61 protein-coding genes and 1 tRNA gene (2 of these 62 cut by a window edge) are annotated in these 56739 nt (G+C 63.5%); 29 read left to right on the plus strand and 33 right to left on the minus strand.

The genetic code is table 11. From position 1 onward, the window contains the following. Nucleotides 1–422 carry the 3' end of an ABC-F family ATP-binding cassette domain-containing protein gene (locus ATJ78_RS11635; protein WP_098407975.1) on the plus strand. It extends 1177 nt beyond the left edge of the window, so 422 of the gene's 1599 nt are visible here — the last part of the coding sequence; its start codon lies beyond the left edge, outside the window; the stop codon is at nt 420–422. Nucleotides 423–424: 2 nt separating this feature from the next. Here the strand turns inward: ATJ78_RS11635 and ATJ78_RS11640 are convergent, their stop codons facing one another. Genes ATJ78_RS11640 through ATJ78_RS11650 form a run of 3 tightly spaced genes read right to left on the minus strand, consistent with a single transcriptional unit; the run spans nt 425 to nt 1805 of the window. After that, nucleotides 425–1270, minus strand: coding sequence for an SURF1 family cytochrome oxidase biogenesis protein (locus tag ATJ78_RS11640; protein ID WP_098407977.1), 846 nt, complete (start codon nt 1268–1270; stop codon nt 425–427). Next, complete coding sequence (locus ATJ78_RS11645; protein WP_098407981.1) at nt 1267–1491, minus strand: hypothetical protein; 225 nt, start codon at nt 1489–1491, stop codon at nt 1267–1269. Before ATJ78_RS11645 ends, ATJ78_RS11640 begins: the two co-directional genes overlap by 4 nt. Beyond that, nucleotides 1488–1805, minus strand: coding sequence for a DUF3099 domain-containing protein (locus ATJ78_RS11650; RefSeq protein ID WP_098407984.1), 318 nt, complete (start codon nt 1803–1805; stop codon nt 1488–1490). The genes ATJ78_RS11645 and ATJ78_RS11650 overlap by 4 nt, the downstream gene beginning before the upstream one ends. Nucleotides 1806–1916: 111 nt before the next feature. Between ATJ78_RS11650 and fabG the strand changes: the two genes are divergently transcribed. Beyond that, a complete protein-coding gene (gene fabG, locus ATJ78_RS11655; protein WP_098407987.1) occupies nt 1917–2627 on the plus strand; it encodes a 3-oxoacyl-ACP reductase FabG in 711 nt (236 codons plus the stop codon). 13 nt (nt 2628–2640) lie between these two features. Here fabG and serB read toward each other — a convergent pair whose 3' ends face one another. Then, a complete protein-coding gene (gene serB / locus ATJ78_RS11660) occupies nt 2641–3303 on the minus strand; it encodes a phosphoserine phosphatase SerB (protein WP_098409346.1) in 663 nt (220 codons plus the stop codon). A gap of 114 nt (nt 3304–3417) precedes the next feature. Between serB and ATJ78_RS11665 the strand changes: the two genes are divergently transcribed. Both ATJ78_RS11665 and ATJ78_RS11670 read left to right on the plus strand, forming a co-directional pair. Further along, on the plus strand, nt 3418–4200 hold the full coding sequence (locus ATJ78_RS11665) for an ABC transporter ATP-binding protein (protein ID WP_098407989.1): 783 nt from the start codon (nt 3418–3420) through the stop codon (nt 4198–4200). Nucleotides 4201–4312: 112 nt separating this feature from the next. Next, nucleotides 4313–4561 (plus strand): type B 50S ribosomal protein L31, encoded by a 249-nt coding sequence (locus ATJ78_RS11670; protein ID WP_098407993.1) that lies wholly within the window; start codon nt 4313–4315, stop codon nt 4559–4561. Between the two features lie 69 nt (nt 4562–4630). On the opposite strand, the gene ATJ78_RS11675 is transcribed toward ATJ78_RS11670, so the two are convergent. Next, nucleotides 4631–5335 (minus strand): 3'-5' exonuclease, encoded by a 705-nt coding sequence (locus tag ATJ78_RS11675; RefSeq protein WP_169923447.1) that lies wholly within the window; start codon nt 5333–5335, stop codon nt 4631–4633. A 44-nt stretch (nt 5336–5379) separates the two neighbouring features. Then, on the minus strand, nt 5380–7104 hold the full coding sequence (gene treS / locus ATJ78_RS11680; RefSeq protein WP_098408002.1) for a maltose alpha-D-glucosyltransferase: 1725 nt from the start codon (nt 7102–7104) through the stop codon (nt 5380–5382). A gap of 102 nt (nt 7105–7206) precedes the next feature. Between treS and ATJ78_RS11685 the strand changes: the two genes are divergently transcribed. Together ATJ78_RS11685 and ATJ78_RS11690 are read left to right on the plus strand one after the other, a co-directional pair. After that, nucleotides 7207–8103: an alpha/beta fold hydrolase gene (locus ATJ78_RS11685; protein ID WP_098408006.1), complete on the plus strand. Its 897-nt coding sequence runs from the start codon at nt 7207–7209 to the stop codon at nt 8101–8103. A 23-nt stretch (nt 8104–8126) separates the two neighbouring features. After that, complete coding sequence (locus tag ATJ78_RS11690) at nt 8127–8699, plus strand: hypothetical protein (protein ID WP_143741415.1); 573 nt, start codon at nt 8127–8129, stop codon at nt 8697–8699. On the opposite strand, the gene ATJ78_RS11695 is transcribed toward ATJ78_RS11690, so the two are convergent. Then, on the minus strand, nt 8690–9295 hold the full coding sequence (locus tag ATJ78_RS11695) for a histidine phosphatase family protein (RefSeq protein ID WP_169923448.1): 606 nt from the start codon (nt 9293–9295) through the stop codon (nt 8690–8692). The two genes, ATJ78_RS11690 and ATJ78_RS11695, sit on opposite strands and share 10 nt — an antisense overlap. Nucleotides 9296–9324: 29 nt before the next feature. Then, complete coding sequence (locus ATJ78_RS11700) at nt 9325–10161, minus strand: Sir2 family NAD-dependent protein deacetylase (RefSeq protein WP_098408020.1); 837 nt, start codon at nt 10159–10161, stop codon at nt 9325–9327. Between the two features lie 90 nt (nt 10162–10251). Here ATJ78_RS11700 and ATJ78_RS11705 point away from each other — a divergent pair, with 90 nt between their 5' ends. Next, nucleotides 10252–11058, plus strand: a complete 807-nt coding sequence (locus tag ATJ78_RS11705) for a TrmH family RNA methyltransferase (protein ID WP_098408023.1) — start codon at nt 10252–10254, stop codon at nt 11056–11058. Nucleotides 11059–11061: 3 nt separating this feature from the next. Here the strand turns inward: ATJ78_RS11705 and ATJ78_RS11710 are convergent, their stop codons facing one another. Beyond that, on the minus strand, nt 11062–11889 hold the full coding sequence (locus ATJ78_RS11710; RefSeq protein WP_245836297.1) for an SGNH/GDSL hydrolase family protein: 828 nt from the start codon (nt 11887–11889) through the stop codon (nt 11062–11064). A 108-nt stretch (nt 11890–11997) separates the two neighbouring features. Here ATJ78_RS11710 and ATJ78_RS11715 point away from each other — a divergent pair, with 108 nt between their 5' ends. The 3 genes from ATJ78_RS11715 (at nt 11998) to ATJ78_RS11725 (ending at nt 15828) form a co-directional block, all read left to right on the plus strand. Then, entirely contained in the window at nt 11998–13815 is a 1818-nt protein-coding gene (locus ATJ78_RS11715; RefSeq protein ID WP_245836298.1) for a DEAD/DEAH box helicase, read from the plus strand. 115 nt (nt 13816–13930) lie between these two features. Further along, nucleotides 13931–15181 (plus strand): sensor histidine kinase, encoded by a 1251-nt coding sequence (locus ATJ78_RS11720; protein WP_098408026.1) that lies wholly within the window; start codon nt 13931–13933, stop codon nt 15179–15181. Beyond that, nucleotides 15178–15828 carry a response regulator gene (locus ATJ78_RS11725; RefSeq protein WP_098408029.1) on the plus strand — a complete coding sequence of 217 codons (651 nt, stop codon included), beginning with the start codon at nt 15178–15180 and terminating at the stop codon, nt 15826–15828. The genes ATJ78_RS11720 and ATJ78_RS11725 overlap by 4 nt, the downstream gene beginning before the upstream one ends. A 62-nt stretch (nt 15829–15890) precedes the next feature. Here the strand turns inward: ATJ78_RS11725 and ATJ78_RS11730 are convergent. Beyond that, a tRNA-Leu gene (locus ATJ78_RS11730) sits at nt 15891–15977 on the minus strand. Between the two features lie 111 nt (nt 15978–16088). Between ATJ78_RS11730 and ATJ78_RS11735 the strand changes: the two genes are divergently transcribed. The 3 genes from ATJ78_RS11735 to mshC are packed head-to-tail and all read left to right on the plus strand — an operon-like array spanning nt 16089 to nt 19581. After that, nucleotides 16089–17423, plus strand: a complete 1335-nt coding sequence (locus ATJ78_RS11735; RefSeq protein ID WP_098408031.1) for a M20/M25/M40 family metallo-hydrolase — start codon at nt 16089–16091, stop codon at nt 17421–17423. A 34-nt stretch (nt 17424–17457) separates the two neighbouring features. Beyond that, nucleotides 17458–18312 carry an undecaprenyl-diphosphate phosphatase gene (locus tag ATJ78_RS11740; protein WP_098408037.1) on the plus strand — a complete coding sequence of 285 codons (855 nt, stop codon included), beginning with the start codon at nt 17458–17460 and terminating at the stop codon, nt 18310–18312. Nucleotides 18313–18333: 21 nt separating this feature from the next. Beyond that, complete coding sequence (gene mshC / locus ATJ78_RS11745; protein WP_098408045.1) at nt 18334–19581, plus strand: cysteine--1-D-myo-inosityl 2-amino-2-deoxy-alpha-D-glucopyranoside ligase; 1248 nt, start codon at nt 18334–18336, stop codon at nt 19579–19581. 7 nt (nt 19582–19588) lie between these two features. Here mshC and ATJ78_RS11750 read toward each other — a convergent pair whose 3' ends face one another. Beyond that, entirely contained in the window at nt 19589–20674 is a 1086-nt protein-coding gene (locus tag ATJ78_RS11750; protein ID WP_098409349.1) for a PAC2 family protein, read from the minus strand. An 87-nt stretch (nt 20675–20761) separates the two neighbouring features. Between ATJ78_RS11750 and ATJ78_RS11755 the strand changes: the two genes are divergently transcribed. The 9 genes from ATJ78_RS11755 to lnt all read left to right on the plus strand — a co-directional run bounded on the left by ATJ78_RS11755 (nt 20762) and on the right by lnt (nt 30545). Beyond that, nucleotides 20762–21439 carry an HAD family hydrolase gene (locus ATJ78_RS11755; RefSeq protein WP_245836299.1) on the plus strand — a complete coding sequence of 226 codons (678 nt, stop codon included), beginning with the start codon at nt 20762–20764 and terminating at the stop codon, nt 21437–21439. Next, nucleotides 21436–22470: a tRNA (adenine-N1)-methyltransferase gene (locus tag ATJ78_RS11760; RefSeq protein WP_098408052.1), complete on the plus strand. Its 1035-nt coding sequence runs from the start codon at nt 21436–21438 to the stop codon at nt 22468–22470. Before ATJ78_RS11755 ends, ATJ78_RS11760 begins: the two co-directional genes overlap by 4 nt. Before the next feature lie 42 nt (nt 22471–22512). Beyond that, nucleotides 22513–23406, plus strand: a complete 894-nt coding sequence (locus ATJ78_RS11765; protein ID WP_098408056.1) for an FKBP-type peptidyl-prolyl cis-trans isomerase — start codon at nt 22513–22515, stop codon at nt 23404–23406. Between the two features lie 48 nt (nt 23407–23454). After that, nucleotides 23455–24477, plus strand: coding sequence for a helix-turn-helix transcriptional regulator (locus ATJ78_RS11770; protein WP_098408058.1), 1023 nt, complete (start codon nt 23455–23457; stop codon nt 24475–24477). Continuing rightward, on the plus strand, nt 24474–25475 hold the full coding sequence (locus ATJ78_RS11775) for a helix-turn-helix transcriptional regulator (RefSeq protein WP_245836300.1): 1002 nt from the start codon (nt 24474–24476) through the stop codon (nt 25473–25475). Before ATJ78_RS11770 ends, ATJ78_RS11775 begins: the two co-directional genes overlap by 4 nt. Nucleotides 25476–25512: 37 nt before the next feature. Then, nucleotides 25513–25779: a Sec-independent protein translocase subunit TatA gene (gene tatA, locus ATJ78_RS11780; protein WP_098408065.1), complete on the plus strand. Its 267-nt coding sequence runs from the start codon at nt 25513–25515 to the stop codon at nt 25777–25779. A 68-nt stretch (nt 25780–25847) separates the two neighbouring features. Then, on the plus strand, nt 25848–26594 hold the full coding sequence (gene tatC, locus ATJ78_RS11785) for a twin-arginine translocase subunit TatC (protein WP_098409351.1): 747 nt from the start codon (nt 25848–25850) through the stop codon (nt 26592–26594). Then, the gene (locus ATJ78_RS11790; RefSeq protein ID WP_098408068.1) at nt 26591–28966 is read left to right on the plus strand and encodes a DEAD/DEAH box helicase; all 2376 of its coding nucleotides are present in this window, start codon (nt 26591–26593) and stop codon (nt 28964–28966) included. The genes tatC and ATJ78_RS11790 overlap by 4 nt, the downstream gene beginning before the upstream one ends. Nucleotides 28967–28997: 31 nt before the next feature. Beyond that, on the plus strand, nt 28998–30545 hold the full coding sequence (lnt, locus tag ATJ78_RS11795) for an apolipoprotein N-acyltransferase (RefSeq protein ID WP_245836301.1): 1548 nt from the start codon (nt 28998–29000) through the stop codon (nt 30543–30545). Between the two features lie 11 nt (nt 30546–30556). On the opposite strand, the gene ATJ78_RS11800 is transcribed toward lnt, so the two are convergent. After that, complete coding sequence (locus ATJ78_RS11800; RefSeq protein ID WP_098408076.1) at nt 30557–30919, minus strand: RNA polymerase-binding protein RbpA; 363 nt, start codon at nt 30917–30919, stop codon at nt 30557–30559. Nucleotides 30920–31021: 102 nt separating this feature from the next. Further along, nucleotides 31022–31810 carry a glycerophosphodiester phosphodiesterase family protein gene (locus ATJ78_RS11805; protein WP_245836302.1) on the minus strand — a complete coding sequence of 263 codons (789 nt, stop codon included), beginning with the start codon at nt 31808–31810 and terminating at the stop codon, nt 31022–31024. A gap of 156 nt (nt 31811–31966) precedes the next feature. Between ATJ78_RS11805 and ATJ78_RS11810 the strand changes: the two genes are divergently transcribed. Next, nucleotides 31967–32734, plus strand: coding sequence for an SDR family oxidoreductase (locus ATJ78_RS11810; protein WP_098408079.1), 768 nt, complete (start codon nt 31967–31969; stop codon nt 32732–32734). Here the strand turns inward: ATJ78_RS11810 and ATJ78_RS11815 are convergent. From ATJ78_RS11815 to ATJ78_RS11825, 3 genes are all read right to left on the minus strand, one after another. Beyond that, nucleotides 32731–33333 carry an HdeD family acid-resistance protein gene (locus ATJ78_RS11815; RefSeq protein ID WP_169923449.1) on the minus strand — a complete coding sequence of 201 codons (603 nt, stop codon included), beginning with the start codon at nt 33331–33333 and terminating at the stop codon, nt 32731–32733. The two genes, ATJ78_RS11810 and ATJ78_RS11815, sit on opposite strands and share 4 nt — an antisense overlap. A gap of 605 nt (nt 33334–33938) precedes the next feature. Beyond that, nucleotides 33939–34445, minus strand: coding sequence for a tetratricopeptide repeat protein (locus ATJ78_RS11820; RefSeq protein WP_098408082.1), 507 nt, complete (start codon nt 34443–34445; stop codon nt 33939–33941). 86 nt (nt 34446–34531) lie between these two features. Further along, nucleotides 34532–34936 carry a hypothetical protein gene (locus ATJ78_RS11825; RefSeq protein WP_098408085.1) on the minus strand — a complete coding sequence of 135 codons (405 nt, stop codon included), beginning with the start codon at nt 34934–34936 and terminating at the stop codon, nt 34532–34534. Between the two features lie 92 nt (nt 34937–35028). On the opposite strand from ATJ78_RS11825, the gene ATJ78_RS16110 reads away from it, so the two are divergent. Next, nucleotides 35029–36237 carry a GNAT family N-acetyltransferase gene (locus tag ATJ78_RS16110; protein WP_245836303.1) on the plus strand — a complete coding sequence of 403 codons (1209 nt, stop codon included), beginning with the start codon at nt 35029–35031 and terminating at the stop codon, nt 36235–36237. A 4-nt stretch (nt 36238–36241) separates the two neighbouring features. Here the strand turns inward: ATJ78_RS16110 and ATJ78_RS11840 are convergent, their stop codons facing one another. The 7 genes from ATJ78_RS11840 to trpD all read right to left on the minus strand — a co-directional run bounded on the left by ATJ78_RS11840 (nt 36242) and on the right by trpD (nt 41202). Next, the gene (locus ATJ78_RS11840; protein ID WP_169923450.1) at nt 36242–36805 is read right to left on the minus strand and encodes an NUDIX hydrolase; all 564 of its coding nucleotides are present in this window, start codon (nt 36803–36805) and stop codon (nt 36242–36244) included. A 65-nt stretch (nt 36806–36870) separates the two neighbouring features. After that, complete coding sequence (locus ATJ78_RS11845; RefSeq protein WP_098408090.1) at nt 36871–37194, minus strand: hypothetical protein; 324 nt, start codon at nt 37192–37194, stop codon at nt 36871–36873. Nucleotides 37195–37236: 42 nt separating this feature from the next. Next, nucleotides 37237–37665, minus strand: coding sequence for an SRPBCC family protein (locus ATJ78_RS11850; protein WP_098408093.1), 429 nt, complete (start codon nt 37663–37665; stop codon nt 37237–37239). A gap of 16 nt (nt 37666–37681) precedes the next feature. Further along, nucleotides 37682–38371 (minus strand): dihydroxyacetone kinase phosphoryl donor subunit DhaM, encoded by a 690-nt coding sequence (gene dhaM, locus ATJ78_RS11855; protein ID WP_098408099.1) that lies wholly within the window; start codon nt 38369–38371, stop codon nt 37682–37684. Continuing rightward, the gene (dhaL, locus tag ATJ78_RS11860; protein ID WP_098408104.1) at nt 38368–39009 is read right to left on the minus strand and encodes a dihydroxyacetone kinase subunit DhaL; all 642 of its coding nucleotides are present in this window, start codon (nt 39007–39009) and stop codon (nt 38368–38370) included. Before dhaL ends, dhaM begins: the two co-directional genes overlap by 4 nt. Nucleotides 39010–39050: 41 nt before the next feature. After that, nucleotides 39051–40052, minus strand: a complete 1002-nt coding sequence (gene dhaK / locus ATJ78_RS11865) for a dihydroxyacetone kinase subunit DhaK (RefSeq protein WP_098408108.1) — start codon at nt 40050–40052, stop codon at nt 39051–39053. 88 nt (nt 40053–40140) lie between these two features. Continuing rightward, the gene (gene trpD, locus ATJ78_RS11870; protein ID WP_098408110.1) at nt 40141–41202 is read right to left on the minus strand and encodes an anthranilate phosphoribosyltransferase; all 1062 of its coding nucleotides are present in this window, start codon (nt 41200–41202) and stop codon (nt 40141–40143) included. Between the two features lie 158 nt (nt 41203–41360). On the opposite strand from trpD, the gene ctaE reads away from it, so the two are divergent. Genes ctaE through qcrB form a run of 4 tightly spaced genes read left to right on the plus strand, consistent with a single transcriptional unit; the run spans nt 41361 to nt 45566 of the window. Next, nucleotides 41361–41975, plus strand: coding sequence for an aa3-type cytochrome oxidase subunit III (ctaE, locus tag ATJ78_RS11875; protein WP_098408113.1), 615 nt, complete (start codon nt 41361–41363; stop codon nt 41973–41975). Nucleotides 41976–42011: 36 nt separating this feature from the next. After that, nucleotides 42012–42818 (plus strand): cytochrome bc1 complex diheme cytochrome c subunit, encoded by an 807-nt coding sequence (gene qcrC / locus ATJ78_RS11880; protein WP_098408118.1) that lies wholly within the window; start codon nt 42012–42014, stop codon nt 42816–42818. Between the two features lie 43 nt (nt 42819–42861). Further along, complete coding sequence (gene qcrA, locus ATJ78_RS11885; protein WP_098408122.1) at nt 42862–43950, plus strand: cytochrome bc1 complex Rieske iron-sulfur subunit; 1089 nt, start codon at nt 42862–42864, stop codon at nt 43948–43950. Continuing rightward, the gene (gene qcrB / locus ATJ78_RS11890; protein ID WP_098408125.1) at nt 43947–45566 is read left to right on the plus strand and encodes a cytochrome bc1 complex cytochrome b subunit; all 1620 of its coding nucleotides are present in this window, start codon (nt 43947–43949) and stop codon (nt 45564–45566) included. Before qcrA ends, qcrB begins: the two co-directional genes overlap by 4 nt. Nucleotides 45567–46240: 674 nt before the next feature. Here the strand turns inward: qcrB and ATJ78_RS11895 are convergent. The 5 genes from ATJ78_RS11895 to ATJ78_RS11915 form a co-directional block, all read right to left on the minus strand. Next, entirely contained in the window at nt 46241–46663 is a 423-nt protein-coding gene (locus ATJ78_RS11895; protein ID WP_098408129.1) for a cytochrome c oxidase subunit 4, read from the minus strand. A gap of 3 nt (nt 46664–46666) precedes the next feature. Then, nucleotides 46667–48391: an aa3-type cytochrome oxidase subunit I gene (gene ctaD, locus ATJ78_RS11900; protein ID WP_098408133.1), complete on the minus strand. Its 1725-nt coding sequence runs from the start codon at nt 48389–48391 to the stop codon at nt 46667–46669. A 4-nt stretch (nt 48392–48395) separates the two neighbouring features. Next, complete coding sequence (gene ctaC, locus ATJ78_RS11905; RefSeq protein ID WP_098408140.1) at nt 48396–49301, minus strand: aa3-type cytochrome oxidase subunit II; 906 nt, start codon at nt 49299–49301, stop codon at nt 48396–48398. 177 nt (nt 49302–49478) lie between these two features. Further along, nucleotides 49479–49841, minus strand: a complete 363-nt coding sequence (gene erpA, locus ATJ78_RS11910; protein WP_098408144.1) for an iron-sulfur cluster insertion protein ErpA — start codon at nt 49839–49841, stop codon at nt 49479–49481. 79 nt (nt 49842–49920) lie between these two features. Continuing rightward, entirely contained in the window at nt 49921–51327 is a 1407-nt protein-coding gene (locus tag ATJ78_RS11915; RefSeq protein ID WP_098408146.1) for a dipeptidase, read from the minus strand. Nucleotides 51328–51366: 39 nt separating this feature from the next. Between ATJ78_RS11915 and ATJ78_RS11920 the strand changes: the two genes are divergently transcribed. Beyond that, nucleotides 51367–51948, plus strand: a complete 582-nt coding sequence (locus ATJ78_RS11920) for a DUF3043 domain-containing protein (RefSeq protein WP_098408150.1) — start codon at nt 51367–51369, stop codon at nt 51946–51948. 6 nt (nt 51949–51954) lie between these two features. Here ATJ78_RS11920 and ATJ78_RS11925 read toward each other — a convergent pair whose 3' ends face one another. The 5 genes in view from ATJ78_RS11925 to dnaE are tightly spaced (at most 44 nt apart) and all read right to left on the minus strand, a layout consistent with a single transcriptional unit that may run on beyond the window. Beyond that, nucleotides 51955–52989: a quinone-dependent dihydroorotate dehydrogenase gene (locus ATJ78_RS11925; protein WP_098408154.1), complete on the minus strand. Its 1035-nt coding sequence runs from the start codon at nt 52987–52989 to the stop codon at nt 51955–51957. Between the two features lie 44 nt (nt 52990–53033). Then, a complete protein-coding gene (nrdR, locus tag ATJ78_RS11930) occupies nt 53034–53519 on the minus strand; it encodes a transcriptional regulator NrdR (protein WP_098408172.1) in 486 nt (161 codons plus the stop codon). A 29-nt stretch (nt 53520–53548) separates the two neighbouring features. Continuing rightward, complete coding sequence (gene hisD / locus ATJ78_RS11935; protein ID WP_098408175.1) at nt 53549–54856, minus strand: histidinol dehydrogenase; 1308 nt, start codon at nt 54854–54856, stop codon at nt 53549–53551. A 28-nt stretch (nt 54857–54884) separates the two neighbouring features. After that, entirely contained in the window at nt 54885–56210 is a 1326-nt protein-coding gene (locus ATJ78_RS11940) for a hypothetical protein (RefSeq protein WP_143741416.1), read from the minus strand. A gap of 42 nt (nt 56211–56252) precedes the next feature. Continuing rightward, nucleotides 56253–56739, minus strand: partial view of a DNA polymerase III subunit alpha gene (gene dnaE, locus ATJ78_RS11945; RefSeq protein WP_098408179.1) — the final stretch only. It continues 3035 nt past the right edge of the window; the window shows 487 of its 3522 coding nt (coding positions 3036–3522); its start codon lies beyond the right edge, outside the window; its stop codon occupies nt 56253–56255.

Here is a 56739-nt window from a genome sequence, read left to right on the forward strand (position 1 = left end):
ACGCGCAGGAGCACGAGACGATCGACGTCGGTCAGAGCGTGCTTCAGAACATGATGTCGTCTTCCCCCAACCTCACAGAGACGGAGGCACGTCGTGTGCTCGGGTCGTTCCTGTTCACGGGCGACGACGTGCTGAAGCCCGCTGGCGTTCTGTCTGGCGGCGAGAAGACGCGACTCGCCCTCGCGATGATCGTGGTCTCTGGGGCGAATGTGCTTCTGCTCGATGAACCGACAAACAACCTCGACCCCGCGAGCCGCGGCGAGATCCTCGATGCTCTCGCGCACTACGAAGGCTCCGTGATCCTCGTCAGTCACGATGAGGGCGCCGTTGAAGCTCTCAATCCGGAGCGGGTGCTGATCATGCCCGACGGCGTTGAGGACTTGTGGACGAAGGATTACGCCGAGCTGATCTCGCTCGCGTAGCGTCAGCGAACAGCGTCGAGGATCTCGTCTTCGACGTCAGCATCCGTTCGCTTCTGGCGGCGCTTGCGCTCCCGTTCTTCTGCGCGCTCGCGCACACGCGGATCGTCGGCATTGCGCTGCCGATACTCCTGCCTCACGGCGTACGCGAGAAACGCGAAGGCGAGCAGAGCGAAGATCACCCACTGAATCGCGTACGACAAGTGCATGCCCTGATTGATCTCAGGCTGGAATGCGGGAAGCGGGCGGCTCTCCTGCGGCGCCGGATTCTCAGAGACAAGCAGCCCGTACGCTGCAGTGTAGCTGTCGGACGAGACTCTCGACGCGAGGTCGGGCAGGTGAATAGTCGCGATCTGGTCGCCGCTCGCGGAGCGCCCCGGGAGCTCCGGCTCACCGGGCTTCACACGGGCGGTGACGGTCACCTGGCCATCTGGGGGAGCGGGGATGCTGTCGGGGCGGTCCTGCTCATTTCCCGTAGGAACCCAGCCGCGATCGACCATGAAGATGAGCCCTGACTCCAGCTTCAGTGGAGTGATGACCTCGAATCCTGGACGTCCCGAGCGCGGACGGTTTCTCACAAGAACCTGCTCGTCGATGAGGTACTCGCCCGTCATTGTCACGGGCTGATACTCGTGAGAATCGTCGAAGTCCGCGGGGTCGGCGACAACCTGATCAAGGGGAACGGGGTCTGCGCTCCAGTTACTGTCGACGAGCGCCTGAACGTGCTCCTTCTCGTGGAGCCGGTTCACCTGCCAGTTCGACAGGAACCCGCACACGATGGCGAAGACGATCGCGACAGCGAGATACCCGACCCATCGCCAGCTGAAGGCGAAGGACCACGAGCGGCTCACTGGTCGCCGCCTTCAGAGAACGAGGTGACGGCGACGGGAAAACTGCGCGCCTCGAGAAACCCCCGCAAATATTCGACATGGTCGTCGCACGCGAGCCATACCTTCTCACGGTCGGCCGAGTGAATGCGCGGATTGCGCCACCCGATTCGCCACTGCGCCGTCAGGCGGCATCCGGCTCGCGAACATTCGTGTGCCCCGGGCTCTGCCCCGATCCCGATCATGACGCCTCACGCTTGTGGTCGTCGGATGACCGGGGCTCGTGAGGGGAGTCGTTCCGGTTCTGTGGGATGACGACGACGCCGTCTGGTCGTTCGAGCTCAGTATGGGTGCGCACAGGGGTGTTCGCGATGACGACCGCGACATAGGGCAGAACGATGGCACCGATAGCGAACACGAGAAGCCACCACCCGTGTGAGAAGAGCATCAACACGATACAGACCATGCGGACGCCCATCGCCACCGAGTACTTGATGACTCGGCGGTGTCGCTCCTGCTCGGGAGTCATCCCGAGAGTGGTGATCGATGCCTTCTTCATCACCTCAAGACTACGACTTTTGTATGCTCGTAAGCTGATACTGAAACCGCCCCCAGAAGCTCTCTCGAGTTTCTCACCGGCACCGTGCCCAGACTCTCGGAGAGGAAACCCATGACAACACCGCGCACTGTTCTCGTCACCGGAGGCAACAGAGGCATCGGATACGCGATCGCAGAGCAATTCGTTGCCGAGGGCCACCGCGTCGCGGTGACGGCCCGCTCAGGCGAGGGACCGGAAGGCACACTCACCGTTCGCGCGGACGTCACCGACACGGCGAGCATCGACGCGGCGTACTCGGAGGTCGAAGAGAAGCTCGGAGCGGTTGAAGTGGTCGTCGCCAATGCGGGAATCACACGAGACACACTGATGATGCGCATGAGCGATGACGATTTCGATGCCGTCGTCGACACGAACCTCGGCGGGACGTTTCGCGTGGTCAAGCGCGCGTCGAAGGGCATGCTGAAAGCGCGCTACGGGCGGATCGTCTTGATCTCAAGCGTTGTCGGACTGCTCGGTTCTGCCGGTCAGATCAACTACGCGTCATCGAAGGCCGGCCTCGTCGGCATGGCTCGTTCCATCACCCGAGAGCTGGGAGCTCGCGGCATCACAGCAAACGTGGTCGCCCCTGGTTTCATCCAGACGGACATGACGGCATCGCTTCCCGAAGACACGCAAGCCGAATACAAGAAGCGCATCCCGGCAGGACGCTTCGCGGAGGTGAGCGAGGTCGCCCGTGTCGTGACGTGGCTCGCCGGCGACGATGCCGCCTACATCTCGGGAGCAGTGATTCCCGTTGACGGCGGACTCGGCATGGGGCACTGAGTAGGCGCTTTCGTCACCCTCGGAGTCCGAGCAGAGGCAACACGTCGCTGAGATCGTTGCGATGAATGGCGACGTCCGCCGCAGCGCGAACGGCGGGCTTTGCATTGAAGGCGACGCTGAGACCCGCGATCGCCATCATCCTCAGATCATTGGCCCCATCACCGACGGCGATTGTGCGTCTGAGTTCGATTCCCGAGGCGGCGGCCCATTCCCGCAAAGCCGATGCCTTGGCTTCGGCGTCGACGATGTCTCCGTCGACGCGACCCGTCAGAGTACCGTCGGCGACCTCGAGCCGATTCGCCCGCCACACGTCAACCCCGAGACGTTCGGCAACGGGGTCCAGCAGCTCGTGGAATCCGCCGGAGACGACGCCGATGCGGCCTCCTGCTGCGTGAATTCCCGCGATGAGCTCCTCCACCCCTGTGGTCGGGCGGATGCGCGCGGCGACGCGAGCATAGACAGCCGCGGGAACCCCCCGAAGCGTTGCAACTCGCTCTCTGAGGCTCGCGGCGAAGTCGAGTTCGCCGCGCATCGCGCGCTCGGTGACCTCAGCCACCTGCTCGGCAGAGCCTGCTTCGTCGGCAAGAAGCTCGATCGCCTCGTCTTGGATGAGTGTCGAATCAGCATCCAGCACAACAAGGAAGCGGGCAGAGTCGGTAGCGAATGTCGGCGGCATACGTACGGGTTTCCCTTTCGACAGGATGAGAGTGCGCATCTCGATCATGGCACGAGACGATGAGGCTCGCGCGGAGCGCCTGATGCATCGATCTGCGACCGTTAGGCTTGGAGTATGTCGACGGTTCTCGATTTCACCGGTGTCACGGTCGTTCGCAACGGCACAGCCATTCTCGACGGTATCGATTGGCGCGTTGACGACTCTGAGCGCTGGGTCATCCTCGGTCCGAACGGGGCAGGGAAGACAACGCTGCTGCAGCTTGCGTCAACGCTCATGTACCCGACTCGCGGTCAAGTTTCCATACTCAACGAGACGCTTGGACACGTCGACGTCTTCGAGTTGCGTCCGCGAATCGGCTTTGCCTCGAGCGCGATGGCAAAACGTATTCCGTTCGACGAAACGGTGATCAACGTCGTGATGACCGCTGCCTACTCGGTCACGGGCAGGTGGAACGAGGCCTACGAAGATCTTGACGAGAAGCGCGCGCGCCGAGTACTCGCCGAGTGGCGCCTGGATCATCTCGCGGACCGACGGTTCGGCACGCTGAGCGACGGTGAGCAGAAGCGCACGCAGATCGCCCGTGGAGTCATGACCGACCCTGAGATGCTGCTCTTGGATGAGCCGGCCGCGAGCCTCGACCTCGGCGCTCGCGAAGAGCTGCTCGTGCTCCTCAGCGGGTACGCCCAGGCGGCCGACGCACCGGCGATCGTCATGGTCACTCATCACGTCGAAGAGATTCCGACGGGCATCACCCACGCGCTCCTGCTGCGCGATGGTCGTATTGTCTCCGCAGGTCCTCTGGAGCAGTCGCTCACCTCGAAGACGTTGAGTGAGACATTTGATATGCCCATCGAACTGACCCAGCACGAGGGGCGCTACGCGGCGCGTGCGCGATGAACCGGCACCGAATCTGGTAAAGTAACTAGTCGGCGCAAGCCTGCGAACTTCTCTGTCTGCGTTTCTCACGCGGCAGACGAGCACCTGATCTCTGTACGACGAAGGATTTCTTATGAAGACTGCCATTCACCCCGAGTACGCACCGGTCGTATTCCGTGACCTCGCGTCGGGGGCGACGTTCCTCACGCGCTCCACGGTGTCGAGCGACAAGACCATCGAGCTCGATGGCGAGACGTACCCGGTCATCGACGTCGAGATCTCGTCGGAGTCACACCCGTTCTACACGGGTAAGCAGCGCATCCTCGACTCGGCCGGCCGCGTCGAGAAGTTCAACCAGCGCTTCAAGAACTTCGGCAAGTAAGCCGCACACGTACAGAAGGGCGCGTCCTCCATTCGGAGGACGCGCCCTTCTGCATGTTCCTGACTCGCGCTAAACGCGAATCGGCCACTCTCCTGACGCGACGAAGTCGACACGGCCCTTCTTCGTGCGCATGTACGTCTGAAAGCTCTGCGCCTGGGCGACGCACCAGCCGACCTGCATCTCGTGCAGCTCGGCGGCATCGAGAGACAGGGCCTGGGGAAACGTGCGCGCGAGAGCCTGCGCGACGCGTCCTGCAGCAATCGCATCGCTTGATGCGTCGTGGGCCGCGAGAAGTTCCACACCGTAGTGCGCGGCAACGACATCGAGCGTGCGCTTGCCCTTACGATAGCGGTCAACGGCTTTGTCGATGACGAGTGGGTCGATGACCGGCCGGGGATCGGCGAGCGGCTCGATGCCGTGCCTGAGCGCCTCATGGCGCAGGAGACTCAGATCGTAGGGCGCGTTGTAAATCACAATCGGAGCGCCCATGGCGAGGATCTCACGAAGAGCCGTGACGATCTCTTCGACAACAGCCGCAGCAGGACGTCCCATGGCCCGCGCGTGCTCGGTCGTGATGCCGTGGATCCGGGATGCCTGCTCGGGGATTGGGACTCCAGGGTCGGCAAGCCAGTCGGTTCGGGAAACGATGTTGCCGCCATGGTCGAGCAAGCTCACGTTCGCGCTGACGATACGGCTGGTCGAGACGTCGATTCCCGTCGTCTCGAGATCGAACACGCCGACCGATTCTGACCAATGACCTTCGTTGTTAGACACGTTCACACCCTACGATCCACGACTGACGCTCGACCCATGCCCCGTCAGCGACCGGTACCGGCGCCCTGCGCGGGCATAACCTGCAGCCAGTAGAAGCTCTGTGTTCCGATGGTCAGAGTCACGGTGCCGTCGTCGCCGACCTTGGGGAAGGGAGCGCCGCCGAAGAGATCCCGGAGCTCGCAGCCGGCGAGCTCCGGCAGCTCGAGTGTCGTCGACACTGCGTTGTGGGCGAAGCTGAAGACGCAGAGAACAGTCTCGGGCCAGTCCCCGCTCGGCGCCGATCCTCCTGGGTAGTCACGTACGAACGCCAGAACTGAATCGTGGCTTGATGCAGCAACGTGCATGCCGCCGAGTCCGAATGCCGGGTGGCTCTTTCGCACGTGAATCACATTTCGGATCCAGTGCAGCAACGAGCCCGACTGGGCGAGCTGCGATTCGACGTTCACCAGCGTGTAGTTGTACACGAGGGAGCGCACGACCGGGAGGTACAGCTTGCCCGGATCGGCGCTCGAGAATCCGGCGTTCCTGTCGGGAGTCCACTGCATCGGCGTCCGCGACGAGTCACGGTCGGGCAGCCAGATGTTATCGCCCATTCCGATCTCGTCGCCGTAATACAGAAACGGGCTCCCGGGGAGCGCGAACAGCAGCGCGTGGGTGAGCTCGAGCTCAGCGCGCGAATTGTCGAGGAGCGGCGCGAGACGTCGGCGAATTCCGACGTTCGCACGCATACGCGGGTCATACGCATACCACCCGTACATCGCCTGGCGATACTCCTCGCTCACCATTTCAAGGGTCAGCTCGTCGTGATTGCGCAGGAAGACGCCCCAGCCGGCCCAATCCGGAATGTCTGTGGACTCGGAGAGCACACGCACGAGCTCCTCGGACTGCTGCGACCGCAGCGCATAGAAGATCCGTGGCATGACCGGAAAGTCGAACGCCATGTGACACTCGGGCTCGTCGTCTGTGCCGAAGAACGCGGCGACCTCACGGGGCCACTGGTTGGCTTCGGCCAGCATGATCCGCCCCGGATATTCTGCATCGACGATGGCCCGGAGACGCTGAATGAACTCGTGCGTCTCCGGTTCGCCTTCGCCGTTCCCCTCGTCTGACTCAAACAGATAGGGGATCGCATCGAGCCGGAAGCCGTCGACGCCGAGATCGAGCCAGAAGCGCACGATGTCGTACATCGCCTCATGCACCGCGGGGTTCGCGTAGTTCAGGTCGGGCTGGTGCGAGAAGAATCGGTGGAAGAAGAACTGCCGCCGCTCGGCGTCGAATGCCCAGTTCGAGTCTTCGGTGTCGGTGAAGACGATGCGGATGTCCGGCCACTTCTCGTCTGTGTCACTCCAGACATAGAAGTCACCGTATGGGCCGTCGGGGTCCACCCGGGACTGCTGGAACCATTCGTGCTGGTCGGATGTGTGGTTGAGCGGCAGATCGATGATGATTCGCATATTGCGCTCGTGCGCCTTCGTCACGAGCTCAGAGAACTCATCGATCGTTCCGAACTCGGGGAGGACCGAACGGTAGTCTGCGACGTCGTACCCGCCGTCCCTCAAGGGCGACGCGAAGATCGGCGGAATCCACAGAGCGTCGATTCCCAGCCACTGCAGGTAGTCGAGCTTCGAGATGAGGCCGGCCAGGTCTCCCGTCCCATCGCCGTTGCTGTCAACGAACGAGCGGACCATCACCTCGTAGAAGACCGCCCTGCGATGCCACAGGGGATCTCGGGCAAGTCCGGGGAGCTGGATCGGGGCTGTGAACGTCACGTAGGGGGACCCTCTCAGGCGATGGCGCGGTCACGATGTCCCCCCGATTCTAGAGCCACTCGGCGGGGAATCTGAGCAGGATCACCCTAAACTGGAACACTGATGCCGAAGACCTCACCGTATGCAGAGAAACTCACACGCATTCCCGTACGGGACGCGGTCGTCGACGTGCAGGGAACTCGCACGCGTTACTGGGAATACGGCACCCCGGATGCTGAGCTGACTCTGGTCTTCGTGCATGGTTTCCGCGGCGACCACCACGGGCTCGAGCCCGTTGTCGCGCACCTGCCTGACACGCGGATCATCGCCCCCGACCTCCCGGGCTTCGGCGAGTCGTCGCGCTTTGAGGCGCAGACGCACGACATCGCCGGTTATGCGCGCTGGCTCATCGCCTTCACGAAAACGCTCGGGATCGACGAAACCGGCGTCATCGTCGGGCACTCGTTCGGCTCCATCATTGTTTCGGCCGCGGTCGCCACAGGACTGCCCGCAACGCGCGTCGTTCTCATCAACCCCATTGCCGCTCCAGCACTCGCGGGGCCCCGCGGCATCCTCACCCGCCTTGCCGTCGCCTACTATCGAGCCGGCGCCCTCCTTCCGGCGCCACTGGGGTTCGCGCTCCTGCGGAACCCGCTGATCGTCCGCGTCATGAGCGAGACGATGGCCAAGACTCGCGACGCAAACCTGCGCCGATGGATCCACGCGCAGCACGATGCCTACTTCAGCGCCTTCGCCGACCGCGACGTGGTTCTCGAGGCCTTTCGCGCATCGGTCAGCCATGACGTGAGCGAGTTTGCCGCGCGCATCGAGCAGCCCGTGTTGCTCATCGCGTCTGACCGAGACGATCTGACCCCGATCGCCGCACAGGAGAGCTTGGCTCGGATGCTCCCCGACGCCACGCTTCGCGTGATCCCGAACGTTGGACATCTCATCCACTACGAGGCGCCCGCCGACGCGGCCCGGTACATTCAGGAGTTCGTGAGAGGGGGAGTCTCGTGAGGCTCGTCGTCGACTGCCGTTTCGTGTCAGCCCGCGAGGACGATGCTGTCAGCACAGCCTCCCGCGGCTTGACGAGGGCCCTCGGCAGCATCCACCCCCTCACCATGCTCATCAGCGACCACCGGCAGCTGCAGGTTCTGCCCGCCCTTCCCTGGCAGCTGCTGCGCGCCGCCGACGACCCGCGCGACGTGTTCACGCCTCTCGGCCTCAACGACGCGGGGGTCGATCTCGTCTTCTCTCCCGTGCCGGTGTGGGGAACTCTGCGTCGACGGTACGGTCTCGTCGTCGGATCTGCCGCGCCCGTTCACAGCGACCCCTATGCCGGCCTCGGCGGGAGGATGCTGCGACCGCTGCGTCCTGTGTTTCACCGCGTGCTACAGCGCGGTGCCGATGCTGTCGTCGCGATCGCGGGCGCAGGGCAGCGGGACGCCGTCACGGCGACGAGGCCCGGCCAGCCGATCGTCAGGCTCGACCCGCACGACGTTCTGAGCCCGGCAGGAGCCGATTGGTCAGACCAGGCCGATCAGCTCATGCAATTGTTCTACGACGTGCACAGAGAACGGCGCGCGCGGGCGAGAAGCGACGATCAGCGCTGAGGAATCTTCGACGGCGGCAGATCTTTATCTGTCTCGGCTGCGCGAAGCGTGAGAAGCGCGAGCGACCCTCCCGACCACGAGAAGTCATGGTGCGAGCCGTTGGCGATGACTTGTCCGGCAGCCGGCTGGCCACCCTGCGTCGCGTGGCGCACGAGCGAGCCGATGACGCCGCCGTGCGTCACGGCGATGATGCGCTCAAACGGGTGCGTGCGCTCCAGGCCGCCGAGTGCGGCCAGCACCCGATCGATCACGGCGTCACGAGACTCGAGGCCGGGAACCACCGTATCGCCGGGAAACGCCGCCTGACGCTCTTCGAAGGACATGCCCTCCATGTCGCCGTGAGCACGCTCCTGCAGCCCGTCAATGAGATCGGGCGACGGCAGTCCCACGTGGCGTGCGATGATCTCCGCAGTCTCTCGAGCACGGCTCAACGGACTCGACACGATGGCATCCCATGAGTCGAGCGCGAGTTGCTCGCCCGTGCGGCGCGCCTGAGCGCGCCCCGTGTCATTGAGCGGAATGTCGGTGAGGCCCTGGATGCGGCGCTGAAGGTTCCAATCGGTCTGACCGTGCCGGACGAAAGTGATCTGGGTCACGCGTGCCCTTTCTGCGGCGGCGCTGATCGTCAGGGGATCAGACGGGAGGCGAGAGCCGCGAGAGTCGTGGTTGTGCCGGCATCCAGCCTAACGGTGGCACGTGTGTCGCCCTTCGTCGCCCCTCGGTTGATGATGACGATGGGAAGTTCACGTCGGCGCGCGAGCTCGACGATGCGGATGCCCGAATTCACGACGAGCGACGATCCGGCGACGACGAGAGCATCCGCCTGCGCCACAAGACCGGCCGCGAGGCGAAATGTCGTTAGCGGAACGACTTCACCGAAGAACACGACCTCCGGCTTCAGAACGCCGCCGCACAGGTCGCAGCGGGGAATGACGAATTGACTCGGGTCGGCGACGTCCGCGTCTCCGTCTGGGTTGATGACGACAGCATCCGGTTCTTCAAGCCACGGGTTCAGCTCGTCAAGGCGGCGCGCGAGGTCGAATCGTTTGTAGACCTGCCCGCAGTTCAGGCATACCACGCGGTGCAGCGTGCCGTGCAGTTCAACGTGCCGCGCGCTCCCCGCGCGGCCATGGAGCGAGTCGACGTTCTGCGTGACGACGCCAGACGACACGCCTGCGGTCTCGAACCGAGCGATGGCACGGTGGCCATCGTTCGGCTGCGCCGCGTCGAACATCTTCCACCCGCGATGGCTGCCTGCCCAGTAACGCTTGCGAGCCAGCTCATCTCGGAGGAATTCGTCGATCGTCATGGGCGTTCGCCGCGGGGCGCCATCACCGCGATAGTCAGGGATGCCCGAGTCGGTGCTCACGCCGGCGCCAGTCAGAAACGCGATCCGTCTGCCCTCGAGCACGGCAGCGGCCCCATCGAGCTGTGACCCCTGCGGCTCAGCGGCAATCGTCATCGTCCCTCCTCACGCGTGCACCTGCGACGATAGTAGACGCGGCTGGGATCGGCTCTGCGACGTCGGACAGCGGCTCTCGAAAGGACTCACGTGCACATCACGCCCATCACCGACCTCAACGATCCTGCGCTGCGCGACTATTCCCAGCTCACCGACGTCGCTCTGCGTCGAGTGCTCGAACCGCAAGGGGGTCTGTATCTCGCTGAGTCGCCCAAGGTCATCCGCCGCGCACTCGCCGCTGGGCACAAGCCGCGATCCGTCTTGCTTCAGGAACGGTGGCTCGCCGATATCGAGTCCGATCTCGCCGCGTTCCCCGACGTTCCCGTGTACGTCGGAACACCCGAGGTACTTGAGCAGCTGACGGGGTTTCACATGCACAGGGGCGCCCTGGCGTCGATGCACCGCCCAGAACTCGCGTCGGTCGCCGACACGATCGCCGGGGCGCGTCGCATCGTCATTCTCGAAGACATCGTCGATCACACGAACGTCGGTGCGATCTTCCGGGCGGTCGCGGGAATCGGCGCAGATGCGGTGCTTGTCGGGCCGCGCTGCGCCGATCCGCTGTACCGCCGAAGCGTCAGGGTCAGCATGGGCTGCGTGCTGCAGGTGCCCTGGACGCGCATGCCGCAATGGTCGACGTCGATCGACGATGTCAAGCTCGCCGGATTTCACGTAGCGGCCCTCGCCCTTGATGACCGCGCGATCGCACTCAACGAGTTTTCGCGCGCGACGCCAGACAAGTTGGCTCTCTGCCTCGGAGCCGAGGGAGACGGGCTGAGCCCTCGCGCGCTGCACAGCGCCGACTCCACCATCGTCATTCCGATGATGCACGGTGTCGATTCGCTCAACGTCGCTTCGGCGAGCGCCGTCGCCTTGTGGGAGCTGCGCGTTCGCTGATACTCAGGAGCCGGGAACGCGGAACGGTGCAGCCGTCGGCCGCTTGGGTGTCACATGGTCGCCCGAGGACTGATGACGAATGCGCCGCAGCACCCACGGAACAAGGTATTCCCGCGCCCAGACGAGGTCTTCGCGCCGGGCTTGACGCCACGAGCGAGCGGGCAGAGGCTCCGGCTCCATCGGCTTCAGCTCGTTCTCGACATTGAGCGCGCGCAGCACCATGCGAGCGACCTCATGGTGCCCGAGCGCATTCATGTGCAGTCTGTCCGGCGCGAACATGCGGACATCTTGCACGCTCTTGAGCGCCCACTGGTCGGCGACGATGCAGTCGTGGCTGTCGGCGATCGCGCGAATGTTCTCGTTGTAGATCGCCACCTTTCCCCGGATCCCGCGAAAGACAGGGGAGAAGCCGACATCGACTCCCGTGAATACGACAACCGTCGCACCATCGCTCCGCAGTCTCTCGACGGCCGAATCGAAGAGCTGGGCGATCGCGTCTGGGTCGCTTCCCGGTCGGATCACGTCGTTTCCGCCCGCGGAGATCGTGATCAGGTCCGGGTGCAGGTCGAGCGCCGGCTCGATCTGGTCATCGACGATCTGCTGAATGAGCTTGCCCCGCACCGCGAGATTCGCATAGGCGAAATCGTGTGAGCCCTGGCTGAGCACCTCGGCGACACGATCGGCCCATCCGCGGTGTCCGCCTGGAAGCGTCGGCTCCGGGTCACCGATTCCCTCGGTGAACGAATCCCCGATCGCCACATACCGCGACCAGGGATGCTGTTGTGAGGGGTCCGCCGCGCCCGCGGCCGGCTGTTGAGCGTTGTCTGTCACCGAGAACACCTTCCACGAAGTCGAGCTGTTCTCACCGTATCGCGTCGCATCGTCCGGTGCGGGTCGTGCCCGAGGACTGTCACCTCCGTCGGGTACAGTACCTAGGTCGTGAGTAGCCCGGATTCCCTGCAGCATCCCACCCCCCGCATTGGCACATCGGCGGCAGAGCACCTCTCGCCGACGTTCCCGGAGCGGGCGGCGTGGGGAACCGTCGGCAAGCTCCGCGCATGGCAGCAAGAGGCGATGGACGCCTACTTCGAGCACGAGCCTCGCGACTTTCTCGCCGCGGCCACACCCGGGGCCGGCAAGACCACATTCGCGCTGCGTCTCGCCGCCGAGCTGCTGGCAAGCCGCACCGTCGACCGTGTCACGGTCGTCGCCCCAACCGAGCACCTCAAGAAGCAGTGGGCCGAAGCCGCGCATCGCGCTGGAATTCGCCTCGACCCCACGTTCACCAACAAGCAGGGCCGCTACGCAGGGCACTATCACGGCGTCGTCGTCACGTACGCGCAAGTCGCCGTTCGCGCTTCGCTGCACCGCGACATCACCGTCTCGGCACGAACGCTCGTGATTCTCGATGAGGTCCACCACGGCGGTGACGCGCTCAGCTGGGGCGACGCGATCAGGGAGGCCTTCGAGGGCGCGACCAGACGACTGCTATTGACGGGAACCCCGTTCCGCTCCGACACGGCACCAATCCCGTTCGTCACGTACCTTCCCGACCGGCACGGCATCCGCACCTCGCAAACGGACTACAGCTACGGGTACGGCCGGGCCCTGACCGACGGCGTCGTGCGTCCTGTCATCTTCATGATCTACGCCGGACACATGCGCTGGCGCACGAGCACGGGCGACGAGATGGAGGCGCGGCTCGGCGAAGACAACACGAAAGACATCACGTCGCAGGCGTGGCGTACCGCTCTCGACCCGGAGGGGGAGTGGATTCCGCAGGTTCTCGCGGCAGCGGATCGTCGTCTCTCAGAAGTGCGAAATGCGATACCGGATGCTGGCGGGCTCGTGATCGCCACCGATCACTATGCCGCGCGTGCCTACGCCGCGATTCTCCACGCGATCACGGGTGAGCAGCCCACCGTGGTGCTCTCCGACGAGAAAGAGGCGAGCGATCGCATCGAACAGTTCGCATCGAGCGAATCCCGGTGGCTTGTCGCCGTTCGCATGGTGTCAGAGGGTGTCGACGTTCCCCGCCTGTCCGTCGGCGTCTACGCGACAAGCTCGTCGACGCCGCTGTTCTTTGCTCAGGCCATCGGCCGGTTCGTGCGTTCGCGGCGTCGTGGCGAGACAGCATCCGTGTTTCTGCCGCACGTGCCTCAGCTCATGGCCCTTGCCAACGAGCTCGAACGAGAACGCGACCATGCTCTCGACCGGCAGGACTCCGGCGCGGGCGAGGGCGACCTCTGGAATCCCGAAGACGCCATGGTGGCCGACGCCAATCGGTCAGACAAGGCGTCGGACAGCCTCATGGACGAGTTCAGCTTCGAAGCGATCTCGTCCGACGCGCAGTTCGACCGCGTCGTTTTCGACGGCAGGGAGTTCGGCAGCTACGCCCAGCCCGAGACAGAGGAAGAACTCGACTTCATCGGGCTTCCGGGCCTTCTCGAGCCGGAACAGGTGCACGAGCTTCTGACTCAGCGGCATCGCAGGCAGGCGAAGCGCATCGAGGCTCGTGAGAAGGCGGCCGCGCCCGAGCAGCAGGAGAGCAAGCCCCTGTACCGAACACTCAAAGAGCAGCGCAGCCTGCTGAACAGCCTCGTCGGGCTCTACGCGAAGAACACGAGCCAACCGCACGGGCTCGTCCATGCAGAACTCCGTCGTGTCTGCGGCGGCCCCGCGGTGCCGCAGGCGAGCGTGACGCAGCTGCAGGCCCGCATCGAGTTTCTGCGGCGCAAGCTCGGCAGTTCCCGCTAGGGCAAGGCGGCACGTCCCTGTGGTCCCACGGCATCGTCAGCTCGGTACCACGGGCGGATGACGGCAGGATGATCGCCGACGTAGCCTCAGTGCTAAACGTGAAAGTGAGGCATTCGTGACCGCATCGACTCTCTCGCCGCCGCGAGTCCAGCCCCGCCCTCCAGGTCGACTGGGACGCCTCATCGCGGCCAGACCCCGCACTGTCGACGCGCTCGTTGTCGGCATCCTTCTCGCGGTCTGGCTTCTGGCGATCGTGCAGGATGTCGTGGCGCGGCCCGGTGTGCCCGGCGCACATGCCGACGGCACGTGGGCGCTCTGGGTCGTCATCGTTCGGTATGCAACGGCGATCATGGCGAGCGCGGCCTTGCTGCTGCGACGAAAGTATCCCGTGATCGTCTTCACCGTCGTCGCCGTTATTGGCCTCTTCACGCTTCTGTACGGCTGGGCCGGTGGCGTCGCCCTGGCGGTCGCCACCTACTCGCTTGCCGCACATCAACCCGATCAGACCGCGAAAGCGAATCGTGTCGCGCAGCTGGCCTTCGCCGCCTTAGCGATCGTGATCCTCGTCTACGGCATCACCGTACCGATTGTAGGAGTCGGCAACGCGCTCTTCGTGATTGCCATTTACTTTGCGATCCTTGCGCTAAGCATCAGCGTTCGGGAGCGTCGCCTGTACCTCTCGGCGCTGATTGCCCACGCCGACGCCGTGGAACGTGAGCAGGATCAGCGTGCGCAGCTGGCCGTTGCAGACGAGCGCGAACACATCGCACGCGAGATGCACGACGTGATCGCCCACGGGCTGACGGTCATGGTGCGGCTGGCAGACGGCGCCGGGTCACGGCTCGACGGCAGCACCGAATATGCGGATGTACGGCGAGCCGCCCAGCACATTGCAGACACGGGACGGCGCTCGCTCGCCGACACACGTCGGATGTTCAGCGCATTCGGCGACGATGAGGCGTCGCGAGAGCCGCAGCCGACGATCGAGCAGATTCCAACTCTTGTCGACGATTACCGTCGGGCGGGCATGCCCGTCACTGTGACGCAGAGGGGAACGGTACCGCCTTCACCCGGCGTGCAGCTCGCTGTTTTTCGCGCGGTGCAGGAGTCATTGACGAACGTTCTCAAACACGCTAAGGCACCCTCGGCAGTCACCGTGGATCTGGACTTCACATCTGGTGCCGTCGTCACGGTGACCGACGACGGCGCGGCACATTCCGGCGACTCGGTCCACGGCTCGGGTCGTGGAATCACCGGGATGCAGCAGCGAGCCGCTATCTTCGGGGGAGAAGCCTCCGCTGGCCCGATCGATGACGGGTGGCAGGTGAGCTTCAGGATTCCGTCTGGGGAGGGCGAAGACGCATGACCATTCGCATTCTGCTCGTCGACGATCAGGATCTGATGCGCCTCGGCTTGGCCATGGTGCTCGGGGATGTTCCCGATTTCAGTGTCGTCGGCGAGGCTGCAGATGGGGAGTCAGGCGTTGCGCGTGCCGGGGAGCTCAACCCAGATGTCGTGCTTATGGACGTGCGGATGCCGGGCGTCGACGGAATCGAGGCGACACGTCGCATCGTCGCCGACCACCCCGAGACCCGAGTCATCGTGCTCACGACGTTCGACCTCGACGAGTACGCCTTCAGTGGGCTCAATGCCGGGGCGAGCGGGTTTCTAGTGAAGGATGCTCCGGCCGACCAGCTCATCGCCGCGGTGCGGGCTGTGCATGCCGGAGACGCTGCCGTCTCACCCCGCGTCACGAAGCGCATGCTGGAGCTGTACGGCGGTTCCCTTCCCGAACAGGGCGCGACAGCATCCGATGAACTCGCCTCACTCTCGGAGCGCGAACGCGATGTGCTCGTGCTCGTCGGGGAGGGGCTTACCAACACCGAGATCGCCGCACGTCTCTACCTCGCCGAGTCAACGGTGAAGACCCACGTGGGCCGCTTGCTCGCGAAACTCGAGCTGCGCGACCGGATCGGCGCTGTGATTCTCGCTCACCGTTCCGGGCTGGTGTGAGGCCGACGACAGCTGCTGAAAACAAAAGAGCCGGATCTTTCGATCCGGCTCTTTCTCTCACGTGCGCGAGGGGGGACTTGAACCCCCACGCCCGATATGTGGGCACTAGCACCTCAAGCTAGCGCGTCTACCAATTCCGCCACCCGCGCGAGATATGTCAGCTTCGGATCTCTCCGTCGCCGAGGTAAGACTCTAGCACGAATTTCGAGGTGGTTTTGACACGACAGACGCGCTGGATTCGCGGGCGGTACCGTTGGAGCATGAGTACGACGATCGACGGCAGCTCCGTCCCTCCCGGTGAGAGCGCCGATCTCGACGAAACCGCACAGATCACTCGCGATCTCATTCGCATCGACACGACAAATTTCGGCAACGGCAAGGCGAAAGGCGAGACCGAAGCCGCGGAATACGTGGAGGCGTACCTCGCCGACCTCGGTCTGACGTCGAGGCTTTTCGTCTCTGAACCGCGACGCACGAGCCTCGTCACGCGCGTCGAGGGCAGGGACCCGAGCAAGCCGGCTCTCGTCGTCCACGGTCACCTCGATGTGGTTCCCGCCGATCCGCGCACCTGGAGCGTCGATCCCTTCGAGGGCGTCATCAGAGACGGGATGCTGTGGGGACGCGGAGCCGTCGATATGAAGGACATGGACGCCATGATCCTCACGAGCCTCAAAGACATCTTGGCGGTCGGACAACCGGAGAGGGACCTCATCGTCGCATTCTTCGCCGACGAAGAGAACGGCGGTGTGCTCGGCTCGCACCATCTCGTCGACAATCACCCCGAGCTGTTCGAGGGCGCGACCGAAGCAATCAGCGAGGTGGGAGGATATTCGATCGACGTCAGTGGTCGGCGGGCGTACCTGCTGCAGACGGGGGAGAAGTGCCTGGTCTGGCTCACGCTGCGCGCACGCGGAACGGCATCGCACGGCTCGCGCGTCATGTACGACAACGCCATCACCAAACTCGCTCACGCCGTTGCCGCCGTCGGCACGCAGGAGTGGCCTGTCCGGCTGACCGACACGACCGAGCAGCTTCTTCGCGAAATCGCACGCATTCTGGACACTGACGTCACGCAGACCGCGCCCAACGATCTGCTCCTCGCCACGGGAACGGCGGCCGGGTTCTTGCAGGCCTCGTTGCGCACAACGACGAACCCGACAATGCTCGACGCGGGCTATAAGAGCAATGTGATCCCCGACACCGCCGAGGCGCGTCTCGACATCAGAGCCATGCCGGGCGAAGAGTCCGAGGTCATCGCGCAGATCCAGGACCTCGTGGGCCCGGACATCGAGGTGGAGGTCAATCATCGCGATGTCGGCCTCGAGAATCCGTTCTCCGGATCGCTCATCGACGCGGTGAAAGACTCCCTGCACCGCTTCGACCCTGGCGCTCCCGTACTGCCGTACCTCATGCCAGCGGGTACCGACAACAAGGCGCTGTCCAAGCTCGGCATTGCCGGCTACGGTTTTGCACCGCTTCGTCTGCCGGCAGAAATGGACTTCCCAGGAATGTTCCACGGAGTCGATGAGAGAGTTCCGCTTGACGCATTAGTCTTTGGCAGGCAGGTTCTCACGGATCTGCTCGGCAGATACTGACGACAGAACCTCACTCCAGGCGGATATTCACAACGTGGACCTCATCAACGCGATCATACTTGGCATCGTCCAGGGACTCACCGAGTTTCTTCCCATTTCGTCGAGCGCTCACCTCCGCATCGTCGGCGAGTTCCTCGGCACAGGAGAGGATCCAGGCGCACAGTTCACGGCGATCACGCAGATCGGCACCGAGGCCGCCGTCATCATCTTCTTCTGGCGCGACATCGTGCGCATCGTCACGGCATGGTTCCGCGCGCTCGGCGGCAAGATCCCGCGAAACGACCCTGACGCGCGCATGGGCTGGCTCATCATCATCGGCAGCGTGCCGATCGTTGTGCTCGGCCTGCTCTTCCAAGACGCGATCGAGACCGTACTGCGCTCTCTCTGGTTCACCGCGACGACACTCATCGTCTTCGGCATCCTTCTCGGCATCGCCGACTGGGTCGGGGCCAAACGTCGTAAGCTTGGCGACCTCACGTACGGGCACGGCGTGATCTACGGTTTCGCGCAGGCCATGGCGCTCATCCCCGGCGTCTCACGCTCGGGCGGCACCATCACGGCGGGTCTTTTTCTGGGGTACTCGCGAGAGGCCGCAGCGCGCTACGCTTTCCTTCTCGCGATCCCGGCCGTTCTCGGAAGCGGCTTCTATCAGATGGCGAAGGGCATCGCGTCGCCGTGCGAACCGGGAATGACCGGCTGCACACCCGACATCTTCGGGCCCTTGGAAACGCTCGTGGCCACGGTTGTCGCGTTCGTCGTCGCCATCGTCGTCATCGCCTTCTTCATGAAATGGATCTCGAAACACAGCTTCCTGCCGTTCGTGATCTACCGGATTCTGTTAGGCGGTGCGCTCATGGTCATGCTCGTCACGGGTGTCATGACGCCCTGATCGGCGCAGTAGGCTGGGGTCATGCAGTCGTGGCCGCGCCCTGAGATCCCAGTCGTCCCCGGCGAATCAACGCCACCCTGCCTCTACGACACGGCGACAGCGTCGCTCGTCGAAGCCAAGACCGGTGGCTCCGCGCGGCTTTATGTCTGCGGCATCACGCCATACGACGCGACGCACATCGGACACGCCGCGACCTATGTCGCATACGACACGCTCCAGCGCGTCTGGCGCGATGCCGGGCTCACCGTGCACTATGCCCAGAACGTCACGGACATCGACGATCCTCTTCTCGACCGCGCTCGTGAGACGAATGTCTCGTGGCGCGATCTTGCCGACGAGCAGGTTGATCTGTTCCGCGCCGACATGGAGAGCCTCGGAGTCATCCCGCCCGACGACTTCGTGGCGGTCACCGAGGTCATCGCACCGATCGGCGAGGCGGTCGAGCGGATGCTGAAGGATGGAACAGCGTACCGGGTGCCGACGCCGGAGTCAGACGCGGGCGACGACGTGTACTTCGACATCGCCGCCACCGAGTCACGCGGCGTGTGGACGCTCGGCAGCGAGAGTGGGTACGACCGCGAAACGATGCTCGCGCTCTCGGCCGAGCGCGGGGGAGACCCCGACAGACCGGGCAAGAGGGACCCCATCGACCCGCTGCTCTGGCGCGCGGCACGCGCCGGAGAGCCGCATTGGCCGTCACCGCTCGGCGACGGAAGACCCGGCTGGCACATCGAATGCTCCGTCATCGCTCTGCGCGAGCTTGGCACTGATTTCACGGTGCAGGGGGGCGGCAGCGACCTCATCTTTCCTCACCACGAACTGAGCGCTGCCCACGCGGCAGCGCTCTCGGGCGAACCTCTCGCACGCGTCTTCAGCCACACCGGCATGGTCGCGTATCAGGGCGAGAAGATGTCGAAGTCGCTCGGCAATCTGGTTCTCGTCTCTGCCCTCCGCTCACAGGGCATTGACCCGCGGTACATCCGATTGGCGATTCTCGACCACCACTACCGCAGCGACTGGGAGTGGACGGACGGCTTGCTCTCCGAAGCCGAGCAGCGCGTCGCGGCGTGGAGCCGAGCATTCTCGTCCAGCGCGCCGTCCGGAGCCGACGCAACCTCTGTGCTTCGCGACGTTCGCGTGGCACTTCGACGCGACCTCGACACGCCAGCCGCGCTTGCAGTGCTCGACGACGCAGCCCGGACCGGCGTCGACGACGCTGCGGCACTCAGAGCCGCGGTGCTCGCGCTCGTGGGCGTCGCTCTCGCCTGAGGCCGCGTCAGTCCTTCTCCGGGTCGTTCTCGTCGTCGGTGTCCGGGGAGGCCTGCTCACCAGCATCCGACGGTGAATCGCCCTGACTCTTCTCAGGTTTGTCAGTCCTGTCGCTATCAGACTGCCGGGCCCCGGGGCGCGCATCGTCGCCGGCAACTGTCCCTGGCCCCTTCTTGGAATCATCGCTGCCGGCCACGGGGCCGCGGCGCCCGTCAGACGTGCGCAGATAGCGCTCGAACTCACGCGCGATCGCCTCGCCGCTGGCCTCGGGGGCCTCGACGGTGTCACGCGCAGCCTCGAGCTGCTTGATGTACGCGGCCATCTCCTCGTCGTCGGAGGCGAGTGAGTTGATCGTCTGCTCCCACTCTTCCGCCTGCTCCATCAGATCGCCGCGCGGAATCACCACGTCGACGAGCTCTTCAAGCTTGTCGATGAGCGCGAGCATCGCCTTCGGCGAGGGAGAGTGCTGAACGTAGTGGGGGACTGAGGCCCAGATCGACAGTGTGGGAATGTCGAGAATCTCTGCGGCGTCCGAGAGAGCGCTGAGAACACCGACGGGTCCCTCGTAGCTGCTGCGCTCAACGTCGAGAGCCTGGCGCACCTCTGCACTCTCGCTGCTCGTGAAGACGCTGATCGGGCGCGTGTGGGGAACGTCCGCGAGCATGGAGCCCAGGCAGATGATCGCCGAGATGTCGTGCGTGAGAGCCGCGTCGAGAAGCTCAGCGCAAAACGCCTTCCAGCTTCGCGATGGCTCCGTCCCCACGAGCAGGTAGATGTTGTCATTATTCGATGCGCTGATGCGCATTTCGGCGTCGTCAGCCAGCCCGCTCAGCGGCTCGGCGGGGTTCGTCGGTCCGTAGAGGGTGGCGCTCGGCCACGTGAGACGTTTGCGTCCCTCGGCATCCGCTGAGATGACGGGACGGTTGAATTGAAAGTCGAAGTACAGCTCGGGGTCGACATCGAACAGAGGCTCGAGCTCGAGTTGGTCTTTCAGCATCCGAACCGCACCCGTCGCGGCATCACCCGCGTCGTTCCAGCCCTCGAATGCCACGACAAGCAGCCGCCCGCCCAAGATGTCCCGTCCGTCAGTCACACGCATCCATGTCTTTCGCCGTTGCCGCCTTCCATCCGGCGGTCATCCCAGAATAGGCGCTCACGCGAGCCGGTAGCATGGTGACACGTGACTGCCATTGCTCCGGCGGCCGTTCTGTGGGACATGGACGGAACCGTCGTCGATACCGAACCGTACTGGATCCAGGCCGAGACAGACCTTGTCGAATCGTATGGTCGCACCTGGACCTACGAAGATTCCATGACGCTCGTCGGTGCGGGATTGTGGGAGTCAGCGCAGATTCTGCGTGATCACGGCGTCGACATGGTGCCAGACGACATCGTCGCTCACCTCACCGGAGCGGTGCGCGAACGCCTCACGAAAGACGGCGTCCCTTTTCGACCGGGGGCACAGCGGATGCTGTCAGAGCTCAGCAGCCGCGGGGTGAGAATGGCCCTCGTCACCATGTCTGTTCGCGCGATGGCCGAACAGGTCGTGAGTCATCTGCCGACGAACCCGTTCGAGCTCATGGTCACGGGCGATGAGGTAACACAGCCCAAACCGCATCCTGAGGCGTACCTGACGGCGGCCGAGCGCCTCGGCGTGCCGATCGCCGAATGCATCGCCGTTGAAGACTCGCGCAACGGGCTTGCTTCTGCTGTCGCCTCCGGTGCGCGCTCGCTCGCCATCCCGCACGCGGTGTCGATTGAAGCCGGCGTGGGGTACACCACGTGGCCGACTCTCGATTCTCGAACCGTCGACGATCTCTTCTCGATCCCCTTTCCGACATCGGATTCTCTCGTATGACCTCTGAAAAGCCTTTGAACAGCGGCCCGTTCCGCGTCGGCGATCGCGTGCAGCTGACCGGCCCAAAGGGCAGACGCAACACCATCACGCTCGAGGCAGGACGCCAATTCCACACGCATAAGGGAATGATCGACCATGACGACATCGTCGGTCGCCCTGACGGTTCCGTGATCACGAACTCGGCGGGCATCGATTACCTCGCGCTGAGGCCCCTGCTCGTCGACTTCGCCATGTCTATGCCACGCGGCGCCGCCATCATCTACCCCAAGGACGCGGCACAGATCCTCGCGCAAGCAGACATCTTTCCGGGTGCGAACGTCGTCGAGGCAGGTGTCGGGTCGGGGGCGCTGTCGCTGTGGCTGCTGCGCGCGATCGGGCCCGAGGGAACGCTCACCTCCTTCGAGCGGCGTGACGAGTTCGCAGACGTCGCCCGAGGCAACGTCGCGACGTTCCTCGGCATCGACCCCGAAAACTGGACCATCACGGTGGGCGACCTCGCTGAGAAGCTCGCAGATGCCGCGCCGCACGCGAGCGTCGACCGTGTCGTTCTCGACATGCTCGCGCCGTGGGAGTGCCTCGATGTCGTCTCGGACGCCCTCGTGCCCGGGGGAGTGCTGCTCTGCTACGTGGCTACCGTCACCCAGCTGTCGCGCGTGGCCGAGGCTATTCGCGAAAGCGGCAATTACACGAATCCCGAGTCGTCGGAGACCATGGTGCGCGGCTGGCACGTCGAGGGTCTCGCGGTGCGCCCCGAGCATCGCATGATCGGGCACACCGGGTTTCTGATCAGCGCGCGCAGGCTCGCGCCTGGTGCTGTCCTGCCCGAGCTCAAGCGCCGCGCGTCGAAGAGCGATTTCAGCGCAGACGACGTCGAGATCTGGACGCCGGGAGCCGTGGGCGAACGCTCGGTGAGCGATAAAGTTCTTCGCAAGCGCGCGCGCATCGCCGAGGCGGGCGCCGCGGCGTCGAAAGCGCGTGGGCTCGGCGATTCTGACTCCGACGTGGCCGACGACCCCGACGGCGCGCACTAAACTTTGACAAGAACCACGTCCGTGACATCGAAACGAGGTACCGTGCGCTACGCACCTGCTGTGCTCCTGACCGCCGCACTCGTGACCGCGACATTGAGCGGATGCGCAAGTGCTCCCGCTGAGGGTGCCGCATGCGTTGAGCCCGGCGACGCATCGAACCAGGTCTCGGTGTCGGGAAAGTTCGGTTCTGAACCGAGCGTTGACATGCCGACGCCGTTGTACACACTGGCGCCCCAGGTGAGCACGGCGATCGAAGGCGATGGCACTCGCCTCAAGGGCACCGAAGTCGTGGAACTCTCGTGGACGCTGTACAACGGGCGCACGGGTGAGCAGATCTTCGCGACCGACTACGACGATCCACAGGCAGCGAGCCCGACCGGAATGCTCCCCGGCATGGCAGACGCGCTCGCATGCCACACCGTCGGATCACGTCTCGTGGCGACGATCACGCCGGACAAAGGTTTCGGCAAGGCGGGCAATCCGATGTACGGCGTGAAGCCGAATGACACTCTCGTGATGGTCATCGATATCGAGGAGGCCTACCTCGGCAAGGCGAACGGCATCAGCATGCCCGTCGTTCAGCCAGGGTTCCCCTCTGTCGCCGTCGCCCCAGACGGCACGCCGGGGCTGACCATTCCGAACTCCGATGCACCGACGAAGTCGAAGTCGGCCCTCTTGCAGCTCGGCTCCGGCGACAAGGTCGAGAAGTCCGACACCGTGCTTGCACAGATTCAGCAAGCGTCGTGGAACAGCCAGTCGATCACCTCGTCGACGTGGTCTGACGGCTCGCCCAAGACGATTCCGATGCAGGAGGCTCCCACGGAGCTGACGGCAGCCCTTGACGGCACTCCCGTTGGCTCGCAAGTCATCGTTCTCGTTCCGACAGATGATGGCGACGCCACGATTTTCGTCATCGACGTTCTCGGCATCCTCTGACCGCGTGTGTCGGATGCTGCGACGGCGCGGCGACACTAGGATGAACTCGTGTCCGACTCCACTCGAGCTGCAGCGCGCGTTCCGGTCGAAGAACGCCTGTTCAGTCTTGTCCTCGCACTTGTCGCGACGGAGTCGGGGCTGACGAAGGACGCGATCCTCTCCACGGTGCAGGGGTACCGCCAGCGGTTCTCAGCCGGAGGCGACAACGCGAGCCTCGAGCGGCAGTTCGAGCGCGACAAAGATGACATTCGCGATCTCGGTATTCCGCTTGAAACCGTGACCCCGCCCGAAGAAGACGGCAATTCACAGAACACGCGGTACCGCATCCCGAAAGGCGAGTACGACCTGCCCGGGGACATCACGTTCACGGCAGAGGAGATCACGCTGCTCGGACTCGCCGCAACGGTGTGGCGCGAGGGGACGCTTTCGGGTGAATCCCAGCGCGCCCTCATGAAGCTGCGATCGCTCGGCGTCACCGAGATCGATCCCGTGATCGGCGTCGCTCCACGACTCCGCACGAGAGAAGCGGCGTTCGAGCCGCTGCGCACCGCGCTCGAGCGGCATGTCGTCGTGTCGTTCCCGTACGTCAAGCCGGGCGACGCGTCCGCGCGCGTCAGAACCGTTGCGCCGCTGGCTCTTGTTCAGCACAGCGGTCGCTGGCACCTGTACGCGACCGACATGGACATTGACGAGCGACGCACGTTTCTGCTGTCGCGCATGGTGCAGACGCCGCGGTCGTCTGGTCGTACCTTCGACGTCCCCGACGATGCAGAGAGCTTCGCCGAAACGGCGCTGCGAGATCTCGACCGCATCTGGCAGCGCAATGTAGCGACCGTCCGCGCGGAACCGCACACGCACGCCTGGTTTCGTCTGTCACGACTCCACGACGCCGAAGCGATCGACGACGACGTGTTTCGCCTGCACTTCACCGATATCAACATCCTCGCCGACGAGATCGCCTCCTTCGGACCGGAAGCCGAGGCTATCGCGCCGCCGAGCCTGCGCGCAGCGATCGTGCAGCGGCTCACACGCACATGGTCGGCACATTCCGGGGCGGAGGAGAAGCAGTGACCCCACGTACACCGGGCGCGCGCGACAAGCTCGCGTTTCTCCTGTCGCTGGTTCCGTATCTGCTCGATCGCCGACAGTCGACGGTCGCTGAGGCCGCGGCTCATTTCGACGTCGCCGAAGAGCAGGTGCGTCAATCGGTGCGCCTCATCGCCGTCTCGGGCGTCCCAGGCGAAAGCTCGCAGTACCAGCACAATGATCTTTTCGATATCGATTGGGATGCTTTCGAGGAACGCGATGAGATCATCATCACCCACCTCGTCGCAATCGATGATTCGCCCCGCTTCTCGTCCCGCGAAGCGGCAGCGCTCATTGCTGGCCTGCAGTACCTCTCCGCATTGCCGGAACAGGCCGATCGCGACGTTGTCGGAGGTCTCATGGCCAAACTCACGCGCGGCGCCTCCGAAGCACCGATTCAAGTGGCGGTCGAGCGGGGATCCACAGACGGCACACTTGCAGACATCCGCGAAGCCGTTGCGTCCGAGAGGCAAATCGAGTTCACGTACATCAACGCGCGCGATGAGCGCGAGCGTCGACGCGTCGATCCGCTGCGCATCGATTCACTTGACCAGAACTGGTATGTACGTGCGTGGTGCCATCTTCGCGGTGGAGTCCGGACGTTCCGGCTCGACCGCATGTCCGATGTTCGGGTGATCGATGCTGAGATCACTCACCGCGCCGCAGACGTGACTCTGCCCGACACGCTCTTTCAGACATCTGACGACGACGTCTCCGTCATCGTCGACATCGCAAAAGATGCGGTGCCGCTCATCGACGAATACATCGCGTCGACGAAGCCGGGGAAAGACCCCGCACGCGTCACAGCGACGCTGCGTCTCGCGCATATCGCGAGTCTCGGGCGCCTCATCGTCGGTCTTCCCGGCCAGGCACGAGTGCTCGACCCTCCCGAGGCCCGCGATCGTATCGCGCACTGGGCGTCACGCGCCCTGTCACGGTACGAGAACGATCGACCGCAGCCGAGGGACGCCGCGCACTCGTAAGCGGTAGAATTGCCCGACCTCCACTGATTGGTGTTACATGCTTGGCAACTTGAACGGATGGCACCTCGTCATCATCCTCTTCCTCGTCCTCCTGCTCTTCGGTGCCCCGAAGCTTCCCGGGCTCGCCCGCAGCGTCGGTCAGTCGATGAAGATCTTCAAGAGCGAGATCAAGAACAACGACGACGAATCGCAGAGCGGCGAGACGCGCCCGAGCACAGACGATGCGCAGAAGAAGACGACGACATCGTCTGAGACTGCGTCCACGCCCGAGAAGCCAACCGACGATCCGACCCCCAAATCCTGACGACAGCTGTGTCCGAACGGCCCGCCCTCCCCAGCAAGAAGAAGTCGCAGAAGAACACCGAAGGTCGCATGACGTTGGCCGAGCACCTGCTCGAGCTGCGTAAGAGGCTCTTCATCGCGGCGATTGCGATCGTCCTCGGGATGATCGCCGGTTTTGTCGTTTCCAATTTCGTCATCAGCCTGATGTCGGAGCCGATCCGTGAGATCGCCGAATCCAAACAGGCGAGCCTCAACTTCGACACGGTGACGAGTGGATTCGATCTGCACATGAAGGTCGCGCTGACGCTCGGTTTCGTCGTGTCGGCTCCGGTCTGGTTGTATCAGATCTGGGCGTTCCTCGTTCCCGGCCTGAAACGCACCGAGGTCAAATACATCCTCGGGTTCATCCTCACCGCGATCCCGCTGTTCTTCGCCGGGTGCTTCGCCGGGTGGATCGTCATGCCCCACATCGTTGAGCTCATGGCCGGTTTCACCCCCGATGATGCGTCGAACCTGTACCAGGCGGGGTACTACTACGACTTCATTCTGAAGCTCGTTCTGGCCGTCGGCATCGCCTTCGTTCTGCCCGTCTTTCTCGTGCTGCTGAACTTCGTGGGCGTCCTCTCGGCCCGCGCCATCATCAAGGGGTGGCGCATCGCCCTCCTCGTGATCATGCTGTTCTGCGCCATTGCGACGCCCGCGGCCGACGTAATCTCCATGTTCCTGCTCGCGATCCCCATGATCATCCTGTACTTCGCCGCATACCTCGTGTCGTACGTGAACGACAGGCGGCGTGCGAAGAAGGCCGCAAAGCTGGAGTCCGAGTACCTGTCGTGACATCCCGGACCACTGAGCGCTCTGCTGCCTACTCCGCATTCACTGCGGGGCTCGACTTCTCGCTCGACGAGTTTCAACAACGCGCGTGCGACGCCATCGACGCGGACCACAGCGTTCTCGTCGCGGCACCGACCGGCGCAGGAAAGACCATCGTCGCGGAGTATGCCATTCACGTCGCCATGCGCGAGGCCAATGCGAAAGTCTTCTACACCGCCCCCATGAAGGCGCTGAGCAATCAGAAGTTCACGGAGCTGACCGAGCGGTACGGAGCGGATTCCGTCGGTCTGCTGACGGGAGACACCAATATCAATCCGCGTGCGCGCATCGTGGTGATGACTACAGAAGTGCTGCGCAACATGCTCTATGCAGACTCCGATCTGCTTCCCAACCTCGCGTTCGTGGTGCTCGACGAAGTGCACTATCTGGCGGATCGGTTTCGAGGTGCCGTCTGGGAAGAGGTGATCATTCATCTTCCCGAACGGGTACGACTCGTCGCGTTGAGCGCGACAGTGTCGAACGCCGAGGAATTCGGCGACTGGATACAGACCGTGCGCGGCGACACGGAGGTAATCGTCTCTGAGGAGCGCCCGGTTCCGCTTGATCAGCACGTCATGATTCACGGTGACCTTGTACCCCTTTTCGCCGATGGGGGAACGGGCGACAGCGTGAATCCTGAGCTTGTGCGGCTCGCAAAGTACGGGGGCAGAGCGCCCGTGAGCAAGCGAGACAGGAACAGCAGGCAGCGCGGTCGAGGAAGTCAGCGGGTACGGCGAGAAGAGGTGGTTCGCCTCCTCGACGACCACCAGCTGCTGCCGGCGATCTACTTCATCTTCAGCCGCGCCGGGTGCGACGGCGCCGTCGAGCAGGTGCTGAGATCAGGCCTTCGCCTGACAGACGCGGACGAGCGGCGAGAGATTCGCGAGTTTGCGGAGGAGCGCTGTCGCAGCATCCCCGACCGGGATCGGTCCATTCTCGGCTACTGGTCATGGCTCGATGCTCTGCAGCGTGGCGTCGCTGCTCACCATGCCGGAATGCTGCCCGTTTTCAAGGAAGTGGTCGAGGAGCTGTTCCGACGTCGGCTGCTTCGCGTGGTCTTCGCCACCGAGACCCTTTCGCTCGGCATCAACATGCCCGCGCGAACGGTCGTTCTCGAGAAGCTCGAGAAGTTCAACGGCGAATCGCGTGTGCGGATCACACCGGGGGAGTACACCCAGCTGACCGGCCGTGCCGGGCGACGAGGAATCGACGTCGAGGGCCACTCGGTGATCTGCTGGCACGACGGTCTCGAGCCCGGTGCCGTTGGGTCGCTCGCGTCGAAGCGCAGCTATCCGCTGACCTCGAGCTTCCGGCCGACGTACAACATGGCAGTGAATCTCATTGCGCAATTCGGCCAAGAGCGCACGCGTGAAATCCTCGAATCGTCGTTCGCCCAGTTCCAGGCCGATCGCGCCGTGCTCTCGCTCGCACGGACCGTGCGAGAGCAGGAACAGTCGCTTGACGGCTATGCCGAGTCGATGTCGTGCGACCGCGGAGACTTCGCAGCGTACGCTGCACTGCGGCGCGAACTGACCGATCTTGAGCGCAAGAGCGCTCAGGTGCACTCGATGTCCCGCGCAAAGCGCGACAAGCGCCAGAAGCGCATTGCCGAGCTGCAGAAGCGCATGCGACAGCATCCGTGCCACCGCTGCCCAGACCGGGAATCACACGCCAGATGGGCAGAGCGCTGGTGGCGCCTGCGTCGCGAGACCGACCAGCTGAAGCGCCGCATCGCGTCGCGCACGAGCGCCGTGGCCGCGGTATTCGACCGAGTCACCGATGTGCTCGTCGAACTCGACTATGTTCGTGGCGACGCCGAGGGGGAGCCCGTTCTCACGGATGACGGGCGGATGCTGTCACGCGTGTACGGCGAGCGGGATCTGCTCGTCGCAGAATGTCTGCGCCACGGGCTCTGGGATCGCCTCGACGGCGCTTCACTGGCGGCGATGGTGAGCTGCCTGCTCTTCGAGCCGAAACGGGATTCCGCCGAGTACGCCGACCACTATCTTCCGCGCGGACCCTTCCGTGACGCACTCGGTGAGACCACCCGGGTCTGGATGGTCCTGGACGACCTCGAAGAGCGTCACCGCCTCAACCGCTCTGAGCCGCCATCCACAGCGCTCGCGCCGGCCGTGCACATGTGGGCACGCGGAGAAGAGCTCGACCGGGTCCTCGTCGAGGCTGACATGGCCGCTGGAGACTTCGTGCGCTGGTGCCGGCAGATCATCGACTTGCTCGATCAGATCAGCGGCATTGCATCGCCGGCAATGGCGGAAACGGCTCGAACGGCAATCGACTCCGTGCGCCGCGGCATTGTGGCGTATGCCTCCGTCTGATTCACAGCATCGACCTCGTAGGCTGAGGGGCGTGTCCAGATCTCGACGTCGAACACCAGCATCGCCCCGACCGCTGATCCCCCTTCTTCCGGCGATCATCATTGCCGCTGCGGCCGGTCCCGTCCTTGACGCGGCTTTCCCCGACAAGAATGTCTGGCCGCTGGCGTTCGTGGGCGTCGCGATGATTCTGGTGACTCTCGTGGGGCGCCGCGCGGGCACGAGTCTTCTCGTGGGTTTCGTCGCAGGGCTGTCTTTCTATCTCACGCATGTTGCCTGGGCGACGCTGTATCTCGGCCCCATACCCTGGATTGCACTCTCGACCCTCGAAGCATTGTTCTTCGCCGTGGGTGCACTGCTCATCACCTTGGCGTACCGCTGGGTGCCGCGCGTCTGGACGTCGGCCGTCGCGCGCTTCGCCCTCCTTCCGGCCGTCGTCGCCGCGCTATGGACCGGTCGTGAGGCTGTCGCGAGCGTGTGGCCGTACGGAGGGTTCGCCTGGGGAAGAGTGTCGCTCAGCCAATCCATGAGCCCGTTCGCCGACCTCGTCTCCTGGCTGGGCCTGTCGGGGCTCAGCTTCGTGATCGTGCTCATCACCGCCGTCACGGTTCAGCTCATCGTGACTCCCGGGGCGCTTCGTCTCTCGGCAGGTTTCGTGCCGGTCGCGCTCATCGCCTCTGTGCTCGCCGTACCGATCTGGCCGACCCAACAGACCGGAACATCGACGATCGCGGCCGTGCAGGGCAACGGAAAAGCCGGCTACTTCGATGAACGCGAACCCGGAGACATCCTGATCTCTCAGCTCGAGGCGACGCAAGACGTGATCGGACACAACATCGATCTGCTCGTGTGGCCCGAGAACGGAACAGATCTCGACCCGACGCGCGACAGCGCCGCTGCCGTCGCGCTCAACTTGCTGAGCGAATCTCTGGGCCGCGTGCCGATTCTCACCGGCACCATCACCCACCGCGATGGCAATTATTACAACACGTCGCTCCTGCTCCAGGATGGCCGCGTCGCCGACTATTACGACAAGGTTCATCCGGTCCCGTTCGGCGAGTACGTGCCTGATCGAGAATTCTGGGAGCCGTTAGCGCCCGACCTCATCGGATTGATTCAGCGCGAATACGTTCCAGGCACACGCGATTCCGTCATGAACATCAACGGCATGATCGCCGGGGTCTCGATCTGCTTCGACATCGTCGATGACGCGCTTGTGCGCGACACGATCGACCGCGGCGCGCAAGTCATCATCGCTCAGACGAACAACGCCGACTTCGGACAGACCGACGAGAACCAGCAGCAGTTGGCGATCGCACGCATGCGCGCGCTCGAGACGGGGCGCGCGCTCGTCAACATCTCGACGGTGGGGGAGAGCCAGATGATCGCCCCCGATGGATCGACGATCCAGGAGATTCCGTCACACGAGCCCGGTTACCTGCTGCAGACGCTTCCGCTGATGCGCGGCACAACGCCGGCGGTGACTCTCGGTGCTCAGATCGAGCTGTTCATCGCGCTGTTCGGCCTGAGCGCACTTGTGGCCGCCGGCACGGGTGCCAGGCGGCCACGTCAAGCTCGCTAAAGGTCGAGCGCTCAGGCGCTCTTCTGCTCGCCTCGTCGAGCGCGAAGGTACTCGAGGCGCTCTTGCAGAAGCACTTCAAGCTCGTCACGGCTTCGCCGCTCAAGAAGCATGTCCCAGTGAGACCGCGGGGTCTTCGCATCTGAATGATCGACCGCGACGGTCTCCGTGCCGACCAGAAGCAGCGCTTCACCGCCGCAGGCCTTGCACTCCCACGTGTCCGGAGCTTCAGCATCCGCTGCAAAAGTGAGGGTCGTCTCTTTCTTGCACTCGGTGCACTGATAGGTGCGCTGAACTCGTTCTGAAAATACGACGCCCTCTTCGCTCTGCAAGCTCTGGGCGCCGAGGCGCATTCCGCGCAAACTGCGATCTGCCATTGTGTGGTCTCCTTCTCGCCGCTCTCATCATGTATAAACCAACAAGCTGGGCAAATGCTTCCAGGCCGGGCCGAATCAACGTGGAACAGACACGGATGCCGGCTAGCGGCGGGTCATGCGAATGGCGACATCGCAGCGATCGGTGACGATGCCTTCGACGCCCCAGTCATGCAGCCGAGCCATGTCGGCCGGGTCGTTGATCGTCCAGACATGCACTTCGATTCCCGCCCGATGCATGAGGCGCACGATCCGAGGGGACACGAGACGGAGCGGCCCTCGCTTCTCGGGAATCTGAACAGCCGGAATTCCCCTGAGCGCGGCGGCGACGCGAGACGGGACGCCGAGGAGCATCCAGGGGAGAGCGGCGATGATCTTGGCGGAGGAAGCGCTTGTTGCGACGCCCGGCAGCAGATCGAGCGCAGCGCGCCGCGTCCGTTCGTCGAAGGATGTCACGAGAACGCGGTCCATCGCGGCTGCGTCGATGATGGCGCGGGCCGCTGGCCCGGCAGCATCCAGAACCTTCACATCAATATTGAACCGAACCTCGGGGAAGGCACCCAGCGCGTCAGCGAGAGTCGGAATGGTCTCGCCCTGTCCGAGGTCGAGACCCCGAAGGGTTTCGTAGCTGACTTCGGCGATGCGCCAGCTCGTTCCCGCGACCTCGACCACGGGGTCATGATGAATCACGCACACGCCGTCGTGCGTGACATGCACGTCGGTCTCGATGTAGTCCGCGCCCGCCGCGACAGCCGCGCTGAACGCCGCGAGTGTGTTCTCTGGGACTCCTGCGGCGAGGCCACGGTGGGCGAAAATCCGTATGTCTCGCTGCGGCGCAAGGAAGCCGATAGTCATGAAGCGCTCCGCGACGACGACGGACTCGACGCGCGACACGCGCGATGTGTGACCCGCTTCATCCTCTGCGCCCCTTGTCGACCGCGCTCAACAACGCGTCCTGCTGTCGAATCTACCAGTGCCAAGCCGCGTCACTTGGTAGTCTCGGGTGGTACTCGCGGGCCACCCGCTTCCCATCGTCAAGGAGTCACTCTCGTGTCCAACCCTCTTCAGCCCGGTTCACTCGACGGCAAGCGCGTACTCGTGACGGGCTCGAGTCGCGGTGTCGGCGCCGACACGATCCGTTACTTCGCAGAAGCCGGCGCTCACGTTGCCATCAACTTTCGCAACAAAGAAGCACGCGCCGTGAAGCTCGCCGACAGCATTCGCGAGAGTGGGGGTACGGCGATCACGGTTGGTGCCGATCTCACCGACGCCGACTCGGTGTCTGCGATGTTCGCCGCAGTGAAAGCTGAGTTCGGTGGCCTCGACATTCTTGTTCTTAACGCATCGGGCGGCATGGAATCCGGCATGGGCGAGGACTACGCAATGTCACTGAATCGTGACGCGCAGGTCGGTGCCCTGGCTGCCGCCGAGCCGCTGCTCAGCGAAGGCTCGCGCGTGGTCTTCGTGACCAGCCACCAGGCGCACTTCATCAGAACGACTCCGACCATGCCCGAGTACGAGCCCGTGGCGAAGTCGAAGCGCGCGGGCGAAGATGCTCTTCGCGAGCGCATTCCCGCGCTGGCCGAGAAGGGAATCGGCTTTGTCGTCGTCTCTGGCGACATGATCGAGGGAACCATTACCGCTACGCTTCTCAACCGGATGAATCCCGGAGCGATCGAAGAACGAAAGAAGGCCGCGGGCAAGCTCTACAACGTCGCCGAATTCGCCGCCGAGGTGGCTTCGGCTGCCGTCGACCCCGTACCCGACGACAATACGCGCCTCGTCGGCGACGTCTCGGACTTCGCTCCGGAGGCCTAGTCCGAGTACGCGCCGGCCGTCACCGGCTTGTCACGCCCGCGAGCGAACACGATTCCCTCGAGCGTCTGGGCGATGCCACCGACCACAAGCATCGTCGCTGCGAAGATGAGCATCACGCCCGCGGCGAAGTTCGGCGAGAGTATGACGAACACGCCTCCCACAATGCTCAGAACGCCGTACACGATCGCAAGCCATTTGAGAGAGCTCGTCGGCAGCGACGCGAGTGAAGCGGCGCCCTCGACGATCCAGACAAAGCCGACCATGGTCGCCAAAAGAGCGACGCCGAACCCGGGGTTGATGAGCACAACGATGCCGGCGATGACGAGAAAGATTCCAAGAATGACGGCGAGGATCTTGCCCCCGGTCGTCTCGTCGAACGCCGCAAGGCCCAGACCCGCGCGCGCGATGCCCGCAACGATAAAGAACACGCCGAATGCCCACGCGACAAGAAGCAGAGTGACACCGGGCCACGCCCAAATGACGATCCCCAGAACCACGGCCGCCAGTCCGCCGACGATCAAGGCTGCTCGCACGCCCTTGACCTGCCCGGGGGAGAGAGCCACATGATCGATAAGCCACGTCGTACCGCGACCGTTCACGATTCCTCCTCAAACCTGCCCTGACTTCCAGCTTTGCGCAGATTCCCAGAATATGCACGCCTCTGTGATGAAAAGAGGCGTAACGCATGGTCTCAGGGCAGTGAGATCGTCTTGCCAGAGGCAGGGCGAGAACCGATATCTCACGCGTTATGTCAAGTAACCGGGTTATCATGCACAAGGAGACACGGTCCGAGGAGGGGTGCGTGGATTCGCGCCACGCGAGACACAGCGCCACGAGCACATGAGAACGCGTGACATTGCAAGCTCGCGTCGCCGCGCAACATGCGAGCCAGGTGTCCGGGAGTTCACGGGCACCAGACGTCGCGTCGTGAGGAATCCATCTCGCACGATCTGTGGCCGTCGCAGACGTCGGTGCAAGCACACAGAAACTCGCACCCGCAACGAGGATGCTGGCGCACCTAGCGCGTTACCAAGCTCGGAACGGCGGTGCGTTCAGATTTCACGCTCGCAACGGGCGCGCTCGCACTCTCCGACTCCGTACCGATAATGTACATTATGTCAACTCAGGGGCACTGCGCATGGTTTCACCTGTGCATCAATCGGTCCCCGAGCAACCCCAGCGATGCTGCCCTATCGCACGATGGTCAACGTTCATCCACGCTTTGCAGGTGGGCAGCGTTTCCGCGGAGTGCCTCTTCGTATCTCAGAACTTCATCCGTACGGTATCTGTCCGCGATCAATTCGAGCACGGCTCCGAGCGCTGCGCTCGGCTTTCCCGCCGCGTGCACGGATAGTGCTCGAAAGATCGCGAGCGATTCAGACTCGGGAAAAGCCCGCAGAGCCTCGTCGAAGATCGCAATACTTTCGTCGACGCGCCCGAGATTGCGGAGAGTGCTGCCGTACTGGAGGTAGCACTGCCGGAGCCACCGACCATCGAGCCCGGCGTTCATCGCCCTTCGGTAAAACTCGGCCGCGACCTCCTCCTGGCCATCCGTGTCGTACGCGCCGCCAACCTCGTACAGTACCGCGGGGTCATCGGGATGCTGCGAGAGCAGCTCGACTACAGCTGCGATCGTGGGAGCCATGTGGCTTCGATCGCGCGCTTCGAAAATGGCGTCAAGCTCCGCCCGCAGCGCCGGATCTGTGTCCATCTCTCCCCCTCTTCTGCAGGTTGCATCAACATATCAATTGCCAGGCTTGACAGTCCGGGCAGCATTCTCGCAAACCTCGAAGAGCGTCAGTCACGAATGGCGAGCATCAGCCGCAACCCGATGCTCGCCGTCACGATAAGCACGACAACGGCGCCGAACCATGCCACGTCATAGCCGCTTGGCAAGTGAACCACCACCGCGAGCCGCTCGGGTGTTGCTTCGGTTGCGCTCGCGACAGCAGTGGCCAACGCCGCGACGAGAGTGAGCGTCGTCGGCACCCCAGCGGCCACGACCTTCTCACGACTGCTCCACCGCGGCGACGTCATCAGCATCGCTAGCCCGACGAGCCAGCCGAGAACGGGAACGACGATGCCCGCAAAGCCGTAGACGATCGCCGAGAGTCGAGCGAAGTCCCGTGTGTCGCGCCAGCGCACGCCCGGCGTTGCTCCCCGTGACCGGAGTGCATGGTGAACACCGACGTTACTGACCATTAACTCAAGCTAGCCCGTTCTGAACCGCCGGTCAACGGTAGGCAGCCTGCCCGTGAACGGCGCGCGACAGCATCCCGCGATAAAATGATCGGATGCCACAACCGCACCGTGAGCGCACGCGCGCCGCCTACGATCGCGTCGCCGCAGACTACGCAGAGCTTCTCGCCACGGAATTGGTTGCTCGACCCCTGCACCGCCACCTACTCGACGATTTCGCCTCTCGCGTCGTCGGCCCCGCTCTGGACGCAGGCTGCGGGCCCGGGCGCGTCGCCGCGTACCTCGATTCGCGGGGCGTCGATGTCTCAGGCGTCGACCTCTCCCCCGGCATGATCGACGAAGCGCGCCGCCGGCATCCCCACATCTCCTTCCGTGTCGGCACACTCGACCAGCTGGGCGTCGCCGACGCGTCGCTCGGCGGCATCGTCGCCTGGTACTCCATCATCCACACGCCCGAGCACGAGCTCCCGGCCATCGCGGGCGAGTTCCGACGCGCGCTCTCCCCCGACGGAATACTTCTGCTCGGCTTCCAAGCCGGCTCCTCGCAAACCGTGTCGATTACGAGTGCCTACGGACACGACGACCTCGACTACGAGGCAGTTCGCCATTCCCCGGATGCTGTCGTTGCTGCCCTTGAAGCAGCAGGGTTCGCCGTCGAACTCCACGCGGTGAATGCCGCTACTCCCCCGGAGCGCGATCCGCAGGCGTACATCACCGCGCGAGTGTCACGCGAGCGCGCCACAGCCTATCGTGACGACCGATTGACCACCGAACGCCTGCTGCTGCGCTGCCCAACGCTCCACGATGTTGACGCGATCACGGCCGCGTGCCAGGACCCCGAGCTTCAGCGACGGGTCCCCGTGCCCGTGCCGTACCGTCGCGAGCATGCCGTCGCCTACGTAACGACATACTGCGAAGACGGGTGGCTCACCGGCGAACGGTGCACGTGGGCGCTCGATGCGGGCGGCTCGTTCGCCGGCGTCGTGGGCCTGGATCGCATCGCGGACGGGTCGGCGAACCTGGGCTTCTGGATGGCGCCCGGTCACCGAGGACGCGGATACCTGACGGAGGCAATTGCCGCGGTGATCGATTACGCGTTCGCGTACCTTCAGCTGGAACGCGTTGAGTGGCGCGCGTTTGCGGGCAACGTCGGCTCGGCGCGAGCGGCACAACGTGCAGGCTTCCACTTCGAAGGCGTGCGACGATCGGCGTCTGTCGGTCGCGAGGGGCGAGAAGACGACTGGGTCGGCAGCATCCTCGCGGCGGATGACCGCAGCCCACAGCCGTGGTCAGTTCTCAACTGATCCCTCACCGTTTGATTTCGGCGAGCACGTTCGCCACCCGCACGCGAAAGTCCCAAGGAATTCGTTCGGGAAGGCCGTCGATGGGCCACCACCCGACCGCCTCGCTCTCGTCGCTCGCCTGCGGCTCACCGGCGGCGACAGCGGCGAACCCAAGATCCCAGTGACGTCGACAGCGTCCGAACGCCGCCGCCAATTCGTGGCGGTTGAGGTCGACGGGTGCCTCCGACAGCATCCGGATGCTGCCGAGTCCACTCTCTTCGCTCGCTTCACGTTGCGCGGCAGCGGCCACTGAGGTGTCAGCGCGCTCGATGTGCCCGCCGAGCTGCACCCAAAACTGGCCCTTCCTGTGGAAGCACAGCAGCAGTCGATCGAACGATGGCGTGAAGACGAAGCAACTCGCCGTGAGGTGGTCGGGGCCGTGTTCGCGATCGAGTGCAGAGTCGCCCGCTGAGGTCAGGAACTCCAGGTATTCGTGTCGTCGGAACGTCTGTTCAACGGAACGGGGCACCCAGCCCTCAAGGTGTTCCGAGAGCGCGGCGGCTCGCGCGCGCGTCTTCGGAAGGTTCACGCCTCCCAGTATGGCGCACGGCGGCACAGACACCCGACCGAACAGAAGATGGGGACGCTGTTCGGTCAGGTGCTGGCGTTGTGTCTCTCCGCGCGCCGGCGCGCGGACTCGGTCGGCATGCCGAGCTCATTCAGCGGCGATGTGTCACTCGACACAGGCTCGGCCTCGACCGGACAGTTCAGAACCGCGTTGCCGGATGACCGGTCTGTCGAATGCTCCTCCATCGCGTGACCGCAGACCGGGCAGGAATCGTCGGGCTGCAGCTCATAAACGTCGCTGTAGGGTCCGATCGCGGCAGGCCCGATCACAGGAATCAGCTTGTCTTCTACGCGCCGAAAAAACCGATCGTACCTGCCAGCCCCACTGCCGGCTTGCTCTGTAGTGACCATGAGCCCATTTTAGCGTGTTTTGACAAAAAGAACAGCCTTGTGCTAAGCGTCAAGCGACAGCTTCGACATGCGGTCAAGACTCGCATTCCAGCCCGCCACGTGGTCATTGCGCTCTGCCATCGATGTGAAGCCTGATTCACTCACTTCAATGGTCGTCCCGCCCGCAGGGTCTTCAAGAAGTCGGACATCAACCTCGAGCGTGTGCGTGTCGCCCGTCCAGCGCATCGTGAAAGCGAGCTTCTCCCCCGGGACCACGTCGAGAATCTGGCCGCCCACGGATACCTCCGGGGTCAGGACGCGCCACTTCTGCCCGACCTCAGGAACGAATTCGACATCGGTTTCCGACGACGCCTCCCAGAACCACCGTCGAATGTACTCGGGTTCCGTCCACAGACGCCAGACGTCGGAGCGCGGTCGAAGCACGTCGCGAATGACGCCTCCGAGGCGATTCGAATCAGCCTGCTCGATCATGACATTCCTTCCGCTGTCATTTCTCGCCGAAACCGGACTCAATCAACTCTGCCAGTTCTTCGATGGCCGTGCTCGCGTCGGGCCCGTCGGCGGCGAGTTCAGCGTCGCGGCCTTTCACGAGTCCCAGCGACATGATTCCGAGCAGACTCTTCGCGTCGACGCCGTTCACACTGATCCGTGCGTCGAACCCGCTCGCCTTCTTCACGAAATCTGCGGCGGGGCGCGCGTGCAGGCCGTCACGGTTGATGAGGGTCACCGTGCGCGTCACCGGACCGGTCGGTCCATTGGCGCTGCCAGCTTCCGAAGCGCCTGGACCGCTCAGTCCACCGCGGCCGGCATGCTCGGCCGCCGAGATGACCGCCGCAACGTCTCCGCCGGTCTCGGCGGCGACCGCGCCAGCCACTGCCCCCTCGACAACAGGGGCATCGGCCAGCGAAATCCGCGCCCGCTGATCGTCGTTGACGAACTCGAGCGCGGTTTCCGTCGTCAAGACCGCCGATCCCAGATCGCACAGAATAACGACGCCGTCTCCTGAATCCGCTTCACCGATCGCGGCAGTCACCTTGTCGAAGCTCGTTCCGATGCCGTCATCGTCCGTTCCGCCAGCAGCGCGCAGCACCACAGAGGGAGCCATCTGCGCGGCAAGCTCGACCGTGCCCTGAGCGATTTTCGCGCTGTGGGAGACAATCACGATACCGACGGTCATGCGGAGTCCTTCGCTGTGTCCGCAGCAACGCGCAGGACCAGCGCGGTCGACTGCGCGCCTGGATCGCGATGCCCGATCGCGCGCTCTCCCAGATAACTGGCTCGCCCCTTGCGTGCGACGAGAGGTTCGGTCGCAGCGGCTCCCTCTTCAGCGGCCCGTGCAGCCTCAGCAAGCACGCTCGCGACATCGGCACCAGCGTTCGCTGCGTCTGCAGCCGCGTCGACAGCGAGGCTCCATGCATCAACCATGGTCTTATCGCCTACCTCAGCTTTTCCGCGCAGCACGATGCCATCGCGAGCGGCGGTCAGCAGATCTACGATGTCGGCGGGTTCGAGGGAATCCTTACCGCTGACGGCGCCGGCTGCCTTCAGAAATGCCGTGCCGTAAAGCGGGCCCGCAGCGCCGCCGACCGTCGAAATAAGGGTCGAGGCGACAAGCTTCAGGAGGTCGGCGGGGTTCGCGTCGTCTGCAGCATCCGCGATTTTCGACGTTGCCGCCTGGAAGCCACGATCCATGTTCTCGCCGTGGTCACCATCACCGATCTCACGGTCAAGCCGGATCAGCTCCTGACGGTTCTCGGCGATCATGGCAGCACTGCGGTCAAGCCACGACCGCACCCAGGAAGCATCGACAGCCATCGTTCAACTCCTCACTTTCGGTCTCTGACGCTCGACACTCGTCATCGCCCCCAGCGTAGGGCCGGAGTGTGAACGGGAGCATCCCACAGTTCTCGCAGCTCGTCATCGAGACGAAGCACCGAGATCGATGCGCCCTGCATCTCGAGCGACGTCGTCACGTTTCCCACGTGGCTGCGCGCCACCGTGATACCCCGATCGGCGAGCACCTTCGCCGCATGTCGATAGACGATGTAAAGCTCCATCAGCGGTGTCCCGCCCATGCCATTCACAAGCAGCAGCGCGTCTTCTCCCGTCTCGATCGCGAGATCAGACAGAACCGGCTGCATCAGACGGTCGACGATGCGGTCTGCTTCCTCGAGCGCGACCTTCTCACGACCGGGTTCACCGTGGATGCCGATTCCGATCTCGATCTCATCGTCGGCGAGAGCAAAGCTCGGCTCGCCCGCGTGAGGAACAACGCACGGCGTCAGTGCGACGCCCATTGTCCGCACGTTCTCATTCACTCGCCGCGCGATCTCAGCGACCTCCGCAAGCGAATCGCCGCGCTGCGCTGCCGCACCAGCGGCCTTCTCGACGAGGACCGTACCGGCGACGCCGCGGCGTCCAGCGGTGTAGAGAGAATCCTGCACGGCGACATCGTCATTCGTGACCACAGAGGTGACGTCGATTCCCTCCGCCTCGGCAAGATCGGCTGCCGTCTCGAAGTTGAGCACGTCTCCCGTGTAGTTCTTCACGATGTGCAGTACGCCCGCACCGGCATCCACCGCCTTTGTCGCGGCCAGGATCGGATCAGGAGTCGGTGACGTGAATACCGGCCCGGGCACGGCAGCATCCAGCATCCCGAAACCGACGAAGCCGGCATGGAGCGGTTCGTGCCCGCTGCCTCCGCCGCTGACGATGGCGACCTTGCCTGCGACCGGCGCGTCGGCGCGCACGACGAACGTCGGGTCGAACTCCGCGCGAACGAGATCTGAGTGGGCAGCAGCAAACCCTTCGACCGATTGGGCGACGACGTCGTGCGGATCGTTGATGAGCTTCTTCATTGGAACTCTCCTCCAGCGCTGGCTATGCACGGGCCCAGGGAAGGCCCTCCATGTCAACCTACGCTGTTGCCGCGACTTCGGGTAGGTTTTATGCCGACCGGCGTGCAGATGCCGCAACCCACGCGTCGAGCTTTGCCGCCGCGGCACCAGAGTCCACAGCATCCGTGACGACAGCGAGCTGCTCGGCGAACCTGTCGACCATGCGCCGCTCGCTCTGGGCCGGGTCCTCTTCGAGACGATATGACACGAGGCCCGCTGCGGCGTTCAGCAAGACGATGTCGCGAACCGGTCCTCGCTCACCGACGAGCACGCGTCGCAGCACCCCAGCGTTGAACTCCGCGTCGCCACCGAGAAGGTCCTCAATCGAGGCCAGCTCGATCCCCAGGTCTCGCGGATCGAGATCGTGCTCGGTGACTAAGCCTCGAGACACCTCCCAAATGTGCGAGTGCCCTGTCGTTGTCAGTTCGTCCAAGCCATCGTCGCCGCGGAACACAAGCGCCGTCGCTCCCCTGGTCTGGAAGACTCCGACGATGAGCGGAACTCGGTCAAGCTGGGCAACGCCCACCGCAGAAGCCTCAGGCCGGGCCGGGTTGCAGAGCGGCCCGAGGTAGTTGAAGACGGTCGGGATACCGAGTTCGGCACGAACTTTTCCCGCGTGCCGGAATCCGGGATGAAAAGCCGCGGCAAAGGCGAAGGTGATTCCCGCCTCCTCGAGCACCCCGACGACGTCGTCCGGTTTCAGCTGGAGGTCGATACCCAGAGCAGCGAGCACATCGCTCGAGCCCGACTTGCTGCTCGCGGCCTTGTTTCCGTGCTTGATCACCGGAACGCCGGCTGCAGCGATGATGATGGATGCTGTCGAGGAGATGTTGAACGTCCCGTAGCGGTCTCCTCCCGTGCCGACGATATCGAGCGCCATCGGGTCTGCAGGAAGCGGAACCGCCTGAGCGAGAATGGCATCGCGGAATCCGACGATTTCGTCGACGGTCTCGCCTTTCGCCTGGAGCGCGACGGTGAAGGCAGAGATCTGCGCTTCGGTCGCGTCGCCCGTCATGATCTGCTGCATCGCCCACGTGGCCTCCGAGACGCTGAGGTTCTCCTTCGCAAGGAGATGAGTGAGAATCTGCGGCCACGATGTACGTTCAAGCATGTGGCTGATCCTAGCGTCGGCGCTCGTGCGATCCGAACTCGAAGTCAATCTGCAGACGATTTTGAGCGCTGTATAAGCCTGACCAGTAACGTTCGCGGCCCGTCGTGCGAAAAAACCGCACGAATATCGGCCATAATGGAAGCGTGACGAGCACCTCAATGAACTATGCCCCCAGCGCAGCCGCGTTGAAGAGGCCGAACTCCGTGATGGTCGGTACCATCGTGTGGCTCGGCAGCGAAGTCATGTTCTTCGCTGGTCTCTTCGCCATCTACTTCACGCTGCGTTCCACCTCCCCCGTCCTCTGGGAGTCGTCAACGGAGATTCTCAATGTTCCGTTCGCGACCGTGAACACGCTGATCCTCGTATCGTCGTCGTTCACCTGCCAGTTCGGGGTCTTCGCCGCCGAACGCATGCAGTCCCGTGCGACCGGCTGGAAGCCGACGCAGTGGGGCATGGTCGAGTGGTTCTTCCTCACCTATGCACTCGGCGCGATCTTCGTCGGCGGTCAGGTTTGGGAGTACGCGACACTCGTGAGCGAAGGAGTGACATTCTCGTCCAGCGCATACGGTTCAGCGTTCTATCTGACCACCGGTTTCCACGGGCTCCACGTGACGGGCGGGCTCATCGCCTTCCTCTTCGTCATCGGACGCGCGTTCGCCGTCAAGACTTTCGCTCATAAAGAGGCAACGACTGCGATCGTCGTGTCGTACTACTGGCACTTCGTCGATGTCGTCTGGATCGGCCTCTTCCTCGTCATTTACGTTCTTCAATAGATTTCGGAGCAGACAGCACGTATGTCACGTTCAGGTATGGCCAGCGCGGCGAAAACCTCGAAGAAGGGGCGTCGTCACCCTCTCGCCAACGTTGCGCTCATCGCAATCGGCCTCCTCTTCTCGGGGGGCGCGTACGCCGCGTTCAGCTCCGCGACAGCATCCGCTGATGAGTCGACAGCGGCCCCCTCGTCTCAGGAACAGATCGAGACAGGCGAGAAGCTTTTCGCCGCGAACTGCGCAACATGTCACGGCATGAACCTCCAGGGCACAGAAGCAGGTCCGTCGCTCATCGGCGTCGGAGCAGCATCCGTCGACTTCCAGGTTGGAACGGGACGCATGCCCCTGCAGATGCAAGGCCCGCAGGCGCGCGTTAAGCCGAAGCAGTTCACCGAAAGCGACACTGCCGCCCTTGCTGCGTACGTCGCGTCGTACGCTCCCGGCCCTGGCATTCCCGAGGACAAGTACCTCGACGCGCAGGGCGACGCAGCCAACGGGGCAGAGCTGTTCCGCATCAACTGTGCAATGTGCCACAACGTCGCGGGTGCCGGTGGCGCGCTGACAGAGGGCAAGTTCGCCCCGCCGCTCACGGGGGTCTCTGAGAAGCACATCTACGAGGCCATGGTCACGGGCCCGCAGAACATGCCCGTCTTCAACGACGCAAACCTCACCCCTGAAGACAAGCGCGACATCATCACTGCGCTCAAGTACATGGAGAACACCCCGTCTGTCGGAGGATTCGGGCTTGGCTCGCTCGGGCCCGTCTCTGAGGGACTCTTCATCTGGATCTTCGGTCTCGGAAGCATCGTCGCGATCACGGTGTGGATCACCGCAAAATCGAACTAGCACCGGCTGATCTCACACACGAAAACCTGTAAGAAGGAGCAGAATGGCACAGGACGACAACAGCGGCAAGGAACTCGCCGCTGACGATTCGTCAGCCCACATCGCGGCGCCGGGCGCATCCGTCGGCACGGCAGTCGTGGCACCGGATGCGGTGAAAAACCCCGGTCTTCCCCCTCACCGGAAGCGCGTCACCGATCTCGATCCCAAGAAGGAAAAGCGTGCAGCCCGCACGGTGTACACGCTCTTCTACTTGTCGATCGTCGGGAGCGTCTGGGCCGTAGCGGCTTACATGGCCTTCCCTATCACTCCTGGGGACATGGGCTCTGTTCGCCTCAACAACCTGTTCATCGGCCTTGGCATCGCGCTCGCGCTTCTCGCTCTGGGTATCGGCGCGGTGCACTGGGGCAAGGCCCTCATGGCCGACGAAGAAGCCATTGACGAGCGCCACCCGGTGCGCGGATCTGACGAGACGCGCCAAACGGCCGTCGAGATCTTCGACACCGCGAACAAGGAGTCCGGCTTCGGGCGACGGTCGATGATTCGCAACACGCTCATCGGCGCGCTCATCGCCTTTCCCCTTCCCGCAGTTGCGCTGTTCCGCGGTCTCGCACCGGAGGGCAAAGACACAGAGCCCGTCGCGCTTCTGAGCCACACGATGTGGGAAAAGGGTACTCGGCTCACTCGCGACCCTGACGGTGCCCCCATCAAGGCGGCCGACGTGACGTTCGGCTCGGCCTTCCACGTCATCCCCGATGGACTCGCCGACATCGCGCACTCCGACGGAATGCTCGAAGAGAAGGCGAAGGCGATCGTCCTGCTCATGCGCCTGCAGCCCGATCAGCTGCACGAGACCGAAGAACGTAAGTCCTGGTCGTATGACGGGATCGTCGCGTACTCGAAGGTCTGCACGCACGTCGGCTGCCCGGTCGCGCTCTATGAACAGCGCACGCACCACCTGTTGTGCCCGTGCCACCAGTCTCAGTTCGACGTCACGAACCATTGCGCGGTCATCTTCGGGCCGGCAGCACGTCCCCTTCCGCAGCTTCCGATCGCGGTTGACGATGAGGGATACCTCATCGCGCAGAGCGACTTCACCGAGCCTGTCGGACCGAGCTTCTGGGAGCGTCATTGAGTACCACCACAGCAACCACGTCATCTCCTGAGGCGAAGAAGTCCTCTGGCGGATTTACCGCTGCAGCATCTAACTACATCGACGAGCGTACGAGCATCTCGGCGGCCGTCAAAGAGTTCGGGCGCAAGGTCTTTCCCGACCACTGGTCCTTCCTTCTGGGTGAGGTAGCCCTCTACAGCTTCATCGTCATCCTGCTGTCTGGGTCGTTTCTGACGTTCTTCTTCCAAGCTTCCATGGCAGAAGTGCATTACGACGGCTCCTACGTTCCGCTCAAGGGCGTCGAGATGTCAGCGGCCATGGCCTCGACCCTCGACATCTCGTTCGACATTCGCGGCGGTCTGCTGATGCGGCAGATCCACCACTGGGCAGCGTTGCTGTTCGTGGCCTCGATCGGTCTGCACATGCTCCGCATCTTCTTCACCGGAGCGTTCCGCAAGCCACGCGAGCTCAACTGGGTTATCGGCTTCGTCCTCTTCATTCTCGCGATGGCCGAGGGCTTTACGGGCTACTCGCTCCCCGATGACCTGCTCTCAGGAAACGGGCTTCGAATCATCGACGGAATGATCAAGGGACTCCCCCTGATCGGAACGTGGACCTCGTATCTCCTCTTCGGCGGAGAGTTCCCGGGCGACCAGATTGTCGGGCGCCTCTACACGCTGCATATTCTGCTTCTGCCGGCAATCGTGGTGCTGTTCATCGCACTCCACCTGATGTTCGTTGTGATTCACAAGCACACGCAATATCCTGGTCCGGGCAAGACCCAGCGGAATGTCGTCGGGTTCCCCGTCCTCCCCGTGTACGCCGCGAAGGCCGGTGGATTCTTCTTCATCGTCTTCGGCGTCATTGCGCTGATCGGCTCGCTCGTCACGATCAACCCGATCTGGAACTACGGTCCTTACGACCCGTCACCGGTGTCGGCTGGAACGCAGCCCGACTGGTACATCGGCTTCGCCGACGGAGCGTTGCGCCTTGTGCCGCCTCACCTCGAATTCGTCTGGCTGAACCACACCTGGTCGTTCAACATCATCCTTCCGGTACTGGTACTCGGACTGTTCATTGTCCTCGTGCTCGTCTACCCCTTCATCGAGGCGTGGATCACGGGAGATAAGCGTGAGCACCACCTGCTCGACCGCCCGCGCAACGCTCCGACGCGCACGGCGATCGGTGCAGCCGGCGTCACCTTCTATGCAGCGCTCTGGGCGGCTGCGAGTTCCGACCTCATCGCGACACATTTCCAGGTCACAATGGAAGGAGTGATCCACTCACTCCAAGCGATGCTGGTGCTTGGTCCGTTTGTCGCCTACTTCATCACGAAGCGCATCTGCATCGCACTCCAGAAGAAGGATCGCGAGATCGCGCTGCACGGCTACGAGTCCGGTCGCATTGTCCGCCTCCCCGGGGGTGAGTACATCGAGGTGCACCAGCCCGTCGACGAGTACGAGCGTTGGAAGCTTGTAAGCCAGGACAGCTACAAGCCGCTCATGATTCGCCCGAACTCGCGCGGCAAGATCACCACGGCTCAGCGACTCCGGGCCGGTCTGTCACGCTGGTTCTTCGAGGACCGCATCGCTCCGGTCACGCAGACCGAGATCGAGCGCTCACACGACCACCACTGATCGCAGAATCTGAAGGCCCCTGTCACGCGAAATCGTGACAGGGGCCTTCAGCCGTTAAGCGACCGGTGGCACGGCTTGGCCGTTCCCGTCTTCGACGCCGAGTGGCTCGCTCATTGCCGAGTGAGAAACGGCGACTACCGCGACAGGTCCATTCAGAACGAAGCCCATAACGCCTGCAGGACTAACGGCGCGTCCTGTTCTGCCACTCCCCCTTTCCAGGCCCTCCTTCTGCCGCTGACCGGCGGCGCGTCCGATCCGGTCGGAAGGCCGTCATGGGCCCGGGACACGTCCGAGAATCATGAGCACTCGGGCCTCATCGAACTCACGAGGTCGTTCCTGCGTGCCCGGGACACAGCGCCCGCAGTGAAGGTCAGGCCGCACCTACAGTGCAACGGGCGCGGACGGACCCATATCGCTTCCTGAGCAGCAACGCCGCCTCACGCCGACGAATAGCCTCAATTTCGTAGCGCGCCGTGCCACAGCCGCGCGCTTACACTGACATTCGCAAAGCGAGCACGGAGACCCATCGCGTCCGCCGACACGCAAAGACACGCAAACAGTGTGCCGCCGCTTCAGCAGCAGCATGGCCGGCCTCGCGGCCTCGGTACACACGAAAACGCTGGGCGGCATTCTTCCGAGAAGATTGCCGCCCAGCGTTTGCCGTGCGTGCGCGATTAGCGCGCGAAGTATCCCCTGTAGTACTCGTAGACCCATCCGACGAGTGCGACGACCACGAGAGGCGCACCGATGAAGGCGATCCAGAACCCGACAGCAAGCCCGAGGATCACGAGCCCCGCTGCACCCGCGAGAAGAATCGGCCACCAGCTCCACGGACTGAAGTGTCCGAGCTCCGGGTCACCATCGTCGATGTTCGCGTCGGGACGGTCCTCCGGAAGAACGCCGCCCTGACTCCGGTGGACAAGCCCGAGATAGAACGCGATCAGACCGCTGAGTACAGCAACGAGTCCGAGAGCCGTCGTGCCCGCCCAGTCAACCTGTCCGAAGCGCGGGTCCATGAGTCCCCACGAGCCGTAGATTGTCGCCACAATGGCGAAGAAAACGCAGATGATCCAGAAGATTCGAATATTCGCGACCATAGGTCAGTTTGCCTTTCCTTCTGCATCCGGCGTGCTGGCCGGCGCCGCATTCACGGCTGCCTGGGTGGTCGGCATCACGGTCTCCGGGTGGTTCAGATCGAATGCGGGACGCTCGGAGCGGATCCGCGGAATCGATGTGAAGTTGTGTCGCGGTGGCGGGCAGCTCGTCGCCCACTCGAGAGACGCACCATATCCCCACGGGTCGTCGACGGTCACCTTGGGTGCACGACGAGCCGTGATGTACACATTCAAGAAGAACGGGATCATCGATACCGCCAGGATCATCGCACCAGCCGTCGAGAGCTGGTTCATCCAGGTGAACCCGTCGTCCGGTGAGTACGTTGCGTACCGTCGCGGCATTCCCATGACGCCAAGCCAGTGCTGCACGAGGAACGTCGTGTGGAAGCCAATGAACAGCAGCCAGAAGTGCCAGTAGCCGAGGCGCTCGTTCAGGAGCTTGCCTGTCCACTTGGGCCACCAGAAATAGAAGCCCGAGAACATCGCGAACACGACGGTTCCGAAGACGACGTAGTGGAAGTGCGCGACAACGAAGTACGTGTCAGAGACATGGAAGTCGAGAGGCGGCGACGCGAGGATCACGCCCGTGAGCCCGCCGAACGTGAACGTGATCAGGAACCCGATCGCCCACAGCATCGGCGTCTCGAATGTTATCGACCCGCGCCACATCGTTCCGATCCAGTTGAAGATCTTCACGCCCGTTGGCACGGCAATGAGCATTGTCATCAATGAGAAGAACGGCAGCAGCACCGAGCCTGTGACGTACATGTGGTGGGCCCACACGGTAACCGACAGCGCGGCGATCGAAATAGTCGCGTAGACCAGGGTCTTGTAGCCGAAGATCGGTTTCCGGCTGAAGACAGGGAAGACCTCAGACACAATGCCGAAGAACGGCAGAGCGATGATGTAGACCTCGGGATGCCCGAAGAACCAGAAAAGGTGCTGCCAGAGAATCACTCCGCCATTCGCCGGGTTGAAGATCTGGGCATCGAACACACGATCGGCGGCAAGGCCGAACAGCGCCGCAGCCAGCACGGGGAAAGCCATCAGGACCAGCAGCGAGGTGATGAGAACGTTCCACGTGAAGATCGCCATGCGGAACATGGTCATTCCCGGGGCACGCATGGTGATGATCGTCGTGATGAAGTTGACGGCACCCAGAATGGTCCCGAATCCTGACATCCCGAGCCCGAGCACCCACAAGTTGCCCCCGGCGCCCGGGGAGAACGTGGTACTCGACAACGGTGTGTAGGCGAACCATCCGAATGCTGCGGCACCCTGCGGGGTGAGGAACCCCGCCACAGCAATCAGGCTTCCGAAGAAGTACAGCCAGAAGGCGAACGCGTTCAGGCGCGGAAAGGCGACATCCGGCGCGCCGATCTGCAACGGCATCAGAACGTTCGCGAACCCGGCGAAGAGCGGCGTCGCAAACATGAGGAGCATGATCGTGCCGTGCATCGTGAACAGCTGGTTGTACTGCTCCTTCGTCGGAACGAGCTCAAGCCCCGGTTCAAACAGCTGGGCGCGGATGATCAGAGCCATCACTCCGCCGATGCAGAAGAACAGGAACGAACCGATCAGGTACATGTACCCAATCGTCTTGTGGTCAGTCGAAGTGATCCACTTGACAAGGATGTTTCCCTTGTGCTCAACCTTCGACTGGTTGACCACCTTTGCCTGCCCCTCGGGCAGGTCCGTCACGGTCGTCAACGGTCTACTCTCCCTCTTCCCTCTTGTCCACCGACGACTTCTCGTCGTCGGGCATGTTCTTGTTGCGGTCGTATTCCGCACCGTAGTCGCCGACCTGGCCCTTTGCCGCGAGGTCCGCGAGGTGAGCGTCGTACTCGGCCTGCGACACAACCTTCACGTTGAAGAGCATCATCGAGTGATACTCGCCGCAGAGCTCGGCGCACTTTCCGGCGTACGTGCCTTCACGCTGTGTTTCGAATGACATGTAATTGGTCTTGCCCGGATACATGTCCTTCTTGTAGAGGAAGTCGATAACCCAGAAGGAATGCGCAACGTCGCGGGAGTTGAGCGCAATCTTGATCTTCGAATCGACCGGGAGGTACAGCGTCGGAAGCTTCTCCTGGTCGATCGAACCATCTTCGGCCTCATCAGCCTGAACTCCCGCGCTCCACACTTGCTGGCCGTCAACAGCATTGTCATAGACGAAGTCCCAGGCCCACTGCTTGGCATAGACCTCGATGACCGCGTCGGCTTCCTCGTCGGTGTACTGAGTCTCGATCGCTGTCTGATCACGCGCCGTGAAGGCGAACAGGCCGATGACGAGGATGAGCGGCACGATCGTGTAGAAGATCTCGATCGGCATGTTGTAGCGCAGCTGGGGTGGCAGACCCGTCTGCCCCTTGCGACGGCGGTACACGACGATCGCCCAGATGATGAGACCCCACGTGAGAAGACCGACTCCCATCAGGATGATCCATGAGGATGTCCACAAGGAGGCGACCCTGTCGGTGTGGTTGGTCACCGGCTCTTCTCCCTCAATGAAGCCGGGGAGATAACCGTGAAGCTCAGCTTGCGTGCAACCCGCCAGCATCACTGCGAGAGCGATGCCGATCGGCAGGGCAGCCCAGCGGAGTCGTCTATTCGAGCGCACCTGGGACCTTTCGAAGACACTGGTAATTCTCAGCCCAGTCTAGCCCGAATGTGAGGCGCATGCGTCACCGACGACGCCGAGCATCGCGCAATATTCTCGCAAACTCGCCCTCACGATAGAGAAAGGACGGGGCAGGCGTGAGGTACGCCTGCCCCGTCCTGACGGGTCCCGAACGGGTCAGCTGAAGCTATCGCCGCACGCGCAGCTTCCCTGCGCGTTGGGGTTGTCAATCGTGAAGCCCTGCTTCTGAATCGTGTCTTCGAAATCGATAACAGCGCCATCGAGATACGGAACGCTCATCTTGTCGACGATGACTTCTACTCCGCTGAAGTCGACGGTCTCGTCTCCGTCAAGCAGACGCTCGTCGAAGTAGAGCTGATAAATCAAGCCAGAGCAGCCGCCCGGTTGCACCGCAACCCGCAGACGAAGGTCATCTCGTCCTTCTTGGTCAAGAAGGCTCTTCACCTTTGACGACGCGTTCTCGGTGAGCTCGACACCATGCGCCTTCGTGGGGTTCTGAGTGGTCAGCGTGTCGCTCATGACTCTCCTCGTGATATGTGTGGCCCAGCTGGGGTATCTTCAGCCATCGTACTCGCCTTCGTCGCGAATATGTCGAGACTCATTCACTCGGACCGTTGAGCTTCGAAAGCAAGAGCGCCTCGGTGAGGATCGCGCGGCGGAACACCCCGAGATGCAGTGACTCGTTAGGGCTATGCGCTCGGGTGTCGGGATCCTCGACACCCGTAATAAGGATTTCTGCATCGGGGAATGTCGAGACGAGGTCAGCCACGAACGGGATCGATCCGCCGATCCCCGTTGAGACGGGCTCGTGCCCCCACCCTTCGCGCATCGACTCGAGCGCTGTCGCGACGATGGGCCCGGAGGCGTCGACCAGAAACGGGCTGCCCGTATCGATATCGTCGATCGTAATCTCAGCCCCGAACGGAACATTCTCATTGAGATGGTCGCGAAGAGCCCCGAATGCTTCGTCTGCTGATTGGCCAGGCGCGATGCGCGCACTCACGCGCGCATAGACGTGCGGCAGTAGCGTGTTCGACGCGCTCGCAACGGCAGGCACATCCATTCCCGTGACCGTGATCGCGGGTTTGTTCCAGAGCCGGCTCAGGATGCTGCCGCTGCCGATCGGCGTCGTCGATGGTCTTAGCCCTGCGTCTGCTCGAAGCTGGTCATCGTCGAACTGCGGCGTCTCGGAATCTCGACTCGTCACGCCAGCGACGGCAACGGAGCCGTCTTCGTTCCACAAGGTGTTCAGAAGCCGGATCGCCGCCATCATCGCGTCGGGCACCGCGCCGCCGAACATGCCCGAGTGCGACGCATGGTCGAGTGTTCGGACCCCCAGGCGGAATGTGACGTTCCCGCGCAAACTCACCGTCAAGGCAGGCACCTCGGCCGTCCAGTTGTCTGAATCAGCGACGACGATTGCGTCCGCCGCGAGACGATCTCGATACTGATCGAGGAACGCTGCGAAAGAGCGAGACCCGAACTCTTCCTCCCCCTCGATGAAGAGCGCGACGCCGAGGTCAAAATCGTCGCCATAAGCGGCGACCAACGATCGGATCGCCGCGATATGAGTCATCACGCCTGCTTTGTCGTCCGCAGCTCCGCGCCCATAGAGGCGGTCGCCCTTTACCACGGGCTCAAACGGTGCGGTCTCCCAGTCTTCGTCACGCCCCGGAGGCTGAACGTCGTGATGCGCGTAAAGCAGAATCGTGGGCTTGCCGTTCTTTGCCTCGCGGCGCGCGAGGACCGCGGGCTGGCCAAGCTCGCTCGAGCCAGACATTGGTGCGCGTGCGACTTCCACGGTGTCGAAAAGGCCCGTGGACCGAGCCAGGTCAGCGACCGCCTCGGCGCTTCGATGCACGTGCGCGGGGTCGAACGCTGACCAGGAGACCGACGGAATGCGCACGAGCGCGCTCAAGTCTGCGATCGTCTCTGGCATGCTCTCGTGTACGAGCCGTGCCAGATCATCACCGTTGTCTGGAACATTCTCTCGGGATTCAGTCATGCAGGTAATCTTAAGAGCACGCCAACGACCGAGGATCACGTGACCAAGAAGACTTCAGACGAAACACCCGAAACCGTCGAGAACGATACCGCCGTCTCCCCCGCCGGCAAGAAGGGCGCCCCCACCCCAAAACGCAGCGACCAAGTCGCTGCTAATAAGCGCCCGCTCGTGCCGAACGACCGCAAAGAGGCGCGTCAGCGAGCACGAGCGCAGATGGCCGAGCAGCGCGAGCGTGCGCGTGTCGGTATGGCGAATGGCGACGAGCGCTACCTTCCCGAGCGCGACCGCGGGCCGCAGAAGCGCTACATTCGCGACTGGATCGACTCGCGAACGAGCTTGAGCGAATTCATGCTCCCGTTCATGTTTCTCGTCATCGTCGCCACGTTCATTCCGATCCCGCAGATCCAGGTGTACGGCATGTTCGCCCTCTGGATCTTCTTCTTCATCATGGTGATCGAGTGCATCTTCGCCGGCATCCGCATTCGCAAGAGCCTGCGCGAGAAATTTGGCGAAACCCGCGTTGAACGAGGTGTTCGCTGGTACGCAGCCATGCGCATGATCCAGATGCGCAAGCTCCGTCTTCCGAAGCCGCAGGTTGCGCGCGGAGAACAGATCCGCTGAACGCCGTCAGCTTCCGCTCTGGAGCGCTGCAAGCTCGCGATTGATCTTGCGCGCCCAAAGCGGTCCCTCGTAGATGAACCCGCTGTACCCCTGAACGAGCGTTGCGCCTGCAGCCAGTCGCTCCGCGACATCGTGCGCGGACTCAACGCCGCCCACCGAGATGACGCACATCTCTGCGGGAACGGCGGCTCGGATCACGCGCAGAACCTCAAGCGCTCGTGTGGACAGCGGAGCTCCTGACAGACCGCCCTCTCCTGCGGCCTCGACAGTCGCAGAGTCGGTGGCGAGTCCATCGCGAGACAACGTCGTATTCGTTGCGACAATGCCGGCGAGCTCCGTGCGAACGACAAGCTCGCAAATCCTCGTGACCTCATCGTCGGTCAAATCGGGAGCGATCTTCACGAGCAATGGCGTCGCACCCGCCTCTGCGTTGAGCCGCGTCAGCAAAGGCTCAAGGCGATCAAGCTCCTGCAGGCCGCGGAGCCCCGGAGTATTGGGAGACGAAACGTTCACGACGAGATAGTCGGCGAGTCGCGCGACCATTCGACAGCTTGCCACGTAGTCATCGATCGCGTCAGCAACATCGACGACCCGGCTCTTTCCGATGTTGACGCCGATGATAGGACGCGAGCGATATCGGTGAGCGCGGGCGAGTCGTGGCGCGGCGTCGGCTGCTCCCCTGTTGTTGAATCCCATACGATTCACAATCGCGCGGTCCGGTATGAGACGGAACAGCCGCGGCCTCGGATTACCGGGCTGCGAGCGTGCGGTCACCGTTCCGACTTCGACGTGCCCGAACCCGAGCCGGCCAAGCCCTGCGATTGCCTCAGCGTTCTTATCGAACCCTGCCGCGACTCCGAACGGGGAGGCGAAGCTCAGACCGAGAGCCTCGACTCGTAGCGACGGGTCGGGGCGGGTGAACCGCTCTACAAGCGGACCGATGCCCACACGCGGAAACAAGCGAATCGCCCAGAATGCCAGATGGTGAGCATCTTCGGGGTCAAGCTTCGACAGGAACAGCGTGAAAAGCGTTCGGTACATCCAGCCAGATTTTCTGCCCCGCTGGGCTGCGTTCCCGTCTCCGGTCACTGATCGGCTTCTTCCGACGAAGGCGCGGCGAGCTCCGCATGCTCATCCCTCAGGGCCGCAATCGATTCCTCGAAGTCCTCGAGAGAGTCGAATGCCTGATAGACGCTCGCGAATCGCAAGTAAGCAACTTCGTCGAGCTCCCGCAGCGGAGTGAGAATCGCGAGCCCGATGTCGTTCGCCTCGATCTGTGATGTTCCCGTCTGCCTGATCGCCTCTTCGACGCGCTGGGCGAGTACGGCGAGGTCTGAGTCCGTCACGGGGCGCCCCTGGCACGCTTTGCGCACTCCTGCGACGACCTTGTCTCTGCTGAATGACTCGACGACGCCGCTGCGCTTGATCACGTTGAGGCTTGAGGTCTCGGTCGTGCTGAAACGCCGGCCGCACTCTGGACACTGGCGACGGCGACGAATCGACAGCCCATCGTCACTTGTACGCGAATCGATAACGCGCGAATCGGGGTGGCGGCAGAACGGACAGTGCATAGTCTCCCAAACTCCCTTTCGGGATCAATTCACGCGTTGAATCGCTCAGTCACGGCCTCGCCGTGTGCCGGCAGCTGCTCAGACATCGCCAGAGCGACGATCGGTTCTGCAATCGATGCGAGTGCCGCCTTATCGTATTCGATAACCTGCTGCGGACGCAGGAACGTGAACGCTCCGAGGCCCGAGCTGAAGCGAGCCTGGCCGCCCGTTGGCAGCACATGGTTCGACCCAGCCAGGTAGTCTCCGAGACTCACCGGCGAATACGGCCCAAGGAAGATAGCGCCAGCCGACGTAATGTGCTCGAGAGTCCCGTGGGGGTCGTGCGTGTGGATCTCCAAGTGCTCAGGACCGTAGGCGTTGCTCAGCTCAGCGGCTGTCACGGTGTCGGACACCAGGACGATGGCGGACTGCGGACCCGCCAGCGCCGCGCGGACGCGGTCCGCGTTCGCCGTTTGCGGCACGAGTCTCTCAAGGTGTCCCGTCACCTCGTGCGCGAGCCGCGGCGAATCAGTGACGAGAACGGATGCTGCAGCCTCGTCGTGCTCCGCCTGGCTGATAAGGTCCGCAGCGACGAGCCGCGCATCTGCCGTCCCGTCGGCGATCACGAGAATCTCTGTTGTTCCTGCTTCGGCATCGATGCCGACACGCCCGTGCACGATGCGCTTCGCAGCCGTCACGTAGATGTTCCCCGGTCCCGTGACGACATCCACAGGCGCGAGCTCGAGGTCGGGTACTCCATGTGCAAACGCACCGATAGCGCCCGCGCCGCCCATCGCGTAGATCTCTGAGATCCCGAGAAGACCCGCTGCCCCGAGGATCGTCGGATGCACTCCCCCGTCGAATTCCCGCTGCGGTGGTGACGCGATCGCGATCGAGGCAACCCCGGCCACCTGCGCCGGAACGACGTTCATGATCACACTTGACGGGTACACGGCCTTGCCGCCGGGCACATAGAGGCCGACGCGCTCCACAGGCTGCCAGCGCTGCAGAATAGAGGCTCCGTGTCCCATCTCCGTGCGCCTTTGCGGAGGAACCTGCGCTTCCGTCGCCCGGCGCACCCGGTCGATGGCCTCCGTCAGCGCGTCGCGCACGGACGGCTCCAGGTGGCGAACGGCACGGTCGATCTCATGCTGTTCCACGCGGACGGAGCGCGGGCGCACGTTGTCGAAGCGCTCGGCCTGATCAGCAAGCGCTCGCGCGCCAGACGAGGTCACCTCATCGATCAGCCCCTGTGCCGCGTGGATGGCGGCCGAAACATCGACGGTGGGACGCGGGAGTGCGCGCACGAGTTCAGCGGCGCTGAGTTCGCGAGAACGCAGATCGATAGTGTTGATCATGTCGTGATTATCTTAGCGGTCGCGCAGGTCAGCCTCGCATCAGTCCCTCAACGTCTTCGAGAACGCCGACACGGCCGTCGTCGTGCCTGATCAGCAGCGAGTCTCCGCGATCGTCAACCGCGAGCGCCCACGCGCCAGGTCCGATATCAAACACGTGGGCTCGAGTCTGTTCGTCGACGACGGGTCGCGGCCGCGGGGACCACACCCAGAACATCGACGAGGTTCGCGACGTCGCGCCATTGACATGTCCTGAGGCGCTCACCGGCGCGGTCGTGGGCTGCGAGCCGTCGGGTTTGCCAGCGTCGGACCCAGCGCTTCCTTGAGACGCCGTGTCCGGTCGTGGCCCTGTGGCGTCGGCGTCCGACGGTGCGCTCTCCGCAGCGAAATCGGGCGTGGCGATGTCGTGCTGAGGCTCTGCAGCAGGCGTTGCGTGTTCCAGCGGCGCCGCGGGACCGGACGCAGGCACGTGAGCCGTGCCACCCTCGGACCCTTGCGGGCGTGCGTACGGGCTTGTGGCGACCGAGGGATCCCCGTACGCGCCAGGCGCAGAGGCAGCATTCGACACGGCGTGCTGGTGAGGATCCTGCGTATAGGGTGCCGGCTGCTGTGCGTAGCCGCCCGGAGCCGCGTGGGGCGCGCCCTGCCCGTAACCGGGGGCAGGCGTTGGGCGCGCCGCTCTGACGACGGGTTTCACGGGCCGCGCCATGACATGGGCGTTAATCGCCTCACGACCGCGAAAGTCAGTCGCGAACGGCGGAATGAGCGGACCGAATGTCGTCAGCGCCACCAGAATCAGAGAGAACACGATTCCGAGAACCGGCCCAAAGCTCAAGGATGCCGAGAAGAGTCCGAAGCCGCTGCCGACCGCAGCGCCGATGCTGAGCACGATGAGCGTGAGCCCGAGGTACGTCGCTGCCGCCACGATGGCGACGACCGATGCGAACTGGTCGACCGACAGCGAACCGACGCGGAGCGTCGGCGTCGGTGCGAGGCGACGGATGAGTATGAGCACGGCGGCGGCGAGCGGCAGCAGAACCCCCGGAATCGCCAACGGCCAGACCGGATTCCAGAGGTTGGAACCGGTGCCGATGTTTCCCGACATCATGGGAAGGAAAGACGAAATGACCAGAAGGAAGACGGTGACAAAGATGATCAGCTCACGGAGCGTGAACCGTCCGACGCTGATGCCCTCGGATTCCTGCCATCGCGGTGCTGGCTGATTCGGCGGCATCGCATATCCCTGCGGGCGCTGCGGGGAGCCGTACTGCGATGCGGGCGCAGATGGCGCGTGCTGCCCTGCGCCGGCCGGTGGCTGCGGTGTACTCCATCCCTGGGGCGGCTGCTGATTCGTCATGGCGTGAATCTCCACATCATCGTATTGGACAGCGGGGCCATACTAGCCGAGACAGTTCGGTCCGAGGAGCGACTTCAGTTCACCGAACAAGTCGGCCGTGACGGCGACCGGGTAGGGCACTTCGAAAACGCGAGCGATGTCCCCGCGCAGCAGTCGAAGGCGGACTTCGTTATCTCCCCTGTGGCGACCGAGAATCTCCGCAAGCTCGGTGACGGCTTCTGTCGTCGCGCGCTGCTCTGGCATATTGAGCACAAGCGGACCGGCCGGTCCGTCCTGCTGCAGATCGGGACTGAAAATCGAGTACGCGTGAAGGTTCATACCGTCGTCGCGCATGCTGACGCGACCCCGAACCACGACGATCGTGTCACTCTGCAGCGTGTGCTGGTACTCCTGGTACGCCTTCCCCATGAACATGACGGTCATCTCGCTGCCGAAGTCTTCGACCGTGATCATGCCGTATGCGTTGCCTGACGTCTTTGCCACTCGGTGCTGCACGCTGGTGAGCAGGCCCGCGATCGTCACGGTATCG

Source organism: Paramicrobacterium agarici, assembly GCF_002563955.1.
Classification (GTDB): domain Bacteria; phylum Actinomycetota; class Actinomycetes; order Actinomycetales; family Microbacteriaceae; genus Paramicrobacterium; species Paramicrobacterium agarici.

Bases quoted from the DNA above. Each gene is read 5' to 3' on its own strand.
- fabG (WP_098407987.1), top strand. From the start codon at position 1,917: ATGACAACACCGCGCACTGTTCTCGTCACCGGAGGCAACAGAGGCATC.
- dhaK (WP_098408108.1), bottom strand. From the start codon at position 40,052: ATGAAGAAGCTCATCAACGATCCGCACGACGTCGTCGCCCAATCGGTC.
- ATJ78_RS16110 (WP_245836303.1), top strand. From the start codon at position 35,029: ATGCCACAACCGCACCGTGAGCGCACGCGCGCCGCCTACGATCGCGTC.
- ATJ78_RS11845 (WP_098408090.1), bottom strand. From the start codon at position 37,194: ATGGTCACTACAGAGCAAGCCGGCAGTGGGGCTGGCAGGTACGATCGG.
- ATJ78_RS11850 (WP_098408093.1), bottom strand. From the start codon at position 37,665: ATGATCGAGCAGGCTGATTCGAATCGCCTCGGAGGCGTCATTCGCGAC.
- ATJ78_RS11665 (WP_098407989.1), top strand. From the start codon at position 3,418: ATGTCGACGGTTCTCGATTTCACCGGTGTCACGGTCGTTCGCAACGGC.
- tatC (WP_098409351.1), top strand. From the start codon at position 25,848: ATGACGTTGGCCGAGCACCTGCTCGAGCTGCGTAAGAGGCTCTTCATC.
- ATJ78_RS11725 (WP_098408029.1), top strand. From the start codon at position 15,178: ATGACCATTCGCATTCTGCTCGTCGACGATCAGGATCTGATGCGCCTC.
- nrdR (WP_098408172.1), bottom strand. From the start codon at position 53,519: ATGCACTGTCCGTTCTGCCGCCACCCCGATTCGCGCGTTATCGATTCG.
- ATJ78_RS11700 (WP_098408020.1), bottom strand. From the start codon at position 10,161: ATGACGATTGCCGCTGAGCCGCAGGGGTCACAGCTCGATGGGGCCGCT.
- tatA (WP_098408065.1), top strand. From the start codon at position 25,513: ATGCTTGGCAACTTGAACGGATGGCACCTCGTCATCATCCTCTTCCTC.
- ATJ78_RS11940 (WP_143741416.1), bottom strand. From the start codon at position 56,210: ATGACGAATCAGCAGCCGCCCCAGGGATGGAGTACACCGCAGCCACCG.
- dhaM (WP_098408099.1), bottom strand. From the start codon at position 38,371: ATGACCGTCGGTATCGTGATTGTCTCCCACAGCGCGAAAATCGCTCAG.
- ctaE (WP_098408113.1), top strand. From the start codon at position 41,361: ATGAACTATGCCCCCAGCGCAGCCGCGTTGAAGAGGCCGAACTCCGTG.
- ATJ78_RS11825 (WP_098408085.1), bottom strand. From the start codon at position 34,936: ATGGTCAGTAACGTCGGTGTTCACCATGCACTCCGGTCACGGGGAGCA.
- erpA (WP_098408144.1), bottom strand. From the start codon at position 49,841: ATGAGCGACACGCTGACCACTCAGAACCCCACGAAGGCGCATGGTGTC.
- ATJ78_RS11915 (WP_098408146.1), bottom strand. From the start codon at position 51,327: ATGACTGAATCCCGAGAGAATGTTCCAGACAACGGTGATGATCTGGCA.
- qcrC (WP_098408118.1), top strand. From the start codon at position 42,012: ATGGCCAGCGCGGCGAAAACCTCGAAGAAGGGGCGTCGTCACCCTCTC.
- mshC (WP_098408045.1), top strand. From the start codon at position 18,334: ATGCAGTCGTGGCCGCGCCCTGAGATCCCAGTCGTCCCCGGCGAATCA.
- serB (WP_098409346.1), bottom strand. From the start codon at position 3,303: ATGCCGCCGACATTCGCTACCGACTCTGCCCGCTTCCTTGTTGTGCTG.
- qcrA (WP_098408122.1), top strand. From the start codon at position 42,862: ATGGCACAGGACGACAACAGCGGCAAGGAACTCGCCGCTGACGATTCG.
- ATJ78_RS11800 (WP_098408076.1), bottom strand. From the start codon at position 30,919: ATGGCAGATCGCAGTTTGCGCGGAATGCGCCTCGGCGCCCAGAGCTTG.
- trpD (WP_098408110.1), bottom strand. From the start codon at position 41,202: ATGCTTGAACGTACATCGTGGCCGCAGATTCTCACTCATCTCCTTGCG.
- ATJ78_RS11895 (WP_098408129.1), bottom strand. From the start codon at position 46,663: ATGGTCGCGAATATTCGAATCTTCTGGATCATCTGCGTTTTCTTCGCC.
- ATJ78_RS11760 (WP_098408052.1), top strand. From the start codon at position 21,436: ATGACCTCTGAAAAGCCTTTGAACAGCGGCCCGTTCCGCGTCGGCGAT.
- ATJ78_RS11650 (WP_098407984.1), bottom strand. From the start codon at position 1,805: ATGAAGAAGGCATCGATCACCACTCTCGGGATGACTCCCGAGCAGGAG.
- ATJ78_RS11645 (WP_098407981.1), bottom strand. From the start codon at position 1,491: ATGATCGGGATCGGGGCAGAGCCCGGGGCACACGAATGTTCGCGAGCC.
- ATJ78_RS11735 (WP_098408031.1), top strand. From the start codon at position 16,089: ATGAGTACGACGATCGACGGCAGCTCCGTCCCTCCCGGTGAGAGCGCC.
- ATJ78_RS11820 (WP_098408082.1), bottom strand. From the start codon at position 34,445: ATGGACACAGATCCGGCGCTGCGGGCGGAGCTTGACGCCATTTTCGAA.
- ATJ78_RS11685 (WP_098408006.1), top strand. From the start codon at position 7,207: ATGCCGAAGACCTCACCGTATGCAGAGAAACTCACACGCATTCCCGTA.
- ATJ78_RS11670 (WP_098407993.1), top strand. From the start codon at position 4,313: ATGAAGACTGCCATTCACCCCGAGTACGCACCGGTCGTATTCCGTGAC.
- ATJ78_RS11925 (WP_098408154.1), bottom strand. From the start codon at position 52,989: ATGTACCGAACGCTTTTCACGCTGTTCCTGTCGAAGCTTGACCCCGAA.
- hisD (WP_098408175.1), bottom strand. From the start codon at position 54,856: ATGATCAACACTATCGATCTGCGTTCTCGCGAACTCAGCGCCGCTGAA.
- dhaL (WP_098408104.1), bottom strand. From the start codon at position 39,009: ATGGCTGTCGATGCTTCCTGGGTGCGGTCGTGGCTTGACCGCAGTGCT.